The sequence below is a fragment of the Variovorax sp. P4_B10 genome (assembly GCF_056402375.1).
The window spans coordinates 1-53,348 of record NZ_JBFUHN010000002.1 but is presented as its reverse complement, the minus strand read 5'-3'; the positions used below and the strand labels follow the sequence as shown (position 1 = coordinate 53,348).

The 53,348-nt window shown below is 67.1% G+C and carries 61 protein-coding genes and 1 pseudogene (1 of these 62 running past the window's edge); 23 read left to right on the top strand and 39 right to left on the bottom strand.

Translation table 11 applies throughout. From position 1 onward, the window contains the following. The 3 genes from AC1DXX_RS01440 to apbC all read right to left on the bottom strand — a co-directional run. On the bottom strand, nt 1-1,618 hold the 5' portion of the coding sequence (locus tag AC1DXX_RS01440; protein WP_478132379.1) for an OFA family MFS transporter. 80 nt of this gene lie to the left of the window's left edge; only the first 1,618 of its 1,698 coding nucleotides appear in the window; the start codon lies at nt 1,616-1,618; the stop codon falls past the left edge of the window. 144 nt (nt 1,619-1,762) lie between these two features. Next, the gene (locus tag AC1DXX_RS01435) at nt 1,763-2,707 is read right to left on the bottom strand and encodes a LysR family transcriptional regulator (protein ID WP_478132378.1); all 945 of its coding nucleotides are present in this window, start codon (nt 2,705-2,707) and stop codon (nt 1,763-1,765) included. A 146-nt stretch (nt 2,708-2,853) separates the two neighbouring features. Beyond that, on the bottom strand, nt 2,854-3,945 hold the full coding sequence (gene apbC / locus AC1DXX_RS01430; protein WP_478132377.1) for an iron-sulfur cluster carrier protein ApbC: 1,092 nt from the start codon (nt 3,943-3,945) through the stop codon (nt 2,854-2,856). A gap of 75 nt (nt 3,946-4,020) precedes the next feature. On the opposite strand from apbC, the gene AC1DXX_RS01425 reads away from it, so the two are divergent. Next, nucleotides 4,021-5,214, top strand: coding sequence for a patatin-like phospholipase family protein (locus tag AC1DXX_RS01425; protein WP_478132376.1), 1,194 nt, complete (start codon nt 4,021-4,023; stop codon nt 5,212-5,214). 6 nt (nt 5,215-5,220) lie between these two features. Here AC1DXX_RS01425 and AC1DXX_RS01420 read toward each other — a convergent pair whose 3' ends face one another. From AC1DXX_RS01420 to AC1DXX_RS01410, 3 genes and pseudogenes are all read right to left on the bottom strand, one after another. Next, nucleotides 5,221-6,420, bottom strand: coding sequence for a M20 family metallo-hydrolase (locus AC1DXX_RS01420; protein ID WP_478132548.1), 1,200 nt, complete (start codon nt 6,418-6,420; stop codon nt 5,221-5,223). Between the two features lie 42 nt (nt 6,421-6,462). Continuing rightward, nucleotides 6,463-7,659, bottom strand: a pseudogene (locus AC1DXX_RS01415) (diaminopropionate ammonia-lyase); the annotation flags it as partial. A 6-nt stretch (nt 7,660-7,665) separates the two neighbouring features. After that, complete coding sequence (locus AC1DXX_RS01410; protein WP_478132375.1) at nt 7,666-8,853, bottom strand: M20 aminoacylase family protein; 1,188 nt, start codon at nt 8,851-8,853, stop codon at nt 7,666-7,668. A gap of 83 nt (nt 8,854-8,936) precedes the next feature. On the opposite strand from AC1DXX_RS01410, the gene AC1DXX_RS01405 reads away from it, so the two are divergent. Next, nucleotides 8,937-9,410 carry an Lrp/AsnC family transcriptional regulator gene (locus AC1DXX_RS01405; RefSeq protein WP_478132374.1) on the top strand — a complete coding sequence of 158 codons (474 nt, stop codon included), beginning with the start codon at nt 8,937-8,939 and terminating at the stop codon, nt 9,408-9,410. Here AC1DXX_RS01405 and AC1DXX_RS01400 read toward each other — a convergent pair. The 6 genes from AC1DXX_RS01400 to AC1DXX_RS01375 form a co-directional block, all read right to left on the bottom strand. Next, nucleotides 9,376-10,167 carry a phytanoyl-CoA dioxygenase family protein gene (locus AC1DXX_RS01400; protein ID WP_478132373.1) on the bottom strand — a complete coding sequence of 264 codons (792 nt, stop codon included), beginning with the start codon at nt 10,165-10,167 and terminating at the stop codon, nt 9,376-9,378. The genes AC1DXX_RS01405 and AC1DXX_RS01400 overlap by 35 nt on opposite strands. A 2-nt stretch (nt 10,168-10,169) precedes the next feature. Beyond that, nucleotides 10,170-10,532 (bottom strand): hypothetical protein, encoded by a 363-nt coding sequence (locus AC1DXX_RS01395; RefSeq protein ID WP_478132372.1) that lies wholly within the window; start codon nt 10,530-10,532, stop codon nt 10,170-10,172. A gap of 95 nt (nt 10,533-10,627) precedes the next feature. Then, a complete protein-coding gene (locus AC1DXX_RS01390; protein ID WP_478132371.1) occupies nt 10,628-11,314 on the bottom strand; it encodes a YceH family protein in 687 nt (228 codons plus the stop codon). 47 nt (nt 11,315-11,361) lie between these two features. Next, nucleotides 11,362-12,078: a phosphodiester glycosidase family protein gene (locus tag AC1DXX_RS01385; RefSeq protein WP_478132370.1), complete on the bottom strand. Its 717-nt coding sequence runs from the start codon at nt 12,076-12,078 to the stop codon at nt 11,362-11,364. Nucleotides 12,079-12,107: 29 nt separating this feature from the next. Continuing rightward, nucleotides 12,108-13,139 carry an isocitrate/isopropylmalate dehydrogenase family protein gene (locus tag AC1DXX_RS01380; RefSeq protein WP_478132369.1) on the bottom strand — a complete coding sequence of 344 codons (1,032 nt, stop codon included), beginning with the start codon at nt 13,137-13,139 and terminating at the stop codon, nt 12,108-12,110. A gap of 110 nt (nt 13,140-13,249) precedes the next feature. Next, a complete protein-coding gene (locus tag AC1DXX_RS01375; RefSeq protein WP_478132368.1) occupies nt 13,250-13,603 on the bottom strand; it encodes a DUF4180 domain-containing protein in 354 nt (117 codons plus the stop codon). A 108-nt stretch (nt 13,604-13,711) separates the two neighbouring features. Here AC1DXX_RS01375 and metG point away from each other — a divergent pair, with 108 nt between their 5' ends. After that, a complete protein-coding gene (gene metG / locus AC1DXX_RS01370) occupies nt 13,712-15,829 on the top strand; it encodes a methionine--tRNA ligase (protein WP_478132367.1) in 2,118 nt (705 codons plus the stop codon). Nucleotides 15,830-15,843: 14 nt separating this feature from the next. Then, complete coding sequence (locus AC1DXX_RS01365) at nt 15,844-16,041, top strand: hypothetical protein (protein ID WP_478132366.1); 198 nt, start codon at nt 15,844-15,846, stop codon at nt 16,039-16,041. Nucleotides 16,042-16,062: 21 nt separating this feature from the next. Here the strand turns inward: AC1DXX_RS01365 and AC1DXX_RS01360 are convergent, their stop codons facing one another. After that, on the bottom strand, nt 16,063-16,254 hold the full coding sequence (locus tag AC1DXX_RS01360) for a hypothetical protein (RefSeq protein ID WP_478132365.1): 192 nt from the start codon (nt 16,252-16,254) through the stop codon (nt 16,063-16,065). Between the two features lie 156 nt (nt 16,255-16,410). Between AC1DXX_RS01360 and AC1DXX_RS01355 the strand changes: the two genes are divergently transcribed. Continuing rightward, nucleotides 16,411-18,087, top strand: a complete 1,677-nt coding sequence (locus tag AC1DXX_RS01355; protein WP_478132364.1) for a SulP family inorganic anion transporter — start codon at nt 16,411-16,413, stop codon at nt 18,085-18,087. Here the strand turns inward: AC1DXX_RS01355 and AC1DXX_RS01350 are convergent, their stop codons facing one another. Next, nucleotides 18,088-18,594 (bottom strand): outer membrane protein assembly factor BamE, encoded by a 507-nt coding sequence (locus AC1DXX_RS01350; RefSeq protein ID WP_478132363.1) that lies wholly within the window; start codon nt 18,592-18,594, stop codon nt 18,088-18,090. Nucleotides 18,595-18,633: 39 nt separating this feature from the next. On the opposite strand from AC1DXX_RS01350, the gene AC1DXX_RS01345 reads away from it, so the two are divergent. The 8 genes from AC1DXX_RS01345 (at nt 18,634) to AC1DXX_RS01310 (ending at nt 24,648) form a co-directional block, all read left to right on the top strand. Continuing rightward, complete coding sequence (locus tag AC1DXX_RS01345; protein WP_093058036.1) at nt 18,634-18,840, top strand: DUF3460 family protein; 207 nt, start codon at nt 18,634-18,636, stop codon at nt 18,838-18,840. A gap of 71 nt (nt 18,841-18,911) precedes the next feature. Beyond that, entirely contained in the window at nt 18,912-19,748 is an 837-nt protein-coding gene (locus AC1DXX_RS01340) for a segregation and condensation protein A (RefSeq protein ID WP_478132362.1), read from the top strand. 28 nt (nt 19,749-19,776) lie between these two features. Further along, complete coding sequence (gene nadB / locus AC1DXX_RS01335; RefSeq protein WP_478132361.1) at nt 19,777-21,348, top strand: L-aspartate oxidase; 1,572 nt, start codon at nt 19,777-19,779, stop codon at nt 21,346-21,348. A gap of 63 nt (nt 21,349-21,411) precedes the next feature. Further along, entirely contained in the window at nt 21,412-21,813 is a 402-nt protein-coding gene (panD, locus tag AC1DXX_RS01330; protein WP_478132360.1) for an aspartate 1-decarboxylase, read from the top strand. 67 nt (nt 21,814-21,880) lie between these two features. Further along, a complete protein-coding gene (gene panB / locus AC1DXX_RS01325; RefSeq protein WP_478132359.1) occupies nt 21,881-22,765 on the top strand; it encodes a 3-methyl-2-oxobutanoate hydroxymethyltransferase in 885 nt (294 codons plus the stop codon). A 21-nt stretch (nt 22,766-22,786) separates the two neighbouring features. Further along, nucleotides 22,787-23,635, top strand: coding sequence for a pantoate--beta-alanine ligase (panC, locus tag AC1DXX_RS01320; protein ID WP_478132358.1), 849 nt, complete (start codon nt 22,787-22,789; stop codon nt 23,633-23,635). Beyond that, nucleotides 23,632-24,270 carry a 7-carboxy-7-deazaguanine synthase gene (gene queE, locus AC1DXX_RS01315; protein ID WP_478132357.1) on the top strand — a complete coding sequence of 213 codons (639 nt, stop codon included), beginning with the start codon at nt 23,632-23,634 and terminating at the stop codon, nt 24,268-24,270. Before panC ends, queE begins: the two co-directional genes overlap by 4 nt. 15 nt (nt 24,271-24,285) lie before the next feature. Next, on the top strand, nt 24,286-24,648 hold the full coding sequence (locus AC1DXX_RS01310; protein WP_478132356.1) for a 6-carboxytetrahydropterin synthase: 363 nt from the start codon (nt 24,286-24,288) through the stop codon (nt 24,646-24,648). Here AC1DXX_RS01310 and nadA read toward each other — a convergent pair whose 3' ends face one another. From nadA to AC1DXX_RS01280, 6 genes are all read right to left on the bottom strand, one after another. After that, entirely contained in the window at nt 24,649-25,767 is a 1,119-nt protein-coding gene (nadA, locus tag AC1DXX_RS01305) for a quinolinate synthase NadA (RefSeq protein ID WP_478132355.1), read from the bottom strand. 7 nt (nt 25,768-25,774) lie between these two features. After that, nucleotides 25,775-26,653 (bottom strand): carboxylating nicotinate-nucleotide diphosphorylase, encoded by an 879-nt coding sequence (gene nadC, locus AC1DXX_RS01300; RefSeq protein WP_478132354.1) that lies wholly within the window; start codon nt 26,651-26,653, stop codon nt 25,775-25,777. 21 nt (nt 26,654-26,674) lie between these two features. Beyond that, entirely contained in the window at nt 26,675-27,715 is a 1,041-nt protein-coding gene (locus AC1DXX_RS01295; protein ID WP_478132353.1) for an NAD(P)H-dependent glycerol-3-phosphate dehydrogenase, read from the bottom strand. Nucleotides 27,716-27,740: 25 nt separating this feature from the next. Then, on the bottom strand, nt 27,741-28,205 hold the full coding sequence (gene secB, locus AC1DXX_RS01290; protein WP_478132352.1) for a protein-export chaperone SecB: 465 nt from the start codon (nt 28,203-28,205) through the stop codon (nt 27,741-27,743). A 128-nt stretch (nt 28,206-28,333) separates the two neighbouring features. Then, entirely contained in the window at nt 28,334-28,594 is a 261-nt protein-coding gene (gene grxC / locus AC1DXX_RS01285) for a glutaredoxin 3 (RefSeq protein WP_478132351.1), read from the bottom strand. A gap of 21 nt (nt 28,595-28,615) precedes the next feature. Beyond that, entirely contained in the window at nt 28,616-28,999 is a 384-nt protein-coding gene (locus tag AC1DXX_RS01280) for a rhodanese-like domain-containing protein (protein ID WP_478132547.1), read from the bottom strand. Between the two features lie 106 nt (nt 29,000-29,105). Here AC1DXX_RS01280 and gpmA point away from each other — a divergent pair, with 106 nt between their 5' ends. From gpmA to AC1DXX_RS01265, 3 genes are all read left to right on the top strand, one after another. Beyond that, nucleotides 29,106-29,849, top strand: coding sequence for a 2,3-diphosphoglycerate-dependent phosphoglycerate mutase (gene gpmA, locus AC1DXX_RS01275; protein WP_478132350.1), 744 nt, complete (start codon nt 29,106-29,108; stop codon nt 29,847-29,849). A gap of 104 nt (nt 29,850-29,953) precedes the next feature. Further along, entirely contained in the window at nt 29,954-31,396 is a 1,443-nt protein-coding gene (locus AC1DXX_RS01270) for a S41 family peptidase (protein ID WP_478132546.1), read from the top strand. 26 nt (nt 31,397-31,422) lie between these two features. Continuing rightward, nucleotides 31,423-32,181 carry a HesA/MoeB/ThiF family protein gene (locus tag AC1DXX_RS01265; protein WP_478132349.1) on the top strand — a complete coding sequence of 253 codons (759 nt, stop codon included), beginning with the start codon at nt 31,423-31,425 and terminating at the stop codon, nt 32,179-32,181. A 3-nt stretch (nt 32,182-32,184) separates the two neighbouring features. On the opposite strand, the gene AC1DXX_RS01260 is transcribed toward AC1DXX_RS01265, so the two are convergent. Then, on the bottom strand, nt 32,185-34,188 hold the full coding sequence (locus AC1DXX_RS01260) for an AsmA family protein (protein WP_478132348.1): 2,004 nt from the start codon (nt 34,186-34,188) through the stop codon (nt 32,185-32,187). 238 nt (nt 34,189-34,426) lie between these two features. Here AC1DXX_RS01260 and AC1DXX_RS01255 point away from each other — a divergent pair, with 238 nt between their 5' ends. Continuing rightward, complete coding sequence (locus AC1DXX_RS01255) at nt 34,427-34,828, top strand: response regulator (protein WP_478132347.1); 402 nt, start codon at nt 34,427-34,429, stop codon at nt 34,826-34,828. A gap of 4 nt (nt 34,829-34,832) precedes the next feature. Here AC1DXX_RS01255 and AC1DXX_RS01250 read toward each other — a convergent pair whose 3' ends face one another. Continuing rightward, a complete protein-coding gene (locus AC1DXX_RS01250; RefSeq protein ID WP_007837167.1) occupies nt 34,833-35,465 on the bottom strand; it encodes a response regulator in 633 nt (210 codons plus the stop codon). 130 nt (nt 35,466-35,595) lie between these two features. On the opposite strand from AC1DXX_RS01250, the gene AC1DXX_RS01245 reads away from it, so the two are divergent. The 5 genes from AC1DXX_RS01245 to AC1DXX_RS01225 all read left to right on the top strand — a co-directional run bounded on the left by AC1DXX_RS01245 (nt 35,596) and on the right by AC1DXX_RS01225 (nt 38,706). Continuing rightward, nucleotides 35,596-36,915, top strand: a complete 1,320-nt coding sequence (locus tag AC1DXX_RS01245; RefSeq protein ID WP_478132545.1) for a CHASE3 domain-containing protein — start codon at nt 35,596-35,598, stop codon at nt 36,913-36,915. Between the two features lie 289 nt (nt 36,916-37,204). Continuing rightward, nucleotides 37,205-37,369, top strand: a complete 165-nt coding sequence (locus tag AC1DXX_RS01240) for a DUF1328 domain-containing protein (protein WP_013543146.1) — start codon at nt 37,205-37,207, stop codon at nt 37,367-37,369. Between the two features lie 54 nt (nt 37,370-37,423). Further along, nucleotides 37,424-37,798, top strand: a complete 375-nt coding sequence (locus AC1DXX_RS01235) for a hypothetical protein (RefSeq protein WP_478132346.1) — start codon at nt 37,424-37,426, stop codon at nt 37,796-37,798. Between the two features lie 34 nt (nt 37,799-37,832). Further along, nucleotides 37,833-38,222, top strand: coding sequence for a hypothetical protein (locus AC1DXX_RS01230; RefSeq protein WP_478132345.1), 390 nt, complete (start codon nt 37,833-37,835; stop codon nt 38,220-38,222). Then, nucleotides 38,209-38,706, top strand: a complete 498-nt coding sequence (locus tag AC1DXX_RS01225; protein WP_478132344.1) for a hypothetical protein — start codon at nt 38,209-38,211, stop codon at nt 38,704-38,706. Before AC1DXX_RS01230 ends, AC1DXX_RS01225 begins: the two co-directional genes overlap by 14 nt. Nucleotides 38,707-38,758: 52 nt before the next feature. Here the strand turns inward: AC1DXX_RS01225 and AC1DXX_RS01220 are convergent, their stop codons facing one another. The 17 genes from AC1DXX_RS01220 to AC1DXX_RS01140 all read right to left on the bottom strand — a co-directional run bounded on the left by AC1DXX_RS01220 (nt 38,759) and on the right by AC1DXX_RS01140 (nt 52,776). After that, entirely contained in the window at nt 38,759-39,277 is a 519-nt protein-coding gene (locus tag AC1DXX_RS01220) for a BON domain-containing protein (RefSeq protein ID WP_478132343.1), read from the bottom strand. A 78-nt stretch (nt 39,278-39,355) separates the two neighbouring features. Then, a complete protein-coding gene (locus tag AC1DXX_RS01215) occupies nt 39,356-39,553 on the bottom strand; it encodes a CsbD family protein (protein WP_258353256.1) in 198 nt (65 codons plus the stop codon). A 121-nt stretch (nt 39,554-39,674) separates the two neighbouring features. After that, nucleotides 39,675-40,496: a DUF429 domain-containing protein gene (locus AC1DXX_RS01210; protein ID WP_478132342.1), complete on the bottom strand. Its 822-nt coding sequence runs from the start codon at nt 40,494-40,496 to the stop codon at nt 39,675-39,677. A 4-nt stretch (nt 40,497-40,500) separates the two neighbouring features. Continuing rightward, nucleotides 40,501-41,382, bottom strand: a complete 882-nt coding sequence (locus AC1DXX_RS01205; protein ID WP_478132341.1) for a DMT family transporter — start codon at nt 41,380-41,382, stop codon at nt 40,501-40,503. Nucleotides 41,383-41,398: 16 nt separating this feature from the next. After that, nucleotides 41,399-41,821 carry a BLUF domain-containing protein gene (locus AC1DXX_RS01200; protein ID WP_478132340.1) on the bottom strand — a complete coding sequence of 141 codons (423 nt, stop codon included), beginning with the start codon at nt 41,819-41,821 and terminating at the stop codon, nt 41,399-41,401. A 2-nt stretch (nt 41,822-41,823) separates the two neighbouring features. Further along, nucleotides 41,824-42,555: a GTP cyclohydrolase I gene (gene folE, locus AC1DXX_RS01195; protein WP_478132339.1), complete on the bottom strand. Its 732-nt coding sequence runs from the start codon at nt 42,553-42,555 to the stop codon at nt 41,824-41,826. Between the two features lie 74 nt (nt 42,556-42,629). Then, nucleotides 42,630-43,385 carry an endonuclease/exonuclease/phosphatase family protein gene (locus AC1DXX_RS01190; protein WP_478132338.1) on the bottom strand — a complete coding sequence of 252 codons (756 nt, stop codon included), beginning with the start codon at nt 43,383-43,385 and terminating at the stop codon, nt 42,630-42,632. Next, a complete protein-coding gene (gene nudB / locus AC1DXX_RS01185) occupies nt 43,382-43,858 on the bottom strand; it encodes a dihydroneopterin triphosphate diphosphatase (RefSeq protein WP_478132337.1) in 477 nt (158 codons plus the stop codon). Before nudB ends, AC1DXX_RS01190 begins: the two co-directional genes overlap by 4 nt. A 15-nt stretch (nt 43,859-43,873) precedes the next feature. Continuing rightward, entirely contained in the window at nt 43,874-45,679 is a 1,806-nt protein-coding gene (gene aspS / locus AC1DXX_RS01180; RefSeq protein WP_478132336.1) for an aspartate--tRNA ligase, read from the bottom strand. A 37-nt stretch (nt 45,680-45,716) separates the two neighbouring features. Beyond that, nucleotides 45,717-46,349 (bottom strand): DUF502 domain-containing protein, encoded by a 633-nt coding sequence (locus tag AC1DXX_RS01175; RefSeq protein ID WP_478132335.1) that lies wholly within the window; start codon nt 46,347-46,349, stop codon nt 45,717-45,719. Between the two features lie 11 nt (nt 46,350-46,360). Continuing rightward, a complete protein-coding gene (locus AC1DXX_RS01170) occupies nt 46,361-46,693 on the bottom strand; it encodes an FmdB family zinc ribbon protein (RefSeq protein WP_478132334.1) in 333 nt (110 codons plus the stop codon). Between the two features lie 83 nt (nt 46,694-46,776). Further along, a complete protein-coding gene (locus tag AC1DXX_RS01165) occupies nt 46,777-48,225 on the bottom strand; it encodes a high affinity choline transporter 1 (protein WP_478132333.1) in 1,449 nt (482 codons plus the stop codon). A 12-nt stretch (nt 48,226-48,237) separates the two neighbouring features. Beyond that, nucleotides 48,238-49,803 carry a ubiquinone biosynthesis regulatory protein kinase UbiB gene (gene ubiB, locus AC1DXX_RS01160; RefSeq protein WP_478132332.1) on the bottom strand — a complete coding sequence of 522 codons (1,566 nt, stop codon included), beginning with the start codon at nt 49,801-49,803 and terminating at the stop codon, nt 48,238-48,240. Continuing rightward, nucleotides 49,800-50,369 (bottom strand): hypothetical protein, encoded by a 570-nt coding sequence (locus tag AC1DXX_RS01155; protein WP_478132331.1) that lies wholly within the window; start codon nt 50,367-50,369, stop codon nt 49,800-49,802. Before AC1DXX_RS01155 ends, ubiB begins: the two co-directional genes overlap by 4 nt. A gap of 50 nt (nt 50,370-50,419) precedes the next feature. Then, nucleotides 50,420-51,442 carry a Tim44 domain-containing protein gene (locus AC1DXX_RS01150; protein ID WP_478132330.1) on the bottom strand — a complete coding sequence of 341 codons (1,023 nt, stop codon included), beginning with the start codon at nt 51,440-51,442 and terminating at the stop codon, nt 50,420-50,422. Nucleotides 51,443-51,474: 32 nt separating this feature from the next. Further along, on the bottom strand, nt 51,475-52,206 hold the full coding sequence (ubiE, locus tag AC1DXX_RS01145; protein WP_478132329.1) for a bifunctional demethylmenaquinone methyltransferase/2-methoxy-6-polyprenyl-1,4-benzoquinol methylase UbiE: 732 nt from the start codon (nt 52,204-52,206) through the stop codon (nt 51,475-51,477). 156 nt (nt 52,207-52,362) lie between these two features. Continuing rightward, nucleotides 52,363-52,776 (bottom strand): gamma-butyrobetaine hydroxylase family protein, encoded by a 414-nt coding sequence (locus AC1DXX_RS01140; RefSeq protein WP_478132328.1) that lies wholly within the window; start codon nt 52,774-52,776, stop codon nt 52,363-52,365. Between the two features lie 98 nt (nt 52,777-52,874). Between AC1DXX_RS01140 and AC1DXX_RS01135 the strand changes: the two genes are divergently transcribed. Next, the coding region (locus tag AC1DXX_RS01135; RefSeq protein ID WP_478132327.1) for a hypothetical protein at nt 52,875-53,348 on the top strand (474 nt) is incomplete at its 3' end.

The window sequence follows — 53,348 nt, the reverse complement described above, 5'->3', positions numbered from 1 at the left end:
GCACCACCACCGCCGGGCTCACGGTGTCTGCACCGCCCGAGCCGCTGCCCACTTCGGCCGCCGAGGCCTTCTCGTGCGCCAGCTTCTTCTCGACGGCCAGTTCGGCGTCGGTCATGAAGTGCTTGTCGGCCACCGGGCGCACCAGCAGGTTGGCGATGAAGCCGATCGCCAGCATGCCCACGAGGATGTACATGGTCTGGTTGTAGACCTGCTCGCGCGGCAGGCCCAGGCCCAGCTGGTACTCGCGCATGTAGTTCACCACCACCGGACCGAGGATGCCGGCCGTGGCCCATGCGGTGAGCAGGCGGCCATGGATGGCGCCCACGAACTGCGTGCCGAACAGGTCGGCCAGGTAGGCCGGCACCGTGGCGAAGCCGCCGCCGTACATCGACACGATCACGCAGCAGGCGCCCACGAACAGCAGCTTGCTGCCCGCGCCGGCCGACGACGGAATGCTCGCGTACAGGATGCCGCCGAGCACGAAGAACACTGTGTAGGTGAGCTTGCGGCCCAGCTTGTCCGAGAGGCTCGCCCACACGAAGCGTCCGCCGATGTTGAAGAGCGAGAGCAGCGCGGTGAAGCCGCCGGCCACCGCGGCAATCGCCGCGAGCTGCGTCTTGTCGAGCTGGCCGAACTTCTGCTRCACGCCGATCAGCGCGCCGCCGAACACTTCCTGCAGCATCGGCGAGGCCATGCCGATCACGCCGATGCCGGCGCTCACGTTCATGCACAGCACCAGCCACACGAGCCAGAACTGCGGAATGCCCCAGACCTTCTTCACGTGCACATGGCGCTGCGTGATCATGGTGTTGCTGGTCTGCGCCGGGGGCGGCGTCCAGCCTTCCGGCTTCCAGCCCGAGGGCGGCACGCGGTAGCCCAGGGCGCCCGCCATCATGAAGACGAAGTAGCCCAGCGCCATGACGATGAAGGTCTGCATCACGCCCACGTCGGTGGACGTGGAGAAGCGCTTCATCAGGTCGACCGCGAGCGGCGAACCGATCATCGCGCCGCCGCCGAAGCCCATGATGGCCATGCCGGTCGCCATGCCGCGGCGATCGGGGAACCACTTGATCAGCGTGCTCACCGGCGAGATGTAGCCGAGACCGAGGCCGATGCCGCCGATCACGCCCGAGCCGAGGATCATCAGCCAGAACTGGTGCAGGTGAATGCCCAGTGCCGACAGCAGCATGCCGCCGCACCAGCACAGCGCCGACACCACGCCGGCCTTGCGCGGACCCGCGCGTTCGAGCCAGCCGCCCCACAGGGCCGCCGAGCAGCCGAGGAAGACGAAGAACAGGGTGTACATCCAGCCGAGCGTGGCCACGCGCCAGTCGCAGTTCGTGGCGAAGAGTTCGGCGAAGAAGCTCATCTCCTTGGCGCAGGCCTGTGCGCCGGTGCCGGCCGTGCCGAGCGCCTTGGACAGCGGCAACCAGAACACCGAGAAGCCATAGGCCATGCCGATGCACAGGTGGATGGCCAGCGCGGCGGGGGGTACCAGCCAGCGATTGAAGCCGCGGCCCGCGATGATGCGTTCTTTTTCCAGGAAGCCGGGTTGCGGTTGCGCCCCTCCTCCGACGATGCGATCTCCCTCGAGAACGCCTGCAGTTGAACCCGCCATATTTCTCCTAGTTGGCCGAACGTGTAACTTTTGTGTTGAATCCGGGCCGCGGAGTGTGTCCGAACGTCTTACACGCCGTCAAATTCGATCGGCGCATGAGTCGATTCAATAATTAAATGCGCCAGGGCGGGGCTGGCGCGGCCCTCAGTCGCGCAGAGTGCCGCTGTGAAGTCGGACCTGCTCGCGCCATTCCGGGGTCTGCAGGAAAGCCAGCGCGGCTTCGAGTGCGCGCGAAGCGCGTACGCCGTCCTGCGTCATGAAGCCGATCGGCGTCTGCACGTCGGGCGCCACCAGCGGCAGCGCCTCCAGCTCGCGGTGGCTGCGCACGGCCGCCACCATGGCGCCCGGCAGCACGCTGCTGACCGTGCCGGCACTCACGGCCAGCGTCAGCGTGAGCACCGAGTTGGTCTCGATGGCCGGCGCCACCGGCACGCCGGCCTGGCGCAGCGCCTGGTCCATGATCGCGCGGTTGTGCATGTCGGTCGTGAGCAGGCACAGCGGCAGCTTGCCCGCCTCGGCCCAGGTGATCGGCTGGCCGATGCGCAGCTCGTCCGTCGAGGGCGTCTCGGCGCGCCGCAGCAGGAAGTAGTGTTCGATGCTCTGAGGCCAGGCCGTGAGCTTGATGCCCGGCAGGTGCATGCGCTCGGTGTAGCCGAGCGCGAGGTCGATCGAGAGGCTTTCGAGCCCCGTCTCCAACTCCTGCGAGCTCATCGAGAGCACGGCCGGCAGGATGCCCGGATGGTGCTGGTGCAGCATGGCCGCGAAGCGCGAGAGCATGGGAATGGCGGTGGGCACCGCGGCCATCCGCAAGCGCCCGTGCGGGTTGTCCGCGTCGCTGCGCAACTCCTGCAGCAGCACCTCGTTGTCGCGCAGCATGCGCTGCGCCGTGGCCAGCACGCGCTCGCCCTCGTGCGTGAGGCCCACATAAACCCGTGCCCGCTTGACGATGACAACGCCGAATTCGGTTTCGAGCGCGCGCAGTGCGTTCGAGAGCGCCGGCTGGGTGATGTGGCAGGACTGTGCGGCGCGGCCGAAGTGCTTGTGCTCGTTCAGGGCCACCAGATAGCGCATCGAGGCCAGCAGGTTCATGCCGGTCGCTCCGCTGCACGGTGCTTTTGTTCGGGGTGCTGTTGTTCAGGGCACGCTGCTGGTTTGCGGCCGATCAACAAGTGCTCTGAGCGATCACACCCTGAATGACCCACGACGCGACCAATCGAAAACCAGGGTTCCATCCCCTAGGTGTTCTTGCTGATCGAAATCGTCGGGAACTTCGACGAGAAGTCCTTGGCCTTCTCCGAGATCCCCACGGCCACACGCCGTGCAACTGCCTTGTAGATGCCGGCAACTTCACCTTCGGGGTCGGCCACCACAGTGGGCGCACCGCTGTCGGCCTGCAGGCGGATCTGGATGTCCAGCGGCAGCGCGCCGAGGTACTCCATCTGGTACTCGGCCGCCATCTTCTTGCCGCCGTCGGCGCCGAAGATGTGCTCGGCATGGCCGCAGTTGGAGCAGATGTGCACCGCCATGTTCTCGACGATGCCGAGGATCGGCACGCCAACCTTCTCGAACATCTTGATGCCCTTCTTGGCGTCGAGCAGCGCGATGTCCTGCGGCGTGGTGACGATCACCGCGCCCGTCATCGGCACGCGCTGGCTCAGCGTGAGCTGGATGTCGCCGGTGCCCGGGGGCATGTCGACGATCAGGTAGTCGAGGTCTTTCCAGTTGGTCTGGCGCAGCAGCTGCTCCAGCGCCTGCGTGGCCATGGGGCCGCGCCAGATCATGGCCTGGTCCTGGTCGACCAGGAAGCCGATCGACATCACCTGCACGCCGTGGCGCGCCATCGGCTCCATGGTCTTGCCGTCGGCGCTGTCGGGGCGGCCCTCGATGCCCATCATCATGGGCTGGCTCGGGCCATAGATGTCKGCATCGAGCAGGCCGACGCTGGCCCCTTCGGCGGCCAGCGCGAGCGCCAGGTTGGCGGCGGTGGTGCTCTTGCCCACGCCGCCCTTGCCCGAGGCCACCGCGATGATGTTCTTGACGTTGGGCATCAGCTGGACGCCGCGCTGCACCGCGTGGCTGATGACCTTGGTGAGGATGTTGACCGACACGTTTTCCACGCCCGGCACGGCCTTGGCCGCTGCCACCAGCGCCTTGCGGATGGCGGCGTGCTGGCTCCTGGCGGGGTAGCCGAGCTCCAGGTCGAACGACACGTCGCCCTCCACGATCTGGAGGTTCTTGAGCGACCGGGTCGCCGCGAATTCTTTGCCGGTGTTAGGGTCTGCGACGGCTTTGAGCGCGTCCATGAGCCCTTCGGGGGTGAGTGCCATTGATCTAACTCCTGAATGGCAGGTAGTCTAAGGCGCTCTCCAAGCCCTCACCGATCAGCTTCCCAAAAACCGAAAATGCCAGAGACAAGCCTCGCCACCGGCCTTCTGCTCACCGGGGGCGGCGCACGGGCGGCCTACCAGGTCGGCGTGCTCGAAGCCATTGCCGAGATCCGGCGCGGCGCGGGCCCGGCCGCCGGCACCGGCAATCCCTTTCCCGTCATCACCGGTACCTCGGCCGGCGCCATCAACGCAGCGGCGCTCGCCTGCGGCGCCGACGACTTCGACGGCGTGGTGGCGCACATCGCGCAGGTGTGGAGCAACTTCCGCGCGGAGCAGGTGTACCGCGCCGATTCGCTCTCGGTGATCGGCAGCGGCGCGCGCTGGCGCATGCTGCTCGGGCTCGGCCGCGTTGCCGCCAACTGGATGCGCATCAAGCCCAGGTCGCTGCTCGACAATGCGCCGCTGGCCGATCTGCTCCAGCGCCTGGTGCCGCTCGACCGCCTGCCGCAGCTCATGCAGCAGGGCCACGTGCAGGCGCTGGCCGTGACCGCATCGAGCTACAGCTCGGGCGAGCACGTCACCTTCTTCGAAGCCGCGGTGCCGATGGAGCCCTGGGTGCGCTCGCAGCGCCTTTCGGTGCGCGATCGCATCACGCATGCGCACCTGCTGGCGTCCTCGGCCATTCCCTTCGTGTTCCCGGCCACGGCGCTGCCGATGCAGGGCCACACCGAATACTTCGGCGACGGCTCGATGCGCCAGTCGGCCCCCATCGCGGCGGCCATCCACCTCGGCGCCCGGCGCATCCTGGTGATCGGCGCGGGCCGCATGCACGAACCGCGCGAGACCCCCGCGCCCAACACCTACAGCGGCTATCCGACGATGGCGCAGATCGCGGGCCACGCGCTGTCCAGCATCTTTCTCGATGCGCTGGCGGTCGACATCGAGCGGCTGCGCCGCATCAACCACACGCTGGGGCTGATTCCCGAGGAAGCGCGCGCATCGAGTTCGCTGCGCCCGCTCGACCTGCTGGTGATCTCGCCCTCCGAGCGCCTCGACGTGATCGCGGCACGCCACGTCGATGCGCTGCCTGGCGCGGTGCGGCACCTGCTGGGCGGCTCGAAGGTGGCGGCCGACGTGAAGGGCGGCGCGCTCGCGAGCTACCTGTTGTTCGATTCGGCCTACACACGCGAGCTGATGGCACTCGGGCGTGCCGACGCGATGAAGCAGCGCGACGAGGTGCTGCGCTTCTTCGGGTGGGTGCCGGCCTGAGCTTTGTTACGGCGCCTCGGCCAGCGCAAGCAGCACGTCGAGAAGAACGTTCGCACCCTGCACCAGGTCGGCCGGCGCGGTGTGCTCCCGCGGGTTGTGGCTGATGCCCTTCTCGCTCGGCACGAAGATCATGGCGGCCGGGCAGATGCGGGCCATCATCTGTGCGTCGTGTCCGGCGCCGGAGGTCATGCGGCGATGCGTCAGCCCTCGTGCGTTGGCCGATGCTTCAATCTGGCGCACCAGGCGGGCATCGAACACCACGGGCCCGAACCGGGCCAGTGGCCGGGTCTTGATGGTGACGCCCTCTTGCTGTTCGAGCTGAAGAAGGCAGGCGGCCAGTTCCGCTTCGGCGCGCTTCAGCGTGTGCTCGTCGGTGTTGCGCAGGTCGACCGTCAGCGTGGCACGTGCCGCAATCACGTTGATGAGATTGGGGTGCAGGTCGATCACACCAACCGTCGCGACCTGGCTGCCGCCGTAGCGCTGCGCCAGCTCGCGCACGAACACCGCGATGGCGGCGGCGCAGTAGCCCGCGTCATGGCGCAAGCGCATCGGCGTGGTGCCCGCATGGTTCGACTGGCCGGTGACCAGGATCTCCTGCCACGAGATGCCCTGCAGGTCTTGCACCGCGCCGATGGTGATGCCCTCGGCTTCCAGCACCGGCCCCTGCTCGATATGGAGCTCGACGTACGCATGCGGAACGATGGCGCCGCAGGGCATGTCTCCGGCGTAGCCGATGCGCACGAGCTCGTCGCCGAGCCGTGCGCCGTCGGTGCCGACCGTGTCGAGGGCCGCCTGCAGCGGATGGCCGCCGGCGTGCACCAGCGAACCCAGCATGTCCGGCATGAAGCGCACGCCCTCCTCGTTCGTGAAGGCCGCGACCACGAGCGGGCGCAGCGTCTGGCGCTTGCGCTCGTTGAGCCAGCGCACCACCTCGAGCCCGGCCATCACGCCGTAGTTGCCGTCGTAGCGGCCGCCCGTGGCGACGGTGTCGATGTGCGAGCCCGTCATCACCGGGGCCGCATCGGTCGTGCCGGGCCGGATGCCGAAGATGTTGCCGATCCGGTCGACGCGAACCGCGAGGCCCAGCTCCTTCATCCAGCGCACAAGTTGGTCGCGGCCCTGCCGGTCGGCGTCCGTCAGCGCGATGCGGCACACGCCGGTGTTCTCCAGCGCGCCGATGGCCGCATGCCGGTCGATGCGTGCCATGAGGGCCTCGGGGGCGATGCCTTCGCGAGCCAGCCATTCCCTCTGCGCGGCAACGACCTCTTCGCCGGAGCGGCCCGTGAGCGATCGATAGAGGCCCGGTGCGGTTGCGCCCTCGGTGCTGAACAGCAGCACGCGGGCGTCGGCGCCGAGGCCTGCCGTCCGACGGGCTGCCGGGTCCGCCGTCAGCGCCTGCAGCGCTGCAAGGCCCGCCGCACCGGATTCACCGCTCAGCACGGGCACGTCGCCGGCCTCGCCGGTCGCGAGCGTGCGCATCGCGCGCTCGGCCTGGGCATCGGTGACGGTCATGAACAGGTCGACGGCCGGCTGCAGGAAGCGCCAGGCGAGCGGCGAGGTCTCGCCGCAGGCCAGGCCGGCCATCACCGAATCGACGGTGCCCGTGGCACGGTCGGGCCGGCCGCTGCGGGCGCTCTGCAAAAGGCAGTCCGCCTGCTCGGGCTCGACGACGATGAAGGTCGGCCGCGCGGCCCCGTAACGCTCCCAGAAGTGGCTCGCCACGCCCGCCGCCAACCCGCCGACGCCGCCCTGGACGATGACGTGCGTGAACGGGCACGGCGCATCGGCAGCCGTGTTCTCGAGCAGTTCGTCGGCGAGGATGCCGTAGCCCTGCATGACGTCGCGCGGAATCTCCTCGTACCCGTCGTAGGAGGTATCGGAGACCACCTCCCAGCCGTTGAGCTTCGCCAGCCGCGCGGCCTCCTCGACCGATTCGTCGTAGTTCCCCGTGATGCGGATCACCTCGGCGCCGAGCGCGGCGATGGGCGCTTCGCGTTCCGCGCTGACCTGCGCATGCAGCACGATGACGCAGCGGCAGCCGATGCTCTGCGCGGCCGCGGCCAATGCCCGGCCGTGGTTGCCGTCCGTGGCGCTGATGACGACGAAGTCGCGCAGCGCCCGTGCGTGGTGGCCGGCGAAGAGATCGGCGGGCGTCCAGCCGCGATCGGGCCAGCGCCGCAGGACGAGCCGCAGCAAGGCCACGGGCGCGCCGAGCACCTTGAAACTGCCCAGCGCCGAGCGCCTCGACTCGTCCTTGACCACCACCTGGCCCACGCCCAGTTGCCTTGCAAGCAGGCGCAGCGACCACGCCGGCGTCGGATGCGGCGCCAGCCGGCTCCAGCTCGCCAGCCACTGCCGGCTCTCCCTGCCTCGCGCGATGTTCATCACCTTGCGCAAGGACGCGTCGTAGCCGCACCGGCGCGCCTGTGAATTGGCAAAAACCAGCATGTCTCAGTCTCTCTTGTCGTCGTTTTCCGGAAGGCGAAGGCGGACGATTTCCGCGAAATAGCGGGCGCCTATCGCCAGCACTTCGTCGTTGAAGTCATAGCTGCCGTTGTGCAGTGGCGTGCTACCGGGCCCGCCTTCGGCGCCATTGCCGAGGAACACGAAAGCGCCCGGCACGGCTTTCAGGAAGGCGCCGAAGTCCTCCGAGATCATCATCGGCGCCACGTCGGCATCGACGTTCTCCGCCCCCACGACGGCCGTCGCAGCCGCCACCGCCGTCGGCACGCACCGGGCCCAGTTCACGGTGGGCGCGAACTCGTGCGTGTAGCTGAAATCGCATTCGGCGCCGTGCATGCGGCAGATGCCCTCGCTGATCTCGCGCATGCGCGCGGCCAGCATCTTCTGCACGGCGGGGTCGTAGCTGCGCGTATCGCCCTTGATGACCACGTTCGACGGAATCGCGTTGCGGATGCCGTCGGTGATGAACTCGGTGCACGAGATCACGGCCTGCGCGCCGGGGTCGAGCGTGCGCGACACGACGGTCTGCAGCGCCAGCACGATCTGCGCGCCGATGACGATCGGGTCGATGCCCATGTGCGGCCGCGCGGCATGCGTGCCGCGGCCCTTCACATGGATGACGAAGTTGTCTTCGCTGGCCATGAGGCCGCCCACGCGCGTCGAGATGGTTCCCGCGCGCATGCCGGGCATGTTGTGCAGGCCGTAGATCTCGTCGACCGGAAAGCGCTCGAACAGGCCGTCGTCCATCATCGCCCTGGCGCCGCGGCCGTGCTCTTCGGCGGGCTGGAAGATGAAGCGCACGGTGCCGTCGAAATCCTGGCGCTCGCGCAGCAGGCGGGCCGCGCCGAGGACGATCGACATGTGGCCGTCATGGCCGCAGGCGTGCATCTTTCCCGGTGTGCCGGAGGCGTGGGCACGGTCCGTCGGCACCTCGGTGATGTTCAGCGCATCCATCTCGGCACGCAGGCCGATGACGCCCTTGCCATTGCCGACCTTCAGATTGGCGACGAGCCCGGTGCCGCCGATGCCGGTGTGCACGTCGAGGCCGAGCGCCTTGAGCACGCTGACGACGAAGGCCGAGGTCCTCGCCTCCTCGAAGCCGGTCTCGGGCATCGCATGCAGCTGGCGGCGCCAGCCGGTGAGCTGGTCGCGCAAGGGCTCGTCAGGGAATTTCATGGCGAGATGCTATTGACAATGCGACGGTACAGGCGCGCAAAATTCGGCCTCTCAACGCAACGTTTTTGCGTCAACCGCCTCGCATGACCCCTCTCGACACCCTCGACCTTCGCCTGCTGGAACTGATCCAGGCCAACAGCCGCATGCCGCAAAGCGACCTCGGCGAGCGGATCCACCTGTCGACGGCGGCCGTCAACCGGCGGCTGAAGCGCCTGCTCGACGACGGCGTGATCCAGCGCTACGGCGCGGTGCTGGCGCCCGCCGCGCTGGGCCATCCGCTGACCATCGTCGCCGAGGTGGAAACCGAGAGCGAGCGGATCGACCTGCTCGATGCGATGAAGCAGAGCTTCAGGGATTGCCCGCAGGTGCAGCAGTGCTACTACGTGACGGGCGAGTGGGACTTCATCCTGATCTTCGTCGTGCAGGACATGGCGCAGTACACGGCGCTGAGCCGGCAGCTTTTCTTCCAGAGCAACAACGTCAAGCGCTTTCGCACGCTGGTCACGATGGACCCGGTGAAGGTCAGTCTGGATGTGCCGGTCCGGCCTGCGGGCTGAGCGCCTGGCGGATCGCCTCTTCAACGGGGCTCACGGGGGAGTCCGCGTCGAAGGACGCCGCCGGCAGCAGCGGCGGCTGCGCCATGAAGCGCGGCCGCGTGCCGCGGTGCGGCTGGGCCGAGTGCACGAGGAAGGGATGGCAGAGGTACACCGTGCCCGCGGCGCCTGTCGCCAGCACCACGGGTCGCCCGGCGGACTCGGCGAAACCGTTGCGTGCCAGTTCCCCTAGCGACAGGCCCTCTTCGCCCGCCGGCGCCAGCACGCGGGCGATGTCGGCATGCGAGCCGGCGCGGATGCGTGTCGGCGCATCGTCATCGCCCACATCCGAGAACAGGAAGAGCATCAGCAGCGCGCGGCCCTTCGAGCGGATGTTCGCGCGCCACGCCATGAAGTCCGGGTTCTCCAGCCCGAAGCTCACATCGATGTGCCAGCCGGCGTCGCCCGGGTCTTCGGTCGAGGGAAAGCGCACGGGGAAGGTACCCATGCTGCGGCACGCATGCCACCGGCCCGGACCGACAAGCAGATCGAAGGCGCTGTGCAGGACCGGTGTGTTGGCGGCTCCGACGAAAGGCGGCTGTGCGTACATGCCCAGCCGGGCGACCGGCTTCGTCCAGGTCGACGAATCGTCCGGATCGCAGCCGGTGTCGCGCCAGAGGATCGTGCGGGCCTCGTCCGCGAGTTCGCGCGGGAAGGCGTTGTCGATGCGAAGAAAACCGTCGCCAATGAAGGCTTGTGCGTTCGCGTCGCGATCGGGCACGGCTATTGGAGGAGGAACGCGAAGAGCGCGTAGATGCCGGTGAGGACCCAGCCTGCCTTGTTGGCGTTCGCTGCGCTTTCTTTCGAGATCGGCACCAGCTTGGCGCGCTTCCATGCCCACAGGTTGCAGGCGATGGCGAGCACCAGTCCGCAGAAGAAGAGCAAAGCGGAATGCAGGCCGATGGCGGCGATCAGCGACACCAGGACGATCAGGACCCCTGCCGCCCAGATGCCGTTGGAAGCGCTTGCAAGCACATGAAAAAGACCGCCGCAGGCTTCGCATTCGACAGGCGCACCACGGCTGGACCAGCGCTTTGCGAGACCGCTGATGCCCGGCTTCTGGCAACGTGGACAGGCGTACTTCATAGGAGGACGAGTGAGACCGGAGGTTTCATGTGCTGCGCAAGATAACGCAGTTCATGCGCAACGCAAAACCATCTCCTCCGCCCCTCCACCTCGCTTCAACCCGCCTCGGAAATCCCGAGCTCCGAACACACGCGCCCCACCAGCGCCTTCAACGATGCCAGCTCGACCTCGAGCCGCGCCACATTGGCCTTGAGCGCCGCGACTTCTCCGAGCGACGCATCGTGCGATGCATACGCCCCGTCGCCCGACGCGCCGGCCGGACCCGCGACCTCTTCCGCCGGCTGGCCGCTCAGCAGATGCGCCCAACGGCTTTCGCGCGCACCGGGCAGGCGCGCCAGCTTCACCACCAGCGCACCGGCCGAACGCTCCGCGAGTTCGTCGAGAAAGCCCTCGACCGAGGAGATGTCCGCGAAGTTGTGCATGCGGTCGCAGGCGATGCGCAGTTCGCCGGCCGTTTGCGGCCCGCGCAGCATCAGCACGGTGAGCAGGATGACCGACTGCGAGGGAATGCGCAGCACGCGGTCGATGTTGTGCTCGTAGCGGAAGGCGCGCCCGCCGCTGCTTTCCGCGACGAGGCTGTAGCCCTTCAGGCTGTCGATGGCGGACTGGATCTGCGCCTCGGTGAGTTCGAGCACCGGGTTGCGGCTGGTCTTCTGGTTGCAGCCCGACACCAGCGAGTTGAGCGTGAGCGGATAGCTGTCGGGCACGGTGCGCTGCTTTTCGGCCAGCACGCCGAGCACACGGGTTTCGAGTAGGGACAGGATGGGCAGCGGTGTGGACATGGCTCAACAGGGATCGATGATGAAAACGCAAGGGGCAGCCAATGGGTTCATGGCGTCACCACACCGAGTATCGGCCCCAGCTCCCGCACGAAGTCGTTTCTTCGCAAGGCCTTCGAATACAGGGCCGACACCGTGCCGTCGAGGTACAGGGCATCGCGGCAGTGCAGCACGTCGCGGAAGTAGAGCGCGAAATCGTAGAAGTTCACCGGCGTCTCGCTCAGCACGAAGATCGCCGTGTGGCCCGACACGCCCACGCCGTTGCGGATCTTGCGCGAGTCCGAATTCGGAATGAGGGCCGGGTGCAGGACACCATGGCGCAGCAGCAGCGGACCGGATTGCGTCGCCAGATGCACGCCGCTCTTCGCCAACGCCGGGTACTCCGACGCCTCGACCACGCGCGGGCCGGCGTCGGAGACAAGGAACACGCCGTTCGGCTTGCGGAAGAAGTTGCCGACGCCATCGGCGAGATTGAGCGGCGACTCTTCGCGGCCGTCCCGCACGAACAGGCCGACCGGCGAGAAGTCCTCGTGGTACATGCCGGCGTTCACCGCGAACAGGAGCTGCCTGTTGCGCGCCTTCAGCCAGGCTTCCAACCGGTCGAAGCGCTTGAACGCGACGCCCGCGTCGTCGTTCAGGAACAGCTCGAGCCTTTCGGTGCGAAGGTCGACCTTCACCACCGTGTAGCGCGGCTCTGCCGCAGTTGACGAAAAGCCCGCGAACAAGCCGGACAAGAGGACGGCCAGCAGAAGCAGCAGCTTTCTCATGGGGAACGTCCGCCAGCCCCGCCCACCGGTCAACCGCCGTGGATGCGGCTGACCAGCGCCTTCGTGAAGGCGGCCGTGCCCGCCGTGCCGCCCAGGTCGCCGGTGCGCACGTTGTCGATGTTGAGCGTCTGGTCGATGGCCGTGCGCAGGCGCGTGGCCAGCTCGGGCAGCTTGCAGTGGTCGAGCATCAGCGCGGCGGCCAGCAGCAGCGCGGTGGGGTTGGCGATGCCCTTGCCGGCGATGTCGGGCGCGGAGCCGTGCACCGCCTCGAAGATCGCGGCATCGGCGCCGATATTGGCGCCGGGCGCCATGCCCAGGCCGCCGACCAGGCCGGCCACGAGGTCGGACAGGATGTCGCCGAACAGGTTGGTCGTCACGAGCATGTCGAACTGCCAGGGGTTGAGCACCAGCTTCATCGCGCAGGCGTCGATGATGACCGTGTCGAGCTCGAACTTGCCCTTGTACTTCTTCTCGTAGAGGTCGAGGCCGGTCTCCAGGAAGATGCCCGTGAGCGCCTTCATGATGTTGGCCTTGTGCACGATCGTGACCTTCTTGCGGCCGGTGGCCACGGCGGTCTCGAAGGCGTATTCGAGCAGGCGGCGGCTGCCCTGGCGGGTGTTGATGCCGGTGGCCATGGCCACGGCGTGCGGATCGCCGTCGATGGGCACGTAGTGCTCGTGGCCGATGTAGAGGCCTTCGAGGTTTTCGCGCACGACCACGAGGTCGATCTTGTCGAAGCGGCCGCCGGGAATGATGGTGCGCGCCGGACGCAGGTTGGCGTAGAGCTGGAACTCCTCGCGCAGCCGCACGTTCGACGAGCGGTAGCCGCCGCCCGAAGGCGTTTCGAGCGGCCCCTTGAGGGCGAGGCGGGTGCGGCGGATGCTGTCGAGCGTGGCCTGCGGCAGCGGGTCGCCCGCGGCCACCACGCCGCCGAGGCCGGCGATCTGGCGGTCCCAGACGAAGGGGGCCTTCAGTGCATCGAAAGCAGCCAGCGTGGCGTCGACGATCTCGGGGCCGATGCCATCGCCGGGGATGAGGGTTGCGGGAATGGGGGTGGTCATGGAAAGGCGCCCTTGTCAGGTAGAAGAGGTGTCGCGGCCAGGCTGGCGCGAATGCAGAAGAATAACGCCGCGCCCTTTTGCCGGCCGGATGCCCGGGGCCACAAAAAAGGTCATTCGCGGGCCAGCCACCCCAGCGCGTCTTCTCGCGAAGTGAAAAAGCGGCAGAAGTGCCCGCGCCTGGCTTCCTGCAGGTATTCGCCGAAGCGTTCGCCGTGATCGGCATCCGGCGACATCACGATGGCGGTTCGCAGCCGGTAGGTCTGCAGCTTCTGGAGAAACTCGCCCGCGAAGCGCGTGCGCAGCTCGAAGAATGCGGGCGGCAGGACACCGGCGTCCAGCAGCAGGCGGTCGGTGTCGTGTTCCATCGAGGCGGCCACCAGGTCCGTGGCCTCCCTCACGTTCTGCAGCGGCGAGGTCCACTCGAGGACAGTGAGAAGACCGATTTCGAGACGTGCGTGGTTCAAGGAGGCTTCAGGGCGTGGGGCTTGTCGTCGCCGGATTCTCGCGGAGAGACGCCGCCACCTAAAATGTCCGGTTCTCCCGCCAGCCACTCCCCGAAAGCGCCCTCCCCGATGTCCGCCCCGCGCAAGCTCTTCGTCACCACCGCCCTGCCGTATGCCAACGGCAAGTTCCATATCGGCCACATGATGGAATACATCCAGGCCGACATCTGGGTGCGGAACCAGCGAATGAATGGCGCCGAGGTCAACTTCGTCTGCGCCGACGACGCCCACGGCGCCGCCATCACCATCGCGGCCGACAAGGCCGGCGTGACGCCGCAGGCCTTCGTGGCCGAGATCGCGGCTGGCCGGAAGCCCTACCTCGACGGCTACTACATCTCGTTCGACAACTGGCACTCGACCGATGCGCCCGAGAACCACCAGCTCGCGCAGGACATCTACCGCGACCTGCGTGCCAACGGCCTCATCGCCACCAAGAGCGTCGAGCAGTTCTACGACCCCGAAAAGGGCATGTTCCTGGCCGACCGCTTCATCAAGGGCGAGTGCCCCAACTGCCACTCGAAGGACCAGTACGGCGACAACTGCGAGGTGTGCGGCGCCGTGTACGCGCCCACCGAGCTGATCAACCCCTACTCGGCGCTCTCGGGCGCCAAGCCCGAGCTGCGCAGCTCGGAGCACTTCTTCTTCAAGCTCTCGGACCCGCGCTGCGAGGCCTACCTGAAGGAATGGACCGCCGCCCCCGGCCACGTTCAATCCGAGGTACAGAACAAGATCCGCGAGTGGCTCTACAAGGACGACGAAGGCAAGGGCGGCCTCGGCGACTGGGACATCAGCCGCGACGCGCCCTACTTCGGCATCGAGATCCCCGATGCGCCGGGCAAGTACTTCTATGTGTGGCTCGACGCGCCCGTGGGCTACCTCGCCTCGCTCAAGAACCTGCTCGACAAGCGCTGCATCGAGCTGGGCGGCGACGGCATCTCGTACACCGAGTACATGGCCGACCCCGACCTGGAGCAGGTGCACTTCATCGGCAAGGACATCATCACCTTCCACACGCTGTTCTGGCCCGCGATGCTGCACTTCAGCGGCCGCAAGGCGCCCGATGCCGTGTACGTGCACGGCCACCTGACGGTGAGCGGCGAGAAGATGAGCAAGAGCCGCGGCACCGGCATCGACCCGCTCAAGTACCTCTCGGTCGGGCTCGACCCCGAGTGGCTGCGCTACTACATCGCGGCCAAGCTCAACGGCCGCAACGAGGACATCGACTTCAACCCCGAGGACTTCGTGGCGCGCGTCAACAGCGACCTCGTGGGCAAGTACATCAACATCGCGAGCCGCGCGGCGGGCTTCATCGGCAAGCGCTTCGGCGGCCAGCTGGGCGAGGTGTCTGCCGACGGCGACGCGCTGCTGTTCGCACTGCGCGACGCGGCTTCGCAGCTGCATTCGCTCTACGACGGCCGCGACTACGCCCGTGCGCTGCGCGAGGTGATGGCTTTGGCCGACAAGGTGAACGAGTACGTCGACCAGAACAAGCCCTGGGAGCTGGCCAAGAAGGAAGGCCAGGAAGCGCGGCTGCACGACGTGTGCACGGTGTGCATCGAGGCCTTCCGCCTGCTCACGCTGTACCTGAAGCCGGTGCTGCCGGCGCTGGCCGTCAACGTCGAGGCTTTCCTGAAGATCGCGCCGCTCGCCTGGGCCGACGCCGCGCAGGCACTGCCGGTGGGCCACGCCATCGGCGAGTACAAGCACCTGATGCAGCGCGCGGATGCCAAGGCGGTCGAGAAGCTGTTCGACGCACCCGAACCGGCGCCTGCCGCTGCCGCGGAAACGGCGGCCGATGCGCTGCCGGGCGGCGAGGCCATCGCGCCCATCATCACCATCGACGACTTCGCGAAGATCGACCTGCGCATCGCGAAGATCGTGGCTTGCGAGAAGGTCGAGGGCTCGACCAAGCTGCTKCGCCTGACGCTCGACGCCGGTGAGGGCACCGACCCGCAGGGGAGTCCTGTTCTGCGCAACGTGTTCAGCGGCATCGCCTCGGCCTACCAGCCGGAGCAGCTCGTGGGCAAGCTCACGGTGCTGGTCGCTAACCTGRCGCCGCGCAAGATGAAATTCGGCGTCAGCGAAGGCATGGTGCTGGCCGCCAGCCACGCCGACGAAAAAACCAACCCGGGCATTCACGTGCTCGAGCCCTGGCCGGGCGCCACGCCCGGCATGCGGGTTCGCTGATCGAGGATCACGCCATGCTGCTGCGCGCCTTCCTGCTGTTGTCGCTCGTTGCCGCACTGGGCGGCTGTGCCGTGGTGACGGTCGCAAGCACGGCGGTGAGCGTGGGCGCCGGCGCGGTGGGCCTGGCAGCGGATGCCGCCATCGGCACCGCGCGCATCACCGGCAAGGCCGTGGGCGCGGCAGCCGATGCGGTGATTCCCGACAGCGATTAAGCAAGGAGAGGCCCCTGAGCCTCAGCGCGGCAGGCCCAGCTGCGCGACGTGCGCGGGCGTGTGCAGCGCCTTTTCCTTGCGCACGAAGGCGGACCACTTCGGCGAGGCGGCCAGTTGCAGGGCCAGCCGGACCACCTCGTTGCCCAGTTCCTCCGGCGCCGCCTGCAGCACGCGCTCGGCCATCCCGAGTTCGACCGCGCGCTTCGCGCTCACGGGCAGGGCCGATTGCGCCCTCGGTAATGTTGGTTTCTAAATGTCAACTAGTGTGAAAAATGCATCTTGATCCCTTGTTCCGGATAAGTTGATCGAAAGTACGCATGCAGTCCGATTGCCCAATCAAAGAGGCGCGCAGGCCACAATGAGCCACCCATGCAGTCACCGCTGAACATCACCCGCTTTCGTCCCCGCCTGCTGGATGCGATGGCGGACTACAACAGGGAGCGCTTCTTCAAGGACCTGGGCGCGGGCGCCACGGTGGGCATCGTGGCGTTGCCGCTGGCGATGGCCTTCGCCATCGCCTCGGGGCTCAAGCCCGAGGCCGGCATCTGGACGGCGATCATCGCGGGCTTGCTGATCTCGCTGCTGGGCGGCTCGGCGGTGCAGATCGGCGGGCCGGCGGGCGCCTTCATCGTGATCGTCTACGGCATCGTCGAGCGCTATGGCGTCGCGAATCTGCTGATCTCGACGGCGTGCGCCGGGGTGCTGCTGTTTGCGGCGGGGCTGTTCGGGCTGGGGCGGCTGGTGCGTTTCGTGCCGTTGTCGATCGTGGTCGGCTTCACCAACGGCATCGCGGTGCTGATCCTGCTGTCGCAGCTGAAGGATCTGCTCGGGCTCTCGGTGGCGAAGATGCCGGCCGACGTGTTCTCGCAGCTGCACGCGATGGCGCTGCAGATCGGCACCTTCAATCCCTATGCCTTCGCACTCGGACTGGCCTGCCTGGCCGGGCTCTTGGTGTGGCCGCTGCTGCTGCGCGACGAATCGAAGGTCGGCCATGCATTTCTGCGCCTGGTGGGCCGTGTGGCGCAAACGCGCGCGGTGCGGGTGAGCGCGCGCATGCCGGGGCCGATCGTCGCGCTCGTCACGCTCACGCTGGTGTCATGGGGCTTCGCGCTGCCGGTGGAGACCATCGGCACGCGCTTCGGCGGTATTCCCGAGGGCGCACCGGCCTTCGCCTTGCCCGATTTTTCCTGGGAGACGGTCAAGCAGCTGGTCACGCCGACGCTGACCATTGCGCTGCTCGGCGCCATCGAGTCGCTGCTCTGCGCACGCGTGGCGGACCAGGTCAGCGGCCAGCCGCGCCACGACCCGAACCAGGAACTGATGGCGCAAGGCATCGCCAACATCGTGACGCCCTTCTTCGGTGGCATGCCGGCCACCGGCACCATCGCGCGCACCGTGACCAACATCCGCTCGGGCGGCAGCTCGCCGATCGCGGGCATCGTGCATGCGCTCACGCTGCTGACCGTGGTGCTGCTGGCGGCACCGCTGGCGCGCCATGTGCCGCTCGCGGTGCTGGCGGGCATCCTGATCTTCGTGGGCCTGAACATGGGCGAGTGGCGCGAGTTCACGCCCACCCAGCTGCGACACTTCAGCCAGCACTACCGGCTGCTGATGCTGGGCACCTTCTTCCTCACCGTGGTGTTCGACCTGACGGTGGCGGTGCAGGCGGGCATCGTGGGGGCCTGCGCGCTGTTCATCCGGCGCATGAACGGGCTCTTCAGCGTCGAGCTGGAGACGCTGCAGCCGCCGGTGCTCACCTACCGGCTCTACGGGGCGCTGTTCTTCGGCGCAGCCGCGAAGCTCGACGAGGCGGTGAACGCGGCCGAACGCGCGCCGCGCGGCATGACGGTGGTGCTCGACGCCACGCACCTGATCTACCTCGACGCCACCGGCGTCGATGCGCTGCGCCAGCTRCACAAGGCGGTGCTGGCGCGCGACGGGCAGTTGCGCCTGGAGTCGCTGCAGCCGCAGCCGCTCGAGGTGATCGTGCGTTCGGGGTTTGCCGAGGAACTGACGACCGGCAGGCCGCACGCCGCGGAAGGCTGATCAGTTCGCCTCGGTGGCGCGGTCGGGCGAGGAGCCGCTGCGCACGATGCGCTGGTCGTCGTTCAGCGTGGCGGTGAACACCATCGGCGAGTTCGGCGGCTGGACCCAGCGCCACTCCCATTCGGTTTCGCGCTTGAGCGCGTAGGGCGTGATCTTCGCGGGCTTGCCGAGCAGCTTGCGCAGGTCTTCCATCATCATGCCGGGCTGCACCCGGGCGAAATTCTCGGGCGTGAGCACCTGGCGCAGCGCGCTCATCTTGCCGTCGCGGCCGATGGTGATCATGTAGTTCTTCTGGCCCTGCGGCTGGCGGTTGTACTCGAACACGCGGCCGCCGTTCGGCGCCTCCCAGACGTTCTCGGGCTCGCCGAATCTGGCCCGCACATCGGTCTCGGTCGAGACGCCTTCCTCGAGCTCGCTGATGCGCTGGTTATCGCAGCCCGAAAGCCCGATCACCGCCGCCAGCAACGCCGTTGCCACGCCAATCTGCCACTGTTGCCGATGTCCCATGCCGTCCCCGGTAAAATTCGCTCTACAAAGGTCCAGTCTATGTCCATCTTCCGCCGCCCCCACTACACCTCCGAGATCACCAATTTCATCGAGGAGATGAAAGAAAAGAAGCCGACGCTGGAAGCCGAACAGCGCGCCGGCCGTGCCCTGCTGTGGGACAAGCACCTCGACCGCAGCCTGCTCGAGGAGTACAGCGAAGCCCGCGTGCCGATGCAGCCGTACGTCTACCAGACCCAAGCCAAGTAAATGGTGCCAATTCGGCATCCTTCGCCCGTCCGCTTTGCGCAGACAGCTATTGAAATGATAGCGTCCGACCAATGAGCAGGGACGAGGACAACGACACGCTCGTGGTGGCTATGCCCGAAGTGGTCGATCAGGTCGCGCTCGCCAGGCTCTATGGCGAGCCGCTGTTCGCGATGCCGAAGGACCTGTACATCCCGCCCGAGGCGTTGCAGGTGTTCCTCGAGGCCTTCGAAGGCCCGCTGGACCTGCTGCTGTACCTGATCCGCAAGCAGAACTTCAACATCCTCGACATCCCGATGGCGGGGCTGACGCGGCAGTACCTGAGCTACGTCGACGAAATCCGCCAGACGAACCTCGAACTCGCGGCCGAGTATTTGCTGATGGCCGCGATGCTGATCGAGATCAAGTCGCGCATGCTGCTGCCGCCCAAGAAGGTGGCCGACGGCGAAGAGGCCGAAGACCCGCGCGCCGAGCTCGTGCGCCGCCTGCTCGAATACGAGCAGACCAAGCTGCAGGCCGCCGCCATCAGCGCCATGCCGACCTACGGCCGCGACTTCTGGAAGGGGCAGGTCTACATCGAGCAGTCGCTCAAGCCCCGTTTTCCCGACGTGAACGTGATCGACCTGCGCGATGCGTGGGCCGACATCATGAAGCGCGCCAAGCTCGTGCAGCACCACAAGATCTCGCGCGAGGAACTCAACGTGCGCGAGCACATGAGCATCGTGCTGCGCCACCTGCAGGGCCAGCGCTTCGTGGAATTCGAGAAACTCTTCGACGTGTCGCGCGGCGCGCCCGTGCTGATCGTCACCTTCATCGCGATGCTCGAGCTCGCGAAGGAAACCCTGATCGACATCACGCAGGCGGAAGCCTTCGCGCCGATCTATGTTCGCCTCGCGTACTCGCCAGCCTGAACTCGCCATCCACCTCGGAAACTCCGCCGTGCTCGATTTCGACGTCCTCATCGTCGGCAGCGGCCTCGCAGGCCTCTCCGCCGCGCTGCACCTGGCGCCCACGCACCGCGTGGCCGTGCTGACCAAGCGCGCGCTGAACGACGGCTCCAGTGCCTGGGCACAGGGCGGCATCGCGGCCGTGCTGGCCGCGGGCGACAGCTTCGACGCCCATGTGGAAGACACGCTGATCGCCGGCGCCGGCCTCTGCGACCCCGAGGCCACGCGCTTCGTCGTCGAGCACGCGCCCGAGGCCATCGGTTGGCTGCGCGAACTCGGCGTGCCGTTCTCCGAAGAAGGCGGCGACCTGCACCTGACGCGCGAGGGCGGCCACAGCCAGCGCCGCATCGTGCACGTGACCGATGCCACCGGCGCGGCCGTGCAGCAGACATTGATCGAACGGGTGCGCCGAACGCCGAACATCACGCTCTTCGAGCACCACACGCTGGTCGACCTGGTCACCGGCGCCAAGCTCGGCCTGGACGACCCGGCCTGCGTGGGCCTCTACGCGCTGGACGACGCCACCGACGAGGTGCTGAGCTTCCGCGCGCCGCACACCATCCTGGCCACGGGCGGCGCGGGCAAGGTCTACCTCTACACGACCAACCCCGACACCGCCACCGGCGACGGCATTGCCGCGGCGTGGCGCGCGGGCTGCCGGGTGTCGAACATGGAGTTCATCCAGTTCCACCCGACCTGCCTGTACCACCCGCATGCCAAGTCGTTCCTGATCAGCGAAGCGGTGCGCGGCGAAGGCGGGCTGCTGAAGTTGCCGGATGGAACGCGCTTCATGCCCAGGCACGACGAGCGCGCCGAACTCGCGCCGCGCGACGTGGTGGCGCGCGCCATCGACTTCGAGATGAAGAAGCACGGCCTGGACTGCGTGCATCTCGACATCTCGCACCAGAGCCCGGCCTTCCTGAAGGAACACTTCCCCAACATCCTCGCGCGCTGCGCGGAGCTGGGCATCGACATCACGCGCGAGCCCATTCCGGTGGTGCCGGCCGCGCACTACACCTGCGGCGGCGTGCTCAGCGACCTCGCCGGCCGCACCGACGTGCCGGGCCTCTACGCCATCGGCGAGACCGCCTGCACCGGGCTGCACGGCGCCAACCGGCTGGCCAGCAATTCGCTGGTCGAGTGCATGGTGTTCGCACGCGCCGCCGCGGCCGCCATCGCCGAAGCGCCCGTGCACAGCAGCGCCAATCTGCCGCCCTGGGACGACAGCCGCGTCACCGACGCCGACGAGGCCGTGGTCATCTCGCACAACTGGGACGAGCTGCGCCGCTTCATGTGGGACTACGTGGGCATCGTGCGCACCAACAAGCGGCTGGAGCGCGCGAGCCATCGCATCGCGCTGCTGCAGGCCGAGATCCAGGAGTTCTACGCCCACTTCCACGTGACGCGCGACCTGCTGGAGCTGCGCAACCTGGTGCAGGTGGCCGAGCTGATCGTGCGCTCGGCGCAGGCGCGCCACGAGAGCCGCGGGCTTCATTTCAGCCGCGACTATCCCTCGCTCGCCGAGCCGACCGCACCGACGGTGCTGGTGCCGCTGGCGGGCTGAAGCTTCCTTCTTCTTCCTTTCCCCTTCCGATCCACCGTTTCGCAGCGAGAGGCGACCCTCATCATGTTCCGCACCCTGCTCAAGTCCAAGATCCACCGCGTCGCCGTCACCGACTGCGAACTGCACTACGAAGGCTCCTGCGCCATCGACGAAGACCTGCTCGACGCGGCCAACCTGGCCGAGAACGAGCAGGTCCACATCTGGAACATCAACAACGGCGAGCGCTTCGTCACCTATGCGATCCGCGGCGAGCGGGGCACCGGCATCATCTCGGTCAACGGATCGGCCGCGCGCCGGGCCTCGGTGGGCGACCTGATCATCATCGCGGCCTTCGGCCTGGTGCCGGAAGACCAGGTGGCAGGCTACAAGCCCAAGCTCGTGTTCGTGGACGGCGCCAACCGCATCAAGGAAGAGCGCGCCCACATTCCAGTGCAGGCCGCTTCCGGCGAGGCCGTTCCGGCCTGACGGCCCGCCCCCGACGCCTGCCTGCGCCCACATCGGCCTACGGCCGCTCCATGGAGAAAGCCCACCCATGTCATCTGTCCCCTCCTCCGCTCCCGCCTCCCCCTACGGCACCTTGCCGCCAGCCTCGTCGCCGGCGCTGCGCAAGCCCGTGAGCCTGCCGCGCCTGGCCGACATGCATGCGCGCGGCGAGAAGATCTCGATGCTCACCGCCTACGATGCCACCTTCGCCGCCATGGCCGATGCGGCGGGCGTCGATTGCCTCTTGGTCGGCGATTCGCTCGGCATGGTCTGCCAGGGCCTGAACAGCACCGTCGGCGTGAGTCTGGACACCATGCGCTATCACACCGACAGCGTCTCGCGCGGCCTGCGCCGCGTGCAGGGCACGGCCTGGCTGATTGCCGACCTGCCCTTCGGCAGCTACCAGGAATCGCGCGAGCAGGCCCTGCGCAGCGCCACGGTGCTGATGCAGGCCGGCGCCCACATGGTGAAGCTCGAAGGCGGCGGCTGGACCACCGAGACGGTGCGTTTCCTGGTCGAGCGCGGCATTCCGGTGTGCGCCCACCTGGGCCTGACGCCGCAGACCGTGCATGCGCTGGGCGGCTACCGGGTGCAGGGCAAGGGCGATGCGGCCGGCGCCCTGCTGAAGCAGCACGCGCATGAGCTGCAGGACGCGGGCGCCACGATGCTGGTGCTCGAGATGGTGCCGGCCGCGCTGGCCGCCGAGCTCACCACCGAACTGAAGCACTGCGCCACCATCGGCATCGGCGCGGGCAAGGCCACCGCGGGCCAGGTGCTGGTGTTGCACGACATGCTGGGCATCAACCTCGGCAAGATGCCGAAGTTCGTGCGCAACTTCATGGCCGACGCCTCGAGCATCGCGCAGGCTCTCGAGGCCTACGTGCGCGCCGTGAAGGATGGCAGCTTTCCCGACGATCAACTTCACGCCTGGTAAGAAACTGACAAGAGAGCGACCATGTACATCGCACACACCATCGCCGAGCTGCGCGACCATCTGGCGGCCTGCAAGCGCCCCGCTTTCGTCCCCACCATGGGCAACCTGCACGACGGCCACCTGGCGCTGGTGAAGCAGGCCAGGCCGCTGGGCGACGCGACGGTGGCGAGCATTTTCGTCAACCGCCTGCAGTTCCTGCCGCACGAAGACTTCGACACCTACCCGCGCACCTGGGAGAGCGACTGCGAGAAGCTGCGCGCGGCCGGCTGCGACGTGCTGTTCGCGCCCGACGAGAAGGCGCTCTACCCCGAGCCGCAGACCTGCAAGGTGCATCCGGACCCTGCCCTGGCCGACATCCTCGAAGGCCACTTCCGCCCCGGCTTCTTCATCGGCGTGTGCACGGTGGTGATGAAGCTCTTCACCTGCGTGCAGCCGCGCGTGGCGGTGTTCGGCAAGAAGGACTACCAGCAGCTGATGATGATCCGCCACATGGTGCGGCAGTTTGCGCTGCCCATCGAGATCGTGGGCGGCGAAACCTTCCGCGCCGCCGACGGGCTGGCGCTGTCCTCGCGCAACGGCTACCTGAGCGAAACCGAGCGTGCGGAAGCCGTGCAGCTGTCGAAGGCGCTGAAGGCGATGGCCGAGGCCGTGCGTTCGGGCGAACGCGATTTGGCCGCGATCGAAGCGCGGGCAATGCAGACGCTGGCGCAGCGCGGCTGGCAACCGGACTATCTTGTGCTGCGGCGCCGCGCCGATCTGCAGGCGCCCACTTCCGATCTGTCGGGCGAACCCCTCGTGGCACTGGCCGCGGCGCGGCTGGGCAGCACACGGCTGATCGACAACCTGGAAATCGACACTTCTGCCTCATGACCTACAGCGTCAAGGAAATCTTCTACACCCTGCAAGGCGAAGGCGGCCAGGCGGGCATGCCGGCCGTGTTCTGCCGCTTTGCGGGCTGCAACCTCTGGACCGGCCGCGAAGCCGATCGCGCCACGGCTGTCTGCCGTTTCTGCGACACCGATTTCGTGGGCACCGACGGCACGCTGGGCGGCAAGTTCAAGGACGCCGACCAGCTCGCCGACACCATCGCCGCGCAGTGGCCGGCGAACGACGCCGAGCACCGCCTGGTGGTGCTGACCGGCGGCGAGCCGCTGCTGCAGGTGGATGCGGCGCTGGTCGATGCGCTGCATGCGCGGCGCTTCCGCATCGCGGTGGAGAGCAACGGCACGGTCGCCGCACCCGAAGGCATCGACTGGCTCTGCATCAGCCCCAAGGCCGGGGCGCCCTGGGTGCAGCAGCGTGGACAGGAGCTGAAGCTGGTGTGGCCGCAGACCGAATTCGACCTCGACACGATGGCGCGCACCGGCGAGTTCACGCACCGCTTCCTGCAGCCCATGGACGGGCCCGACCGCGTGGCCAACACCGAGCTTTGCATCGCCGAATGCATGCGCCAGCCCGCCTGGCGCCTCAGCGTGCAAACCCACAAGATCACCGGCATCCGCTGAGACGGTATTTTTCAGATGCGCTTCACCATCAGCCAACGCTTTTTCTTCGACGCCGCCCACACGTTGAAACGCGACATCGAAGTCGCCGGCAGCCGCCGTGTCCACGGCCACACGTACCACGCCGAGGTCTGGCTCGCGGGCCAGCGCGATCCGGTGACGGGCATGGTGATCGACCTGGGGCTGCTGCGCCGTCGGCTGGACGAGGTACGCGAGCTGCTGGACCATCACCTGCTCGACGACGTGGCAGGGCTGCATCCGCCCACGCTCGAGAACCTCTGCCTGTTCATTGCCGATGCGCTGCCGGAATTCCACGCTTCGCTCGCGCGGGTGCGCGTCTGGCGCGAGGCGCTGGGCGACAGCTGTACGCTGGAGTTCTAGTCAGGCGGCGCCGATGCCGGCGATCAGGCTTCCGGGCGGCTGGCCGTTCTTGAGGCCGGCGGTGAAGGCCAGCATGCGGTCGATCGGCAGGCGGGCACGCAGGCCCAGCGCCGGATCGACGTGGATCTCGCCGGCGCCGGTTTCCAGCGCGTTCGCCAGTTCCGCCAGCCCGTTCATCGCCATCCACGGACAATGCGCGCAGCTCTTGCAGGTGCCGCCATTGCCGGCCGTAGGGGCCTCGATGAAGGTCTTGCCGGGGTTCAGCATGCGCAGCTTGTGCAGCATGCCGGTGTCGGTGGCGACGATGAACGCCTTCGCGTCCATGCGCTGCGCCGCATTGAGGATCGCGGAGGTCGAGCCGACTGCATCGGCCAGCGCGATCACGTCGGCCGGCGACTCCGGATGCACCAGCACCTTGGCGGCCGGATGCTCCTTCATGAGCAGTTCCAGCTCCAGGGCCTTGAACTCGTCGTGCACGATGCAGGCGCCGTTCCAGCTGACCATGTCGGCGCCGGTCTGGCGCTGGATGTAGTCGCCCAGGTGGCGGTCGGGACCCCAGAGGATCTTGCGGCCCTGCGTGTGGAGCGCACTCACCACGTCGAGCGCGCAGCTCGATGTGACGAGCCAGTCGGCGCGCGCCTTCACGGCCGCGCTGGTGTTGGCGTAGACGACCACGGTGCGGTCGGGATGCGCGTCGCAAAAGGCGCTGAATTCGTCGACCGGGCAGCCCAGGTCGAGCGAGCAGTTGGCGTCGAGGTCGGGCATCAGCACGCGCTTCTCGGGCGAGAGGATCTTCGAGGTTTCGCCCATGAAGCGCACGCCCGACACCACCAGCGTGGTCGCGGCATGGTCGCGGCCGAAGCGCGCCATCTCGAGCGAGTCGCTCACGATGCCGCCGGTTTCTTCGGCCAGGTCCTGCAGGTCGGGATGCACGTAGAAATGCGACACCATCACTGCGTTGCGCTCGCGCAGCAGGCGGCGGACGCGCTCCTTCAGCGCGATGCGCTCGTGGGCCGAGGGCTCGGGCGGCACGCGCGCCCAGGCGTGGCGCGTGTCGCAGGCGGCGCCCGCCCTTGCAACGGGTTGCTCGTAGTCGACATCGATGACCAGAGACGACATGGTCGGATCAGCTTTCTTGAAAACGCATCGAGAAATCGATGGCCTTGATGTCCTTGGTCAACGCACCGACCGAGATGCGGTCGACACCGGTCTCGGCCAGGGCGCGCAGGCCGTCGAGTGTGACGCCGCCCGAGATTTCCAGTACCGCCTTGCGGTCATTGCCGGCCTCGTCGTTGATGCGGACGGCCTCGCGCAGCGTGGGCAGGTCCATGTTGTCCAGCAGCACCATGCGCGCGCCGGCTTCGAGCGCCTCGCGCAGTTGCGCCAGCGTTTCGACCTCGACCTCGACGAAGGCCGCGCGTTCCGCCACCGGCGCCACCGCGCGCAGGGCCGCGGCGACACCGCCGGCTGCGGCGATGTGGTTTTCCTTGATCAGCACGGCGTCGTAGAGGCCGATGCGGTGGTTCAGGCCACCGCCGGTGCGCACCGCGTATTTCTGCGCGAGGCGCAGGCCCGGCAGGGTCTTGCGGGTGTCGACGATGCGGGCGCGGGTGCCGCGAACGGCATCGGCATACAGGGCGGTCTTGGTGGCGACTGCGCTCAGTAGCTGCAGGAAATTCAGGGCGGTGCGCTCGGCCGTCAGCAGCGCGCGGGCCGGGCCTTCGATCTCCAGCACCGTCTGGTCGGCGGCGCAGCGCTCGCCTTCGCCGCAGAGCCAGGTGATGCGAACCTCTGGATCCAGCTGCCGCAGCGTGGCTTCGACCCAGGGCGCGCCGCACACCACGGCGGATTCGCGCGCCAGCACGCGGGCGCGGGCGGTGCGGGTGGGGTCGACCAGCGAGGCGGTGAGGTCGCCGTCGGCGACGTCTTCCTGCAGTGCGCGGGTGGCATCGGCCTGGGCCAGCGCGGCCACGGCCGACGCCGAAAAATCAAAGCGAAGGCTCATGGCTCTTTGTCTTCAGTCGGTTCAGGAGGATTGACGAGGAGATGCCGCTGCGCCGGACGGGACCGATTCCGGCACCGGGTCGCGGCCGGTCAGGGCGGCGACGGCGTCCTGGGGGCTCACGCGGCCGTCGAGCAGCGCGACCACGCCTTCGGCAATGGGCATCTCGATGCCCAGACCGCGGGCGCGCTGCACCACGGTGCGCGCGCAATACACGCCTTCGGCCACATGGCCCAGCGAATCGACGGCCTGTGCCAGCGTGCGGCCCTGGGCCAGCAGCAGGCCGACCTTGCGGTTGCGCGACAGGTCGCCGGTGGAGGTCAGGACGAGGTCGCCCAGGCCCGAAAGGCCCATGAAGGTTTCGGCGCGGGCGCCGAGCGCCAGGCCGAAGCGCGTCATTTCGGCGAGGCCGCGGGTGATGAGCGCCGCGCGGGCATTGAGCCCGAGCGCGAGGCCGTCGCACAGCCCGGTGGCGATGGCCAGCACGTTCTTGACCGCGCCGCCGACCTCGACGCCGACGATGTCCTCGTTGGCATAGACACGCAGGGTCGGCCCGTGGAAGGCGTCGACGAGCGCGTCGCGCACCGCTGCATGCGGGCTGGCGGCCACCAGCGCGGTCGGCCGGCCTTCGGCCACTTCTTGCGCAAAGCTGGGGCCGCTGAGCACGCCAGCTATCAAATCAGGAGCGACCTGTGCCCATATTTCGTGGGCAAGCAGGCCAAAGGAGGTCGGGGAAGCGTCCAGCGCGGGTTCCACGCCCTTGCACAGCCAGGCCACCGGCGCAGTGCAGCCGCGCAACGCCATGAGCTGTTCGCGCAGGGCAGCCATCGGCGTGGCCACGATGACGAGGTCGGCGCCGGCGTACGCCTGGCCGATATCGCCCGCCCGCACGGCCAGCGAGGCCGGCAATGCCAGCCCCGGCAGGTAGCGGGTGTTCTCGCGCGCCTTCGACATGGCATCGGCCTGGGCGGCATCGCGCGCCCAGAGCGTGACCTCGTGGCGGGCGGCCGCGTTGACGGCGACTGCCGTGCCCCAGGCACCGGCGCCATGAACGCAGATCTTCATCGGCGTTGGCGGCGTTATGCCTGGTTTACTGCGTGACGATCGGCGAGGGCTGGCCGGCGGCCTGCGCCTGCTGCTGTTCGTACATCGCCTGGAAGTTGATTTCGGCCAGGTGCACGGGCGGGAAGCCGCCGCGCTGGATCACGTCGGCCACGTTGCCGCGGAGGTACGGGTAGACGATCTGCGGGCAGGCGATGCCCAGGATCGCGCCCATCTGGTCTTCGGGCAGGTTGCGGATTTCGAAGATGCCGGCCTGCTTGGCTTCGACCAGGAACACGGTCTTGTCCTGGATCTTGGTCTGCACGGTGGCCGACACGGTGATCTCGAAGATGCCTTCGGCCACGGGCTGGGCGTCCACGCCGAGCTGGATGTCAACGGTGGGCTGCTCCTGCTCCAGCAGGATCGCGGGCGAATTGGGTTGTTCGAGCGACAGGTCCTTGAGGTAGACGCGCTGGATCTGGAACACGGGATCTTGGGCTTGCTGGTCGGCCATGGCTGAACTTTCGAGGATCAAAACAATGCCCGCCGGGGAGAGGTTCCCGCAGCGGGCTGCAGATGAATAAGCAGGCGATTATCGCCCCGCGACCGAGCCACTTCCGTGACGCCCGGCAGCTTTGTGTTTCAGGCGCCCTGCAAGAGCGGCATGAGGCCGCCGCGGCCGTCCAGCGCCACCAGGTCGTCGCAGCCACCCACGTGGGTATCGCCGATGAAGATCTGCGGCACCGTGCGGCGCTGGGTGATCTCCATCATGGTGTTGCGGGCTTGCGGGTCGCTGTCGATGCGGATCTCTTCGATCTGCTCGACGCCCTTGGACTTCAGGATCTGCTTCGCGCGTACGCAATAGGGGCAGAACGCGGTGGTGTACATCTTGACGGCTTGCATACGCTGTATCTGGTGGAGGTTTCAGGCCTTTTCAACGGGCAGATTAGCGTCTTTCCAGGCCTTCAGGCCGCCAGCGACCGCCTGGGCCTGCTCGTAGCCAAGCTTCTTGGCCATGGCCACGGCGCGCTGGGCGCGGGCGCCGGTGGCGCACACCAGCAAGAGCGGCACATTCTTGTTCTTGACCGTGCTGGCCAGCTTCTCGTCGAGCTGGTTCAGCGGGACGTTCTTGGCGCCGATCATGTGGCCGGTGGCAAATTCTTCCGGTTCGCGCACGTCGACCAGCACGGCACGCTCGCGGTTGATGAGCTGCACGGCGCCCTGGGCCGTGAGCGTTCCGGCGCCGGAACCCCGAATCAGCGGCCAGGCCAGCATGCCGCCCGAGCTGAGTGCGATCAGGATCAGCATCCAGTTCGCGGTGACGAATTCGATCAATTTCACGGGGGTTCCTTGGATGGCAAACCCGGGATTTTAGAATGTTGCTTTTTCCCAAGCGTTCCCAAAGGCCTCCCACATGCACAAACTGGTACTGATCCGCCATGGCGAATCGACCTGGAACCTCGAAAACCGCTTCACCGGATGGACCGACGTCGACCTGACCGAGACCGGCGTGGAACAGGCCAAGCAGGCCGGCCGGCTGCTCAAGGCCGAGGGCTACGACTTCGACGTCGCCTACACGAGCGTGCTCAAGCGCGCCACCCGCACGCTCTGGCACACGCTCGACGAACTCGACCGCACCTGGCTGCCCGTGGTGCACTCCTGGCGCCTGAACGAGCGCCACTATGGCGGCCTGCAGGGCCTGAACAAGGCCGAAACCGCCAAGAGGTACGGCGACGAGCAGGTGCTGGTCTGGCGCCGCAGCTACGGCACCCCGCCCCCGCCGCTGGAAGCCGACGACCCGCGCAGCGAACGCTCCGACGTGCGCTACGCCAAGCTGTCGCCCGAGCAGATTCCGCTGACCGAGTGCCTGAAGGACACGGTGGCGCGCGTGCTGCCGTTCTGGAACGAGTCGATGGCGCCGGCCATCCGCACCGGGCGCCGACTGGTCGTGGCGGCCCACGGCAACTCGATCCGGGCACTGGTCAAGTACCTCGACGGCATCTCGGACGACGCCATCGTCGGCCTGAACATCCCGAACGGCATCCCGCTGGTCTACGAGCTCGACGACGATCTCAAGCCCCTGCGCCACTACTATCTCGGTGATGCAGCCGCCGCCGAGAAGGCCGCCGCCGCGGTGGCCTCCCAGGGCAAGGGCTGAAAGAAAACCCCGCTTGCCGGTCCCCCCGTGGAACCCCGGCAAACAATTTGCTTCCAAGCTGTGTATATTGGTTCGACAGCCGCCGACAAGGACAATCACTCATGATGGGCCAGAAACTGAAGATCACCGGCTGGGTCGCCGCCGGCGCCGTAGCTGGCGTCCTGACCACCGTCTCGTTGCAGACGGTCGCACGCGGTTCGCTTGCGCCGCTCCCGCTCGAGGAATTGCAGCAGCTCGCTGCCGTCTTCGGCATGGTCAAGAGCGACTATGTCGAACCGGTCGACGAGAAGAAGCTCATCTCCGATGCCATTTCCGGCATGGTCGCCGGGCTCGACCCCCATTCCCAGTACTTCGACAAGAAGTCCTTCAAGGAATTCAGGGAAGGCACGACCGGCCGCTTCGTCGGCGTCGGCATCGAGATTTCCCAGGAAGACGGGTTGATCAAGGTGGTGTCGCCCATCGAAGGCTCGCCGGCCTTCCGTGCCGGCCTCAAGCCGAACGACCTGATCACCAAGATCGACGACACGGCCGTGCGCGGCCTGTCGCTCAACGAGGCCGTCAAGCGCATGCGCGGCGAGGCCAGCACCAAGGTGCTGCTCACCATCTTCCGCAAGGACGAGAGCCGCACCTTCCCGGTCACCATCACGCGCGAGGAGATCCGCACGCAGTCGGTGCGCGGCAAGATGATGGAGCCGGGCTACGGCTGGATTCGCCTGTCGCAGTTCCAGGAACGCACGGTCGACGACTTCGTGAAGAAGGTCGACGACCTGTACAAGGAGGATCCGAACCTCAAGGGCCTGGTGCTCGACCTGCGCAACGACCCGGGCGGCCTGCTCGACGCGGCGGTGGCGGTGTCTTCGGCCTTCCTGCCCGAGAACGTGACGGTGGTGACCACCGACGGCCAGCTCGCGGAAAGCAAGTCGGTCTACAAGGCGGCGCCCGAGTTCTACCAGCGCCGTTCCGGCAGCGACCCGTTGCGCAGCCTGCCCGCAGCCCTCAAGAACGTGCCGCTGGTGGTGCTGGTGAACGAAGGCTCGGCCTCCGCCAGCGAAATCGTGGCCGGCGCGCTGCAGGACCACAAGCGCGCGATCGTCATGGGCAGCCAGACCTTCGGCAAGGGCTCGGTGCAGACGGTGCGCCCGCTCGGTCCGGACACCGGCCTCAAGATCACCACGGCGCGCTACTACACGCCGAGCGGCACCTCGATCCAGGCCAAGGGCATCGTTCCCAACGTGCTGGTCGACGAAAGCGCCGAGGGCAGCCCGTTTGCCGCCCTGCGCATGCGCGAGGCCGATCTCGAGAAGCATCTGGCCAGCGGCCAGGGCCCGGAAACCAAGGATCCGGAACGCGAAAAGGCCCGCGACGAAGCCCGCAAGCGCCTCGAGGAAGAAGCCAAGAAGCCGCCGCAGGACCGCAAGGTGCCCGAGTTCGGCACCGACAAGGACTTCCCGCTGGTGCAGGCGCTCAACCGCCTCAAGGGCCAGCCTGTGCTCGTGAGCAAGACGCAGGTCATCGTCGACAACAAGGAAGAGAAGAAGGAAAACTGAAGCCGGTAAGGCGGGCCGAGGCGCGCATGGACGATCACGACCTGCTGCGCTACTCGCGCCACATCCTGCTCGAGGAGTTCGGCATTGACGGGCAAGCGCGCGTCAGTGCCGGGCATGCGCTGGTCATCGGCGCGGGCGGACTGGGTTCACCGGTTGCGCTTTACCTGGCCGCAGCCGGCGTCGGGCATATCACGCTGGTGGACGACGACGAGGTCGATCTCACCAACCTCCAGCGCCAGGTCGCCCACACCAACGCCCGCGTGGGCAGTCCGAAAGTCGAATCGGCCGCGCAGGCGATGCGCGAAATCAACCCCGACATCGCCATCGAAACCCACGCCCTGCGCGCCGACGAAGCACTGCTTTCGCGCCTCGTCGAGGCAGCCGACGTGGTGGTCGATTGCTGCGACAACTTCGCCACGCGCCACGCCGTCAACCGGGCCTGCGTGGCACACGGCAAGCCGCTGGTGGCGGGCGCGGCGATCCGTTTCGACGGCCAGCTGAGCGTCTACGACACCCGCGATGCCGCATCGCCCTGCTACGCCTGCCTGTTCCCGCCCGATGCGGCCTTCGAGGAAACGCGCTGCGCGGTGCTGGGCGTGTTTGGCCCCGTCGTCGGCACCATCGGCACGCTGCAAGCCAGCGAGGCGTTGAAGCTGCTCGCCGGCATCGGCCCCTCGCTCGCGGGCAAGCTGCTGATGTTCGACGGACGCAGCACCAGCTTCGACACCCTGCGCGTGGCACGCGACCCGCACTGCAGCGTTTGCGCGCAGCGCCCCGGCGGCTGAGCCTCAGGGCTGCTTCGCCCTGGCGGCGCCACGGGCTGGAGCACCGGCGCCGGGCTTGTTGGCGTCGGCCAGAACGTCCTTGCAATCGGCGTCCTTTCCCGGCCCGGTTTCGATGGTCGCGGCCAGGGCCAGCAGCGGGTTGATGGCCCCCAGTGCAAATGCGGCCATGCCGCGCCCCGCCAACGGCGCCACCGCGACGCCGCCCGACGGCGAGCCGAAGGTGCCGCGGACGACCAGCGGCGTGCGCAGCGAGAGGATGTTCTTGGACTTGGGCTCCGGACGAACCACGAAGTCGAGCGTCTCGGTCGCCAGGTTGGCCTGGCCGGTGGCGATGAACACGGCATTGCTCGTGTCCACCATGAGCGTGCGCCCCGTCATCAGGCCCTTGTCGACGTCGAAGGCCATGGCCGCGCACCGCAACTCGACATTGCGGTCGCCGCGCATCACGAACTTGATGATGTCGCCGCCCACGAGGGTTGCGAACACCGGCAGCAGATTGCCGAACTGCCCCCGCCCCGAAAGCACCGCCACATCGCCAGACGCGCCGCCGAGCCAGTTGGCCACGGAACTGCCCGCGCCCGACAGGTTGATGCGGCCATCGAGCCGGCCGACGCTGTTGCCCGTGGTTTCGAGCTTGGGGAACAGGCGGGCGAGCTGCACGCCGCGCAGGTCGAGCGAAGCGCGGATGTCGGCCGGGCTCTTCGCGGCATCGATGCGGATCGCGCCGGCCAGCTTGCCGCCGCCCACCCCCAGGTCGAGCGGGTCGAGCGACAGCACGCCGTTGTTGAGCTTCACCTGCACGCTGCCGCGGTCGAGCGGAATCTCGCGCACGTTCTGGATGCGCTCGGCCGTGTACTTCACGTCGGCGTTCATGGCGCGCAAGCGTTCGAAATCCAGCGGCGCGGTCGGCAGCACCTTGCCGCCCGCCGGGCGCTTCACCTGCGTGATGCTGGGCGGCGGCGCCACGCCTTCGACCGCATGGGCCGATCGCGCCGTCGGCGGCAGGCCGATGAGCGGACCGAGGTCGTCCATGTCCATCACGCGCGATCGCAACTCGCCTGCCAGGTGCGGCAACGCGCCGGCCTGGTCGAAACGCATGTCGCCGGCGATGTCGGAGAGACCCAGCTTGCCCTTGAGCCCGGCCACCTGCCAGAGCTTGCCGCGCTTGCTCAGGTCGCCGCTCAGCGCATAAGGCGAAGTCTGCGGCAGCGCGATGCCAAGGAGCGGGAACAGCGCGCCCAGGGTCTGGCCCTTGAGGTCGAACTTCGCATCGATACCGTCGAGCCCCGCCAGCTCGGCCACCGTGCCGACGGCCTTGAGGCGGGTCTGACCGGCTGCGGCATTGATCTCCAGCGGAAACGGCGGTGCGCCCGCGGCGTTGATCTGCAGCACGTTGCCGGTTCGCCCGTCGGCGGTCAGCGGCTGGCCCTTGTAGCGGCCCTTGATGCGGTAGCTGAGGGGCAGCGTGCCCCGGCCGGTGTCGTAGCTCACGTCGGCGTGCAGGTCGACGCCCAGGTGCCCGGCCAGGAAATCGATGGCCCCGCTGTCGATCTGCATGAGGCCGATGCTCGGCACCGTGCCGGCGTCCGAGGTGTCCTTGCCGAGTGCCCAGGTGCGGCGGCCGTCCTGCTCCATCTGCAGACCGAGGACCGGGGAGAAAAGCGTCAGGCGCGGAATGACGATCCTGCGCGTGACCAGCGGCCAGATACGGATGTCGAACTCGGCGCGTTCGGCCTTCACGAGGTAGGGATCGCGCGCCCAGGAAGGGTTGGCGAACTCGATGCCGTCGAACTTGACGGTGGCGGCACGCCAGCCGAGGTCCACGTCGAGCCGCCGGGTGATCTCGAACTTGCGCCCTGTCTGCTCGCTCACGTAGCGGTTGACCGGCTCGCGCAGCGCGTTCCAGGGAAAGAACACCAGCGCGACCAGCAAGGCGACAGACAGCAGCACGAGCAACGCCAGCAGCTTTTGCCACAGCGGACGAGTGCGAAGGATGTGCAAGGCCATGTCCGTCTGCATAACCTCGTTCAAGCCGGTCCCGGGTCGGCGACGGGCCGCAGCAACCGTGCGGTATTGCCTACGGGCGATGCGTTGCGAGCCGATGCGTCAGAACGCGCCTACAGCACGCCGTCCATGAACCCTGCATGATGCATGTCGGCGAAGCCTCAGTGTCCATGTGCAGGCATTCCCGCCAGCGGGGGCGTTCCGAATGCACCTGCCAACGTCAGAGGAAGCGCGGTTCGGCATGGATTCCAGATTGCAGACATACGTCGTCGAAGACAACCTCACGATCCGTGAAAACCTCATTGGCACTCTGGAAGAGCTCACCTGCACCTCGGTCGTCGGTTTCGCCGAGACCGAGGACCATGCACGCGCATGGCTGCTGGGCCATGGCAGCGAGTGGGACCTGGCCATCGTCGATCTTTTTCTCAAGCAGGGAAGCGGGCTGGGCGTCTTGCAGGCCTGCCAGTCGCGCAGGCCGGCCCAGAAGGTCGTGGTGCTCAGCAACTACGCAACGCCCGACATCCGACGGCGCTGTGCCGAATTCGGTGTCGACGCGGTGTTCGACAAGTCGAACGAAATCGATGCCCTGGTCGATTTCTGCCTCGTGCAGGCGAAGGCATTGCACACTTCGCCCGAGGCCTAGGCGCTCAATCGATAAGCTTGTTCTTCAGTGCGTAGTACGTCAGGTCGCTGTTGGAGGAGAGGTTCATCTTCTCCATCAGGCGCGTGCGGTAGGTGCTCACCGTCTTCACCGACAGCGACAGCGTCTTGGCGATGTCGCCTGCGGTCTCGCCCTTGGCAAGCTTCAGGAACACCTGGAACTCGCGTTCCGAGAGTTGCTCGTGCGGCGCAGCATCGTCCTTGCGATCGAGTTGGCGCGCCAGCAGTTCTGCCACGGCGGGCGTGATGTAGCGGCGGCCGAGCGAGATGGTGCGAATGGCGTTCACGATCTCGATCGGGTCGCATTCCTTGTTCAGGTAGCCGCTCGCGCCCTGACGGATCAGGTTCATCGCGTAGTGCTCTTCCGGATAGCCGCTCAGGATCAGGATGCCGACATCCGGCGCCTTGGCGCGGATCATGGCGAGCGCGTCGATGCCGCTCTGCCCCGGCATGGAAAGGTCCATCACAAGCACGTCGAGTTCGGTGGTGCGCACGAGTTCGATGGCCTCGCGGCCACTGGCCGCCTCACCCGCCACGCGCAGGTCCACGTGCTCGGAGAAGAACTGCCGAAGGCCCGATCGCACGATCGCGTGGTCGTCCACAATTCCAATTTTGATCATCTGTTACTTTCGTCGTTGTGTTGCGACCATCGAGCCCGCAACATGCCGGTCCCTGGTTGTTGTCAATTATTCACGAACTTGCGTTGAAAGCAGCTTTGAAAGTTTCATGCACTGGTTAGCCCCTCCAAAAATGGCTGTGAGCCTGCTGCTCGCGGTACTGGCTGCGCTGGCCCTCATCGGCATCAACGAGGCCGGCTTTCGCCAGTCCACTCGCGCCCTGGCGGACATCGACGAGGCCCAGAAGGGGCGCGGCGTGGTCAACCAGATCCTGCAGAACATGCTCGACGCCGAAACCGGCCAACGGGGTTACCTGCTGACCGGCGAAGCCAGTTACCGGCAGCCCTACGACACGGCGATCAAGCAGGTGGACGGCCATCTCGCGACCCTGCGTCAACTGTACGCCGATCGGCCCGCAGAACGCACCCAGCTTGCAGAACTTTCGAAGCACGTGCTGCGCAAGGTGGCCGAGATGGACATGAGCGTACGGCTGCGCCAGGACGGCAAGGAAGACGCCTGGAAGTTCGTCATCACGACCGACGTGGGCCGAGAGGAAATGGACGCCATCCGCGCCACGGCCGGCGAACTGGTCAAAGTGAGCAACAAGACTCTGCTCGAGGGTCAGGTGCAGGTGCTCCGGTCGCTGCAGCTCGCGCGCATCGGCACGGCCATCGTGGCACTGGCCGCGCTGATGGCCTTCTTCCTCTACCTGCGGCAGACGCATGCCCTGCGCTCCATCGGCGAGCGACAGCAGGAAGCCCTGCAGCGCGAGCGCAACGCCCTCGAGGACGAGGTGCGCGAGCGCACCGCCTCGCTGGCCGAGTTGGCCACTCACCTGCAGGACGTGYGGGAAACCGAGCGCGGCTACCTCGCGCGCGAGTTGCACGACGAGCTCGGTTCCCTGCTCACCGCGGCCAAGCTCGACGTGGCGCGCCTCAAGTCGCGGCTGACGGAGGCGCCCGACGCCACCCAGCGCCTGCAGCATCTGACCGAGCTGCTCAACAGCGGCATCGCGCTCAAGCGCCGCATCATCGAAGACCTGCGGCCCTCCTCGCTGTCGAACCTCGGGCTGGTCGCGTCGCTGGAAATCCTGGGGCGCGAATTCGCCGAGCGCTCGGGCCTGCAGATCGAGATGGCGCTCGAACCCGTGACGCTGGACGAGTCGCGCCAGCTCACGATCTATCGCATGGTGCAGGAGAGCCTGACCAACATCGGCAAGTACGCCGAGGCCAGTGAAGCGACGATCGTGATGAAGAACTACGAGAACCACGTGATCGTGGAGGTCGCGGACAACGGCAAGGGCTTCGATGCGCAGCGCGTTCGTCCGTCGACGCACGGTCTCGCGGGCATGCGCCACCGGGTGGAGGCGGCCCGGGGCAAGCTCACGATCTCCTCGACGCCCGGTCGAGGCACGCGCCTGAGCGCGATGCTGCCCGTCGTCAGGCCGGTGTAGAGGGCTCGCCCCCAGGCTGCGCGCACTTCGTGTCGCTTCGCCTTCCCCCTGCCGGGGGCAACATCGGCGGCCCGGCAAAGCCGGTTCCGCGATGTTTGCGGATTGAAGCGGCACTCCTTCACGACCCGGGTCTGGGGGGACTCGGTCGTCTCCTACGCACCCCGCCCCCGGTCGCTGACAGGGTGCGCGCAGGCCCCCACTTAAGGTTGCTCCTGTGCCATTCGCTTCTTCCCGGAAGGCCGGATGGGCGTTCTCAAAAACAACGAGGAAAGCCTCGAAGGAGTTCCACATGCTGCATTACGCCGTGGTGTTTCTGGTCATCGCACTGATTGCCGCCCTGTTCGGCTTCGGCGGCATTGCCGCCAGCGCAGTCGGGATTGCCAAGATTCTTTTCGTGATCTTCGCCGTGCTTGCCATCGCCAGCTTCCTCGCCGGCTTGCTACGGCGCAAGTAGCGTAGTTACGATCAACAGGCTCCCGAATTTCATCTTCCCGGAAAGGACTTTCACATGAACACGACCAAGACTCCCTCGCAACTCGCCGACGACGTGCGCCAAACCGCCAATGAGGCGATGGAAACCACCCGCGCCTACGCCCAGAATGCGGTGAATGCGGCGGGCGAAAAGGTCCGCGAACTGCGCCGCGATGCCGAGCCCGGTGTCGAACAGTTGGCAGCCCGTGTGCAGCAAGCCGTTCAGCGCGGCCTGGACGCAGCCTCGACCACGAGCGCACGCGCACAGCGCCGCATCGAGCAGGCAGCCGACGTGACCGGCCGCTACATCTCCGACCAGCCGGTGCGCTCGGTGCTGATCGCCGCGGCAGCCGGTGCCGCCATCACGGCACTCATCGTGCTGGCCAGCCGCCGCAGCCGGGACGACTACTGATCGCTGACGCCCGGTTCCACCGATCCCCCGCACCATGCTTCATCCGATTTTTTCCACGGTGCTCGGGCATCCGGAACTCGTCGCCGACCATATTGCCAACTACGCCGCCCTCGCCCGACAGGAAGCTGCCGAAGCGGGGCGTGTGCTCATGGCCCGCATCATCGCCAGCGTGCTGGCGGTCGCGAGCGCCGTGCTGGCGCTCGGGCTGATCGGCGTGGCCGTGCTGCTCGGCGTGCTTCATGGCAGTTTCCACTGGGTGCTGGTGGTCGTGCCCGGCGTGGCAGCGGTGTTTGCGGCCATCTGCGCCTACTTCGCCGCCCGTCCCGGCCCCGGCCCCGGCTACGGCTTCGTCGACCTGCGTGCCCAGCTCGACGCCGACCTGCAGGCCCTGCACACCGCCGGAGCCCGCCATGGCCAGCACTGACGACCGTACCCGTCTGACCCCGCAGCAGCGCCTGGCCATTTCGCGCCGCGCGCTGGTTCGGCAACTGAACGGCAACGACGAAGCGCATCGCGGGGCGCGCGAATCCGAAGACGACCTGGAATACGCACACCACGACGACATCCCCGGAGCGCCCGCACGCGAAGCATCCTCGCAACAAGAGGGCCGCGGCAGTATCTGGCGTTCGGTGGCACGCGGCGTGGTGCAGCGCTGGTGGCGCCGCCATCCGGCCCATGCGGCAGGCCAGTTGGTCCGTCCTCTGCTCGAACATTACGCACGCACCAAGCCGGCAAAGCTCATGGCGGTGGCCGCAGCCACTGGCGCGGTGCTGGTGCTGGTCAAGCCGTGGCGCCTGCTGTCGGTCACGGCGGTGCTGGCGGCCGTGCTCAAGACATCCGACGTGGCTGACATCGTCAACACGCTGATGCAGAAGACCACAAGCCCGCCACGAAAAGATCCTCCGTAGACAAGAAAAAGCCCGGGCGAACCGGGCTTTTTCTTGGGGCGAAAGGAAGCGATCAACCCTTCACTTCAAGCTGGTTGCTCACCGAGGTCACCCCCGGCACGCCCTTGGCGATTTCCTCGGCACGCGCCTTGGCAGCGGCCGACGGCGCGGGGCCCTTCAGGCTCACGGCACCGCCCTTGGTGTCGACGTTGATCTTGATCGCGCTCAGGTCCGGGTCCTTGGCCAGGCCCGCGGACACCGACGCGGTGATCGCGGCATCGTCCACCGTGGCGCTCACGGCCGCACCCGCTTCCTTGGCGGCTTCCTTCACGTTGGCCATGCCCTCCTTCACCTCGGCGGTGGTGCCGGAGGCCTCGACCTTGGCCTTGGCGTCCTTGACGGCCTCTCCGGTCTTGGCAGCGGCGGTATCGGCCGCCTGCTCCGTCTTCGCCACCGCGCGGTCGAGCTTTTCGCCAGCCGTGCGGTTGTCCGACTTGTCGCAGGCGGACAGCGTCAGCGCAGCGCCAGCCACGAACACGGCGAGCCATGCACGCGAAGATGGCATGGCGATGGGTTGATGGGGTTTGTTCATGGGAATCCTCCAGTCAGTCGCTCACATGGAACGGAAAGAGGTTGGCGCCCTTGCAGCAGCGCGCAACCCAGAGGTCGGTCAGAGCTTGTCTGCCCCCGACTTGATGGCGTCCTTGGCCTTTTCCTTGACGTCGCCATAGGTCTTCTGCACCTTGCCGGCCGCCTGGTCCGCGATGCCTTCGCCTTCGAGCTTTTCGTTGCCGACGACCTTGCCGGCCGCTTCCTTCAGCTTGCCCTTGGCTTCTTCGACGCGGCCCGCCACTTGGTCCTTGTTCATGTCGCTTCCTTCCTGTGTAGGTGAAATGCGTGGACCGGCATGGCCCACCGATTTCAATCTAGCCGCCGCCCCAGGGCCGTGAACGTCGCCGGAGGCCCGAAGCGGTGTAGGACAAGAAGGCTCAAGCCGTGACGATCCATCCTTCAAGCGAGTCGAACCGAACGGGCAACCCGTAACCCGGACCGGGGCTCGCGGCCCGCTGCAGGCCCCAGGCCGCCTGCACGAGGCACAGCACGGCGTCGATGTGGTCGCCGCGGGCATCGGCCAGCAACTCGGCGCGCTGGCCGGCCGTGAGCTGAAGCCGCACGCCAAGCCGTGTCGCGCCCGCTTCGAGCGCGGCAAGCAGATCCGTGCGCGCCTCGAAGCGTTCCGGGGTCTGCTTCGACAGGTCATCGCTCTTGTAGCTGCGGCGTCCGATCAGTTCACGCGCCAGCAGGCCGGGATAGGCCTCGAGTGCAACGCGATCCTTGTGGCTGCCGGCATGCAGGCCCGGAAGACTGGCACCCGCTGCGAGCAGCAGCGGCACACCGGCATGCAGCATGAAGGCGACCGGCGGGTTGACCCACTTCATCGATGGACTCGATCCCGCGGGGCCATCGGTGGCACGATGCGCGAACTTGCCGCCGACGGGGCGCGCGGCGCAAAAGGCAGCGAAGGTATCGCGGATCTGGGTGCGGCTCAGGCTTGCGTAGTGCGCGATCAGCAGATCCCACCGCAGCGGCCAACGCAGATGCTCGACCAGTTCGCGCGGCAGGCTGAACGGAAAATCGAAGCCGCCGACCCACGCGGGCGAGCTGCGCAGCCATTGGCCCCAGGCATCGAGCGTTGCAAACCGCTGGAGGCCGGTCAGCGCGAGATCGCCCGTGCCGGCCATCTCTCCGACAGCCACCACGACGGGTTTGCGTGACGTCGGCGCGCTCGAAAAATCGCAGCCGAAAAGCATGGCGTCAGCCCAGTGCGAGCGCCACCACGCCGGCGGCGATGAAGATCGCGCCAAGCAGCCGCAACAGCCGGTCGCCTTCGCGCAGCAAGTGCCCACCGATCAGTGCGGCAAACAGCATCGACACCTCGCGCGCCGGCGCGACGTGCGAGATCGGCGCCTGCTGCACCGCATAGAGCACGAGCACATAGGACACCGGACTGATCGCCGCCACCAGCAGCGCGTACTTCCATTGCTCGCGCCACATGCGCGCGGTCGTCACGCGGTCCTGCAGCGCGGCGGGCAGCAGCAGCACGAGGCGCACGAAGTTGCCCATGTAGTCGAGCAGGATCGGCGACATCGCCAGGAACTTCACCGCATAGCTGTCGGCCACGGTGTAGGCCGCGATGAAGGCGCCGGTCAGCACGCCGTAGCGAATGCCCTTGTGCACCCGCTCGCGCTGGGCCGGGTCGTGCTTCCCGTGCCAGAGGCGCGGGCCGCCGGCCACGAGGAACACGCCGAGCACCACGCCGAAGATGCCCGCAACGCCGATCAGGCTGATCTTCTCGCCGAGGAACAGGATCGCGACCAGCGACGACAGCAGCGGCCCCGAGCCGCGCGCCAACGGGTAGACCACGGTGAGGTCGGACTTGCGATAGCCGCGCAGCAGTACCACGTAGTAGAAGACGTGCAGCACGCCGCTCAGCGTGATGAAGCCCCACTCTTTCACGCCCCAGGTCGGCACGACGCGCCAGCCCAGCGCGATGCCCACCGGTGCCCACACGACGGCCATGAACACGCCGCTCTGGAATGCGAAGCGCGCATCGCCGTTCGCCTTCTTGGCGGCGATGTTCCAGCTGGCGTGAATGACCCCCGCCAGGAGGATCAGCGCGAAGGCGGAGAGCGGCACCCCGGTCGAACGGGGCCTAGTGGCGGCCGACGATGGCGGCGGTGGCCATCAGTTCTTCCAGCAGCGCCAGCGAGACCTTGCCCGAGACCTTGTAGGGGTCGAGTTCGGGCTTCTCGGAGTACTTGAGCAGCGTCGAGGCATTGAGCTTCGAGAGGTTGACCTGCCCCATCGTCCAGCCGCCGAAGCGGCGCTCGGAAATTTCCTCGTAGTGCAGCAGCATCACGTCCTTGTGGCGGGCGTCGCGCTGGATGTGGCCATACAGCTCGCTGATGGCCGTGCGCCCGCCCTCGATGGCCTGCAGGAAGGTGCCGGCGCCGTAGCAGAGGATGCCGGTGATGCCGCAGGCCGGGTTGTGGCTGCGCGATTGCGCAAGGATTGCGTCGATGGCCGCGGGGCTGGTGTCGACAGCGCGGCTGGCATAGAGAAGTCGGACCAGCATGTTCAGCTCCTTCTCGGCAGGAGGGAAAGGAATTCGCGACGCAGGCTCGGGTCCTTGAGGAAGACGCCGCGCATCACGGAGTTGATCATCTTGCTGTCCATTTCCTTCACGCCGCGCCAGGCCATGCAGAAATGCTCGGCTTCCATGACGAGGGCGAGGCCATCGGGCTGCGTCTTTTCCTGGATCAGGTCGGCCAGTTGCACCACGGCTTCTTCCTGGATCTGCGGACGGCCCATCACCCACTCGGCGAGGCGCGCGTACTTCGACAGGCCGATCACGTTGGTGTGCTCGTTGGGCATCACGCCAATCCAGAGCTTGCCGATGATCGGGCAGAAGTGGTGCGAGCAGGCGCTGCGCACGGTGATCGGGCCGACGATCATCAGCTCGTTCAGGTGCTCGGCGTTGGGAAACTCGGTGAGCGAAGGCGGTGCCACATAGCGGCCCTTGAACACCTCGTTGAGGTACATCTTGGCGACGCGGCGTGCGGTGTTGCCGGTGTTGTGGTCGTTCTCGAGGTCGATGACGAGGCTCTCGAGCACGCCCTTCATCTTGACCTCGACCTCGTCGAGCAGCGACTCCAGCTCGCCGGGTTCGATGAACTCGGCGATGTTGTCGTTGGCATTGAAGCGCTTTCGCGCTGCGGTGATGCGCTCGCGGATCTTGACGGAGACGGGCGTACCCTCGTCGTCGTCTTTTCGATCGGGAAGCGGGTCGACGTCGGTTTTCCTCAGCATGGCGGGGATCGTACCAGTGAATGGCTCCGGGGCATTCGGGCCTGCAACGCCCGCCCCTTCTTGGAGCAATGCTATCAATTGAGTAGCGAGAAATCGGCCACCAGTGGCAGGTGGTCGGACATGCGGGCCCAGATGGGACCGCGCGGGACCGTGCAGGCCAGCGGTTCCAGCTTGCGGCCGTAGACGAAATCGAGCTGCGCCACCGGCAGGCGCGAGGGATAGGTGAGCGTGCGCTGGCCGCGCAGGTCGCCGGTGTCGCGCAGGCCCATGGCGTTCATCGCGTAGCGCATGCGCGCACCCCAGTCGTTGAAGTCGCCGGCCACGATCACGGCCTCGTCGGCCGGCACCTCGCGGTCGATGAACTCGCGCAGGCGGGCGATCTGCCGCACACGGCTGCCCTTGATGAGGCCCAGGTGCACCACGATGGCATGCACCGGCTGGCCCTCCACCTCGATCACGACGTGCAGCAGCCCGCGTTGCTCGAAACGGTGGTCGGAGATGTCCTGGTGCCCGGTGCGGATCACCGGCCAGCGCGTGAGCAGCGCATTGCCGTGCTCACCGTGGCGCGTAACGGCATTGGTCTCGTAGACCGCGGTGTAGCCCTCGGGCGCAAGGAAGTCGGCTTGCGGCAGATCGGGCCAGCGCGCAAAGCGCGCCGCGGCCTGCCGGTTCATCTTGCGCACTTCCTGCAGGCAGATGATGTCGGCATCGAGCTGCTCGATGGCATGGCCGAGGTTGTGGATCTCGAGTCGCCGGGCGGGCCCGATGCCCTGCACACCCTTGTGGATGTTGTAGGTCGCGACCCGGAGGTTGTGTGCCGGCAGGTTCATTGCACAAATTCTGGCAGCAACAGAATCGCTTCGGCGTTCGACGGGGAAAAACACGCATCGGCCGCTTCGCGGTACGGCAGCCATTTCCAGTCGCTGTGCTCGCGCGGGTCGAGCGCGGGCGCCAGGCGCTCGGGCACGCAGAGGCCGAACAGGTGCTCGGTGTTGTGCGTGACGCCGGGCTCGTAGCGCGCGCGCCAGCGCGGATAGATCTCGTAGATGTTGCGCAGCTGCCAGTCGACCAGCTGGGAGGCGAGCGCGGTGCCTTCGCCACACCGGATGCCGGTTTCCTCGGCCACTTCGCGTGCGGCCGTGAGTGCAAGCGGCTCGTCGACCGCGTCCTTGCTGCCGGTGACCGATTGCCAGAAGTCGGTCTCGGCATCCGCACGCCGGATCAGGAGCACATCGAGTGCCGGCGTGTGGATCACGACCAGCACCGACTCCGGAATCTTCCAGGGCCGGGGGCTGGTCGTCATGGGCGCCTCAGACGCTCAGGCGGCTTGAGGCGTGTTGCGCAGCTTGATGTGCAGTTCGCGCAACTGCTTCTCGTCGACCGGGCTCGGCGCCTGCGTCAGCAGGTCCTGCGCGCGCTGGGTCTTGGGGAAGGCGATCACGTCGCGGATCGACTCGGCGCCGGTCATCAGCATGACGAGGCGGTCGAGGCCGATGGCAATGCCGCCGTGCGGCGGTGCGCCGTACTGCAGCGCGTCGAGCAGGAAGCCGAACTTGAGCTGTGCGTCCTCGGCGCTGATCTTGAGCGCGCGGAACACCTTGCTCTGCACTTCCTCGCGGTGGATACGCACCGAACCGCCGCCCATCTCGATGCCGTTGAGCACCATGTCGTAGGCCTTGGCAATGCACTTCTCGGGCGCGGTGTCCATGAGGTCTTCATGGCCGTCCTTCGGTGCGGTGAACGGGTGGTGCACGGCCGACCAGCGCTGGCCTTCCTCGTCGAACTCGAACATCGGGAAGTCGACCACCCACAGCGGCGCCCAGCGGTCGTCGAACAGGCCGCTCTTCTTGCCGAAGGCGCTGTGGCCGATCTTCACGCGCAGCGCGCCGATGGCGTCGTTGACGACCTTTTCCTTGTCGGCGCCGAAGAACAGGATGTCGCCGTTGCGGGCGCCGGTGCGGGCGATGATCTCGGCCAGCGAGACGTCGTCGAGGTTCTTCACGATCGGGCTTTGCAGGCCTTCGCGGCCGGCGGCTGCGTCGTTGACCTTGATGTACGCCAGGCCCTTGGCGCCGTAGATCTTGACGAACTCCTGGTACGCGTCGATTTCACCGCGCGACAGGCCGCCTTCGGCACCGCCGCCCGGCACGCGCAGGGCCACGACACGGCCGCCCGCCATGGTGGCGGCGTTCGAGAACACCTTGAACTCCACGCGCTTCATGAGTTCGGTGAGTTCGGTGAATTCGAGCTTCACGCGCAGGTCGGGCTTGTCGGAGCCGTACTTGAACATCGCGTCGGCGTAGCTCATCGTCGGGAACACCGGCAGGTCGATGCCCGCGGCATTGCGGAACACGGTGCGGATCATGCCCTCGAACATCTCTCGGATTTCCTCTTCGGCGAGGAACGAGGTCTCGATGTCGATCTGCGTGAATTCGGGCTGGCGGTCGGCGCGCAGGTCTTCATCGCGGAAGCACTTCACGATCTGGTAGTAGCGGTCGTAGCCGGCCACCATCAAGAGCTGCTTGAAGAGCTGGGGCGACTGCGGCAGCGCGAAGAAGCTGCCGTCGTGCACGCGGCTGGGCACGAGGTAGTCGCGCGCGCCTTCGGGCGTGGACTTGCCGAGCATCGGCGTCTCGATGTCGATGAAGCCGTTGGCGTCGAGGAACTTGCGCGTTTCCATCGTCACCTTGTAGCGCAGCATCATGTTGCGCTGCATGGCCGGGCGGCGCAGGTCGAGCACGCGGTGCGTGAGGCGGGTGGTTTCCGACAGGTTGTCGTCGTCCAGCAGGAACGGTGGCGTGACCGACGGGTTCAGCACCTTGAGCTCGTGGCACAGCACTTCGATCTTGCCGCTCTTGAGCTGGTCGTTGGTCGTGCCTTCGGGGCGCGAACGCACCAGGCCCGTGATCTGCACGCAGAACTCGTTGCGCAGGTTTTCGGCGACGGCGAAGGTGGAGGCGCGATCGGGGTCGCACACCACCTGCACATAACCTTCGCGGTCACGCACGTCGATGAAGATCACGCCGCCGTGGTCGCGGCGACGGTTGACCCAGCCGCACAGGGTGACGGTCTGGCCCAACAGGGCTTCGGTCACAAGACCGCAATAGTGAGTACGCATGGCCATAGAGATGACTTCCGGCGCCGTCGTGGCGCGTTCGTTTTTATGAGTTGGATGGCTTGATCGCCAGCGTGGCGGGGCCGCCTGGAACGACCACGCCCATCGAGACGATGTACTTGAGCGCTTCGTCCACGCTCATCTTGAGTTCGATGCAGTCGCTGCGCTTGAGCATGACGAAGTAGCCGCCCGTGGGGTTGGGCGTGGTCGGCACGTAGACGCTGAGGAATTCCTCGTCGCCCAGGTGCGCGGCCACCTCGTTGCCCGGCGCGCCGGTCACGAAGGCAATGGTCCACACGTTTTCGCGCGGCCACTGGATCAGCACCGCCGTGCGGAAGGCATTGCCGTTCTCGGAGAACAGCGTGTCCGACACCTGCTTGACGCTGGAATAGATCGAGCGCACGACCGGAATGCGCCGCACCACGGCGTCGCCCCAGCCGAGCAGGCGCTTGCCGACGAAGTTGCTCGCGATGGCGCCGACCACCAGCAGGATGGCGAGCGTGAGCAGCACGCCGAGTCCGCGGATGTTGTTCTGGTACAGCCACTTCTGCCAGACCACCGGCAGCACCCACAGCGTCTGGTCCAGCGTGTCGATGATCCACTTCAGCACCGCCAGGGTGATGAACAGCGGAACGATCACCAGCAAGCCGGAGAACAGCCATTTGCGCAGGGCGAGCATGGTCGGAGGTCTCAGTCGCCGCTCTTGGCGGCAGGGGCCGGCGCAGGGGCGGGCGCCGGTGCTGGCGCAGCGCTCGGCGCAGAGGTGGAGGCAGAAGACTCGGCGGACTTGGCGCCGTCGCTCGCAACGGGTGCCGTGGCCGGTTCGGCCTTCTTGCCGCCGCCTTCACGGAAATCGGTCACGTACCAGCCCGAGCCCTTGAGCTGGAAACCGGCGGCCGTGACCTGTTTTTCGAACGCGCTCGCGCCGCACGCCGGACACACCGTCAGGGGCGCATCGGACATCTTCTGCAAAGCATCTTTGGCAAAGCCGCAGGCGCTGCACTTGTAGGCGTAGATGGGCATGGGGAAATAGGGTCCAAAAAGCGGCGCAGCTGCCGCTCGCAAAGCCCTCGATTATAAGCGCCTACCCCGTCGCCCAGGTGACGTCAAGCCGGCCCGGTGGCCAACGGCCGGTGCGGCGTGTGAGTGTTCACCACCCATTGCGGCAGCAGCGAACCGGCCACCATGCCGACAAAAGAGGCCAGCACACCCGCGAGCTGGGCCGGGAACATCGCGCCCCAGGGCATGGCCAGGAACAGCAGCCAGGTGCAGATGCCGAACAGGATCGACGCAACGGCCCCCTGGGTGGTGGCGCGGCGCCAGTACAGGCCGCACACCAGCGGCACGAATGCCCCCACCAGCGGCACCTGGTAGGCGCCCGAGACCAGCTCGTAGATCGGCGTGCCCTGCATGCGGATGGCATAGGCCAGCACGGCGGCACTGAACAACAGCACCGTGATGCGCATGGTCATGAGATTCTGGCGATCGGTGCCCGCGGGCCGGAACTGGCGCCAGATGTTCTCGGTGAAGGTGACGCTGGGTGCCAGCAGCGTGGCCGAGGCAGTCGACTTGATGGCCGACAGCAGTGCACCGAAGAACAGCACCTGCATCACGAACGGCATCTTCTGCAGCACCAGCGTGGGCAGCACCTTCTGCGGATCTTCCTTCAGCAGCACGGCCACCTCCTCCGGCATGATCAGCAGCGCGCTGGCCACCAGGAACATCGGCACGAAGGCGAACAGGATGTACGCCACGCCGCCGATCACCGGGCCGCGGGTGGCGGCCTTGACGCTGTTGGCCGACATCACGCGCTGGAACACGTCCTGCTGCGGAATGGAGCCCAGCATCATGGTGATGGCCGCCGCGAAGAAGAACACCATGTCGTGCCAGTTGGGCTCAGGCCAGAACTTGAACAGGTCCCTGCTGACCGCGAAGGCCACCACCTTGTCGGCGCCGCCAGCCATGTTGCCGGCGAATACCGCGATCACCGCAAGGCCCGAGACCAGGATGATCATCTGGATGAAATCAGTCACCGCCACCGACCACATGCCGCCGAACAGCGTGTACGCCAGGATCGAGACCACCCCGATCACCATGCCCATCGGAATGCTGATGGTGCCGGCCGACAGCACGTTGAACACCAGCCCGAGCGCCGTGACCTGCGCCGAGACCCAGCCCAGGTAGCTCAGCATGATGATGAGCGTGCAGGCCACCTCGACACTGCGGCCGTAGCGCTCGCGGTAGTAGTCGCTGATGGTCAACAGCGTCATGCGGTAGAGCTTGCCCGCGAAGAACAACCCCACCAGGATCAGGCAGGTGCCGGCGCCGAACGGGTCCTCGATCACGCCGTGCAAGCCGCCCTCGATGAACTTGGCCGGGATGCCGAGCACCGTTTCGGACCCGAACCAGGTCGCGAAGGTGGTCGTCACGATCATGAAAAGCGGCAGGTGCCGCCCTGCAATCGCGAAGTCGGTGGTGTTTTTCACCCGCTTGGCGGCGTAGAGGCCGATGGCGATGGTGACCAGCAAATAGACGACAACCAGCGTCAGCAGCACGGGGAATCTCCTCTAGAACAACTTCACACGCACCAGCAATTGCATGGCGAGCAACCCCAATACAAATCCTATGCCACCGTAGATGATGGTCTGGAGCAGCTTGTTGGTGCGTTTCTGCGCGGCCAACAGCTCCAGCAACTCGCGGCGGTGATCTGCGGGCCGATTTTCGAGGAAATCGTGCAGCAGGCGAGGCAATTGCGGCAGCAGCTTGGCATAGCGCGGCGCCTCGGCCTTGAGCTGCTCGAACAGCTTCTTGGGGCCGATCTGGTCGACCATCCACTTTTCGAGGAAGGGCTTGGCGGTGGCCCAGAGGTCGAGCTCGGGGTCGATGTTGCGGCCCAGGCCCTCGATGTTGAGCAGGGTCTTTTGCAGCAGCACCAGCTGCGGCTGGATTTCGACGTGGAAGCGGCGCGAGGTCTGGAACAGCCGCATCAGCACCATGCCGAGCGAGATTTCCTTCAGCGGCCGGTCGAAGTACGGCTCGCAGACGGTGCGGATCGCGCCCTCCAGCTCGTCGATGCGGGTGCCTTCGGGCACCCAGCCGCTTTCGAGGTGGAGCTCGGCCACGCGCTTGTAGTCGCGCCGGAAGAAGGCCACGAAGTTCTGCGCGAGGTATTCCTTGTCCGACTCGGTCAGCGTGCCGATGATCCCGAAATCGAGCGAGATGTAACGGCCGAAGGTCTCGGGCTCCAGGCTCACCTGGATGTTGCCGGGGTGCATGTCGGCATGGAAGAAGCCGTCGCGGAACACCTGCGTGAAGAAGATCGTCACGCCGTCGCGCGCCAGCTTGGGAATGTCGACGCCGGCCGCGCGCAGGCGGTCCATTTGCGCAATGGGCACGCCATTCATGCGCTCCATCACGATCACCTCGGGATGGCAGAAGTCCCAGAACATCTCGGGGATCAGCACCAGGTCGAGCTCGGCCATGTTGCGGCGCAGCTGGGCCGCATTGGCCGCTTCGCGCACGAGGTCGAGCTCGTCGTGCAGGTACTTGTCGAACTCGCCGACCACTTCGCGCGGCTTCAGGCGCTTGCCGTCGGCCGAAAGGTTCTCGATCCAGCCGGCCATCATGGCCATGAGCGCCAGGTCTTTCTCGATCACGCCGCGCATGTTGGGGCGCAGCACCTTGACCGCGACATCGCGGATCTCGCCCTGGTTGGTGCGGATGGTCGCGAAGTGGACCTGCGCGATCGAGGCGCTGGCGATCGGCGTCTCGTCGAACTGCACGAAGACGTCGCTCACCGGGCGGCGGAACGCGCGCTCGATGGTTGCGATGGCCACCGCCGAGGGGAACGGCGGCACGCGGTCCTGCAGGAAGGCGAGTTCGTCGGCGATGTCGGGCGGCAGCAGGTCGCGCCGGGTCGACAGCACCTGGCCGAACTTCACGAAGATCGGGCCGAGGCGCTCCAGCGCCTCGCGCAGCCGCTGACCACGCGGCGCATCGAGATTCCGGCCGACGGAAACGACGCGCGCCACCACGCCCAGCCAGGGCTTGCGGAAGCTCGTGAGCACGAGCTCGTCCAGGCCATAGCGCAGCGCGACCCAGACGATGAACAGGCCGCGGTAGAAGCGCCTCATTCGGCCGTGCCCGCCGAGCCAGCCGCCGAACCGCCGGCGCGTGCCGTGCGGTCGCCGACGAACTGGCGCAGCGCGGTCACGACACGCCGCACGCCGTTGCCGAGGGTGTGCGCCGGCACGTCGCCGATCAGGCGTGCGAGGTCGTCCTCGATATCCCAGCGCACATGGTCGACCAGCCAGTTGACCTCGGCGGCCAGCTGCACGTCGCCGACGATCTGGACCGAGGGCTTGTCGCCGCGCAGCGTGGCGCGGGCGATATCGAAGGGGGATTCGTCGATCACGGTGAGGGTGAGTTCAGACGTCGAGCCCGCAGGTGCGAGGTCGAGCAGACCGGCCGGCGTGGCCACCAGTTCCATCGTCACGAAGCGCCATTGGAAGCGCACCACCCGCCCCTGCTGGCGCAGCAGCCTCTGCTGAGCCTCGGGCTCCTGCTGCAGCACGTGGTTCAGGAACAGGACCGCGCGGTGCTGGATCTCGTGGACCGCCCAGTCCGGCGGCTGCAGGCGCTCGCCGATGCGGTTGAAGAGGTCGCCGAGAAAAGAAAAAGGGGACGATGGTGTGGCCATGTCCCCATTATCGTTTCTGTACGCGGCCCGGCGGCCGCGACACCGGCCGTTTACTGCAGGGCCTGCACGCCGGCCACCAGCCAGCCGCCATTGCCGTTGGTCGGCTTGGTCATGTTCCAGACTTCGCGGAACGGGCCCGGGCCGGCGGAGGCGTCTTCGCGGATCATGCCGGAGAACTCCACGCTCGCCATGTAGGCGTCGGGCAGCTCTTCGATGCCGAGCAGCTTGGCGTCGAGCATCACGACCTCGGTCTTGTTCGAGGCGCCGCCGGTGTGGCTGGCGCGATCGGCCAGCTGCGCGCGGATCTCGCCGACCATGCTGTCGGTCATCATCGAGCGCAGCGTCGAAACGTCGGCGCGGTCCCATGCGTCCTGCAGCGTCACGAAGTTGCGCTTGGCGGCGGCAAGGAAGCCATCCACGTCGAAGCCCGTGGGGATGCCCCAGGACTGCGAGCCGGCCAGTGCCGAGCCGATCATGCTGCCGCCAGCCGCGGCGCCCGCGGCCGAGAGGCTGCTGCCGTGGCGGTCGCCATCGGCCGGCGTGGCATCGAAGGCGGTTGCCGAACGCTCCCATGGCCGTGCCGAGGCATCGTTGCCCACGTTGGCCGGGCTGTATTGCACCGGTGCGCTGGCGTTGGCGGGGTTGCCCGCACCCTCGAAGGCGAAACCGCCCTGGCGGTTGCCACCTGCCGACGCTGCCGAGCGTGCCTTGAACATGCGCCATGCCACCACCGCGGCCAGCACCAGCAGGCCGATCAGCAGGATGTTGCCGAAGCCGGCACCAAGGCCGAGCGAATGCGCGAGCCATGCGAGGCCCAGGCCGGCGGCAATGCCACCGAGCATCGCACCCCAGGGCCGCTTCGGTGCGGCTGCCGCAGGTGCGGGAGTTCCGGGCTTGGGTGCCGCGCTGGTCGCGTTCTGCTGCGCAGGCGCCGAAGGCGATGCGGACTCGCGCTGCGTCACGTTGGACGACTGGCGACCGACGGATTTGCCACCGCCGATGCGCGCGGCGTCGGCCTGGACACTGACCAGCACCAATGCAGCTGCCAAAAACAAAGAACCCAAACTTTTCATGTCGTCTCCTCTTGAGCGAAAAATTCGCTTCGTCAACACTTGATTCCAACATGGAGAGCGGCCACGCCACCCGTCATGTTGTGATAGTCCACATGTCCGAAACCGCCCTCTTTCATGAGGGTCTTGAGTTCCTCTTGCGCGGGATGCATGCGGATCGATTCGGCCAGGTAGCGATAGCTCGCGTCGTCGCCGGCCACGAGCTTGCCCAGGCGCGGCAGCACGTTGAAGGAGTACCAGTCGTAGGCCTTGGCGAGCGGCTTCGCGACCTTCGAGAACTCGAGCACCAGCAGCTTGCCGCGGGGCTTGAGCACGCGGTTCATTTCCTTCAGCGCGATGTCCTTGTGCGTCATGTTGCGCAGGCCGAAGGCCACGGTCACGACGTCGAAGTAGTCGTCAGGGAAAGGCAGCTTCTCGGCATCGCAGACCAGCGTGGGCAGCGCCACGCCGGCGTCGAGCAGGCGGTCGCGGCCGGTGCTCAGCATGGCTTCGTTGATGTCGGTGTGGACCACCTGGCCCGTGGCGCCGACCTTCTTCGAGAAGGCCAGCGCGAGGTCGCCGGTGCCGCCCGCGATGTCGAGCACGCGCGAGCCTTCGCCCACGTTCGCCACCATCACGGTGTAGGCCTTCCAGGCGCGGTGCAGGCCCACCGACATCAGGTCGTTCATGATGTCGTAGCGCGAGGCGACAGAGTCGAAGACGCCGCGAACACGTTGCGCCTTCTCGCTTTCGTCGACTTTCTCGAAGCCGAAGTGGGTGGTACTCATGCAACCGATGTTAGGCCGGAAGCCTTCACATCAAGACGACGACCCCGCGCTGACGCCGGACATTTGTTGCTTTTTCTTCAAATGAAGTGGCGTCGCAACGCGCGCCCTTCCTGCCGACATGGCTATCTTTTCAATAGCACAAGGGTATTCGAGGCGTCAGTGGCTGCCGCAGGCGGGGCCGCTCTTGTCGGGCATCGGGGCATCGCGATCGACGCCCGCTTGCGCCAGCCTGCGCTCGTACTGCGCCCACAGCTCGGCCTGATTCGCACCGAGTTCGTAGAGCAGGTCCCACGAATAGATGCCGGTGTTGTGGCCGTCGCTGAAGGTCGGCTGCACGGCGTAGTTGCCGACCGGTTCGAGGTTGGCCAGCTCGACATTGCGCTTGCCGGTCTGCAGGATTTCCTGGCCCGGGCCATGGCCTTGCACTTCGGCCGACGGCGAGTAGATGCGCATCAGCTCGAACGGAATGCGGAAGGTCGCGCCGTCCGAGAAGCCGACCTCGAGCACGCGCGACTGGCCGTGCACGGTGATCGATTGCGGCGTCGGTGCGCCCGGTTTCAAGCCTGCCATGGGTATCCCGTTCGGAAAAATGCTCGGAGTCGCGCAGTATGACGCGCAGCCGGCGCCCCTGCGCGCGCCGCACGGATATCAACGCTTAGCATCGGTGCATGCAGACACGACGCCACCCTCGACCATCGCGCCCGAACTGGGCCGCCCTCGCCCTCTGCGCCGCGCTCGCGGCCGGTTCCATCACGCCGGCGCATGCCTTCTGGAGCTTGCTCGGGAAGGCGGCGGGCAAGGCCGCAACCGCGGGCAAGGCGGCGGGCACCGCGGGCAAGGGGGCTGCGGTCGGGGCAGGCGCCGTCGCAGCCGAGAGTGCAACCGGCGTGGCCGGTGCCGCGGGCAAGGGCGCTGCGGCGCTGGGCGACGACGCGGCGCACGCCGCCCAGGCAGGAACGCGAACCACGGGCGCCGGCCATGAGTTCAGCGCCGTGAATGCCGCGCTGCCGCCCGAAGTGGCGGCCTATCTCGCCAAGCCGGCCAAGGACCTGACGCCCAGGGACACGTCGCGAATGATGGACAGCTATCGCCAGATGGTCGAGCGTGCAGGCAAGAGCGGCGACTTCACCGCGGTCGAGCGC

Bases quoted from the DNA above. Each gene is read 5' to 3' on its own strand.
- AC1DXX_RS01435 (WP_478132378.1), bottom strand. From the start codon at position 2,707: ATGAACCTGCTGGCCTCGATGCGCTATCTGGTGGCCCTGAACGAGCAC.
- AC1DXX_RS01425 (WP_478132376.1), top strand. From the start codon at position 4,021: ATGCCAGAGACAAGCCTCGCCACCGGCCTTCTGCTCACCGGGGGCGGC.
- AC1DXX_RS01420 (WP_478132548.1), bottom strand. From the start codon at position 6,420: ATGGCACGCATCGACCGGCATGCGGCCATCGGCGCGCTGGAGAACACC.
- AC1DXX_RS01410 (WP_478132375.1), bottom strand. From the start codon at position 8,853: ATGAAATTCCCTGACGAGCCCTTGCGCGACCAGCTCACCGGCTGGCGC.
- AC1DXX_RS01405 (WP_478132374.1), top strand. From the start codon at position 8,937: ATGACCCCTCTCGACACCCTCGACCTTCGCCTGCTGGAACTGATCCAG.
- AC1DXX_RS01395 (WP_478132372.1), bottom strand. From the start codon at position 10,532: ATGAAGTACGCCTGTCCACGTTGCCAGAAGCCGGGCATCAGCGGTCTC.
- AC1DXX_RS01390 (WP_478132371.1), bottom strand. From the start codon at position 11,314: ATGTCCACACCGCTGCCCATCCTGTCCCTACTCGAAACCCGTGTGCTC.
- AC1DXX_RS01385 (WP_478132370.1), bottom strand. From the start codon at position 12,078: ATGAGAAAGCTGCTGCTTCTGCTGGCCGTCCTCTTGTCCGGCTTGTTC.
- AC1DXX_RS01380 (WP_478132369.1), bottom strand. From the start codon at position 13,139: ATGACCACCCCCATTCCCGCAACCCTCATCCCCGGCGATGGCATCGGC.
- AC1DXX_RS01365 (WP_478132366.1), top strand. From the start codon at position 15,844: ATGCTGCTGCGCGCCTTCCTGCTGTTGTCGCTCGTTGCCGCACTGGGC.
- AC1DXX_RS01350 (WP_478132363.1), bottom strand. From the start codon at position 18,594: ATGGGACATCGGCAACAGTGGCAGATTGGCGTGGCAACGGCGTTGCTG.
- AC1DXX_RS01345 (WP_093058036.1), top strand. From the start codon at position 18,634: ATGTCCATCTTCCGCCGCCCCCACTACACCTCCGAGATCACCAATTTC.
- AC1DXX_RS01340 (WP_478132362.1), top strand. From the start codon at position 18,912: ATGAGCAGGGACGAGGACAACGACACGCTCGTGGTGGCTATGCCCGAA.
- panD (WP_478132360.1), top strand. From the start codon at position 21,412: ATGTTCCGCACCCTGCTCAAGTCCAAGATCCACCGCGTCGCCGTCACC.
- panB (WP_478132359.1), top strand. From the start codon at position 21,881: ATGTCATCTGTCCCCTCCTCCGCTCCCGCCTCCCCCTACGGCACCTTG.
- panC (WP_478132358.1), top strand. From the start codon at position 22,787: ATGTACATCGCACACACCATCGCCGAGCTGCGCGACCATCTGGCGGCC.
- queE (WP_478132357.1), top strand. From the start codon at position 23,632: ATGACCTACAGCGTCAAGGAAATCTTCTACACCCTGCAAGGCGAAGGC.
- AC1DXX_RS01310 (WP_478132356.1), top strand. From the start codon at position 24,286: ATGCGCTTCACCATCAGCCAACGCTTTTTCTTCGACGCCGCCCACACG.
- nadA (WP_478132355.1), bottom strand. From the start codon at position 25,767: ATGTCGTCTCTGGTCATCGATGTCGACTACGAGCAACCCGTTGCAAGG.
- nadC (WP_478132354.1), bottom strand. From the start codon at position 26,653: ATGAGCCTTCGCTTTGATTTTTCGGCGTCGGCCGTGGCCGCGCTGGCC.
- AC1DXX_RS01295 (WP_478132353.1), bottom strand. From the start codon at position 27,715: ATGAAGATCTGCGTTCATGGCGCCGGTGCCTGGGGCACGGCAGTCGCC.
- secB (WP_478132352.1), bottom strand. From the start codon at position 28,205: ATGGCCGACCAGCAAGCCCAAGATCCCGTGTTCCAGATCCAGCGCGTC.
- grxC (WP_478132351.1), bottom strand. From the start codon at position 28,594: ATGCAAGCCGTCAAGATGTACACCACCGCGTTCTGCCCCTATTGCGTA.
- AC1DXX_RS01280 (WP_478132547.1), bottom strand. From the start codon at position 28,999: ATGCTGATCCTGATCGCACTCAGCTCGGGCGGCATGCTGGCCTGGCCG.
- gpmA (WP_478132350.1), top strand. From the start codon at position 29,106: ATGCACAAACTGGTACTGATCCGCCATGGCGAATCGACCTGGAACCTC.
- AC1DXX_RS01270 (WP_478132546.1), top strand. From the start codon at position 29,954: ATGGGCCAGAAACTGAAGATCACCGGCTGGGTCGCCGCCGGCGCCGTA.
- AC1DXX_RS01265 (WP_478132349.1), top strand. From the start codon at position 31,423: ATGGACGATCACGACCTGCTGCGCTACTCGCGCCACATCCTGCTCGAG.
- AC1DXX_RS01260 (WP_478132348.1), bottom strand. From the start codon at position 34,188: ATGGCCTTGCACATCCTTCGCACTCGTCCGCTGTGGCAAAAGCTGCTG.
- AC1DXX_RS01255 (WP_478132347.1), top strand. From the start codon at position 34,427: ATGGATTCCAGATTGCAGACATACGTCGTCGAAGACAACCTCACGATC.
- AC1DXX_RS01250 (WP_007837167.1), bottom strand. From the start codon at position 35,465: ATGATCAAAATTGGAATTGTGGACGACCACGCGATCGTGCGATCGGGC.
- AC1DXX_RS01240 (WP_013543146.1), top strand. From the start codon at position 37,205: ATGCTGCATTACGCCGTGGTGTTTCTGGTCATCGCACTGATTGCCGCC.
- AC1DXX_RS01235 (WP_478132346.1), top strand. From the start codon at position 37,424: ATGAACACGACCAAGACTCCCTCGCAACTCGCCGACGACGTGCGCCAA.
- AC1DXX_RS01230 (WP_478132345.1), top strand. From the start codon at position 37,833: ATGCTTCATCCGATTTTTTCCACGGTGCTCGGGCATCCGGAACTCGTC.
- AC1DXX_RS01225 (WP_478132344.1), top strand. From the start codon at position 38,209: ATGGCCAGCACTGACGACCGTACCCGTCTGACCCCGCAGCAGCGCCTG.
- AC1DXX_RS01220 (WP_478132343.1), bottom strand. From the start codon at position 39,277: ATGAACAAACCCCATCAACCCATCGCCATGCCATCTTCGCGTGCATGG.
- AC1DXX_RS01215 (WP_258353256.1), bottom strand. From the start codon at position 39,553: ATGAACAAGGACCAAGTGGCGGGCCGCGTCGAAGAAGCCAAGGGCAAG.
- AC1DXX_RS01210 (WP_478132342.1), bottom strand. From the start codon at position 40,496: ATGCTTTTCGGCTGCGATTTTTCGAGCGCGCCGACGTCACGCAAACCC.
- AC1DXX_RS01200 (WP_478132340.1), bottom strand. From the start codon at position 41,821: ATGCTGGTCCGACTTCTCTATGCCAGCCGCGCTGTCGACACCAGCCCC.
- folE (WP_478132339.1), bottom strand. From the start codon at position 42,555: ATGCTGAGGAAAACCGACGTCGACCCGCTTCCCGATCGAAAAGACGAC.
- AC1DXX_RS01190 (WP_478132338.1), bottom strand. From the start codon at position 43,385: ATGAACCTGCCGGCACACAACCTCCGGGTCGCGACCTACAACATCCAC.
- nudB (WP_478132337.1), bottom strand. From the start codon at position 43,858: ATGACGACCAGCCCCCGGCCCTGGAAGATTCCGGAGTCGGTGCTGGTC.
- aspS (WP_478132336.1), bottom strand. From the start codon at position 45,679: ATGGCCATGCGTACTCACTATTGCGGTCTTGTGACCGAAGCCCTGTTG.
- AC1DXX_RS01175 (WP_478132335.1), bottom strand. From the start codon at position 46,349: ATGCTCGCCCTGCGCAAATGGCTGTTCTCCGGCTTGCTGGTGATCGTT.
- AC1DXX_RS01170 (WP_478132334.1), bottom strand. From the start codon at position 46,693: ATGCCCATCTACGCCTACAAGTGCAGCGCCTGCGGCTTTGCCAAAGAT.
- ubiB (WP_478132332.1), bottom strand. From the start codon at position 49,803: ATGAGGCGCTTCTACCGCGGCCTGTTCATCGTCTGGGTCGCGCTGCGC.
- AC1DXX_RS01155 (WP_478132331.1), bottom strand. From the start codon at position 50,369: ATGGCCACACCATCGTCCCCTTTTTCTTTTCTCGGCGACCTCTTCAAC.
- AC1DXX_RS01150 (WP_478132330.1), bottom strand. From the start codon at position 51,442: ATGAAAAGTTTGGGTTCTTTGTTTTTGGCAGCTGCATTGGTGCTGGTC.
- ubiE (WP_478132329.1), bottom strand. From the start codon at position 52,206: ATGAGTACCACCCACTTCGGCTTCGAGAAAGTCGACGAAAGCGAGAAG.
- AC1DXX_RS01140 (WP_478132328.1), bottom strand. From the start codon at position 52,776: ATGGCAGGCTTGAAACCGGGCGCACCGACGCCGCAATCGATCACCGTG.